General features: G+C 59.2%; 45 protein-coding genes (2 of these 45 cut by a window edge). 25 read left to right on the top strand and 20 right to left on the bottom strand.

Going from position 1 to position 57,671, the window contains the following annotated elements:
• The 8 genes from BV106_RS00525 to BV106_RS00490 all read left to right on the top strand — a co-directional run.
• On the top strand, positions 1–4,785 hold the 3' portion of the coding sequence (locus BV106_RS00525) for an autotransporter-associated beta strand repeat-containing protein (RefSeq protein WP_265595178.1). 2,481 nt of this gene lie to the left of the window's left edge; 4,785 of the gene's 7,266 nt are visible here — the last part of the coding sequence; its start codon lies beyond the left edge, outside the window; its stop codon occupies positions 4,783–4,785.
• 28 nt (positions 4,786–4,813) lie between these two features.
• The gene (gene vccA, locus BV106_RS00520) at positions 4,814–8,842 is read left to right on the top strand and encodes a Verru_Chthon cassette protein A (RefSeq protein WP_265595177.1); all 4,029 of its coding nucleotides are present in this window, start codon (positions 4,814–4,816) and stop codon (positions 8,840–8,842) included.
• Positions 8,839–9,357 (top strand): Verru_Chthon cassette protein B, encoded by a 519-nt coding sequence (gene vccB / locus BV106_RS00515; protein ID WP_038158776.1) that lies wholly within the window; start codon positions 8,839–8,841, stop codon positions 9,355–9,357. The genes vccA and vccB overlap by 4 nt, the downstream gene beginning before the upstream one ends.
• A 9-nt stretch (positions 9,358–9,366) precedes the next feature.
• Positions 9,367–10,485 carry a Verru_Chthon cassette protein C gene (gene vccC, locus BV106_RS00510; RefSeq protein WP_038158773.1) on the top strand — a complete coding sequence of 373 codons (1,119 nt, stop codon included), beginning with the start codon at positions 9,367–9,369 and terminating at the stop codon, positions 10,483–10,485.
• Positions 10,475–11,101, top strand: a complete 627-nt coding sequence (gene vccD, locus BV106_RS00505; protein ID WP_265595176.1) for a Verru_Chthon cassette protein D — start codon at positions 10,475–10,477, stop codon at positions 11,099–11,101. The genes vccC and vccD overlap by 11 nt, the downstream gene beginning before the upstream one ends.
• A gap of 202 nt (positions 11,102–11,303) precedes the next feature.
• Positions 11,304–12,251 carry a DUF1549 domain-containing protein gene (locus BV106_RS37905; protein WP_265595175.1) on the top strand — a complete coding sequence of 316 codons (948 nt, stop codon included), beginning with the start codon at positions 11,304–11,306 and terminating at the stop codon, positions 12,249–12,251.
• Positions 12,252–12,256: 5 nt separating this feature from the next.
• Positions 12,257–13,489: a DUF1553 domain-containing protein gene (locus BV106_RS37900; protein ID WP_265595174.1), complete on the top strand. Its 1,233-nt coding sequence runs from the start codon at positions 12,257–12,259 to the stop codon at positions 13,487–13,489.
• A gap of 31 nt (positions 13,490–13,520) precedes the next feature.
• Entirely contained in the window at positions 13,521–14,801 is a 1,281-nt protein-coding gene (locus BV106_RS00490; RefSeq protein ID WP_038158761.1) for a DUF1501 domain-containing protein, read from the top strand.
• A 15-nt stretch (positions 14,802–14,816) separates the two neighbouring features.
• Here the strand turns inward: BV106_RS00490 and BV106_RS00485 are convergent, their stop codons facing one another.
• Positions 14,817–15,536 carry a DUF2293 domain-containing protein gene (locus BV106_RS00485; RefSeq protein ID WP_051944601.1) on the bottom strand — a complete coding sequence of 240 codons (720 nt, stop codon included), beginning with the start codon at positions 15,534–15,536 and terminating at the stop codon, positions 14,817–14,819.
• An 84-nt stretch (positions 15,537–15,620) separates the two neighbouring features.
• Positions 15,621–16,106: a nuclear transport factor 2 family protein gene (locus BV106_RS00480; protein WP_081891398.1), complete on the bottom strand. Its 486-nt coding sequence runs from the start codon at positions 16,104–16,106 to the stop codon at positions 15,621–15,623.
• Positions 16,107–16,410: 304 nt separating this feature from the next.
• Here BV106_RS00480 and BV106_RS00475 point away from each other — a divergent pair, with 304 nt between their 5' ends.
• Positions 16,411–16,890, top strand: coding sequence for a GNAT family N-acetyltransferase (locus BV106_RS00475; protein WP_038158759.1), 480 nt, complete (start codon positions 16,411–16,413; stop codon positions 16,888–16,890).
• A gap of 137 nt (positions 16,891–17,027) precedes the next feature.
• Here BV106_RS00475 and BV106_RS00470 read toward each other — a convergent pair whose 3' ends face one another.
• Positions 17,028–17,690, bottom strand: coding sequence for a hypothetical protein (locus BV106_RS00470; RefSeq protein WP_038158756.1), 663 nt, complete (start codon positions 17,688–17,690; stop codon positions 17,028–17,030).
• A gap of 244 nt (positions 17,691–17,934) precedes the next feature.
• Between BV106_RS00470 and BV106_RS00465 the strand changes: the two genes are divergently transcribed.
• Together BV106_RS00465 and BV106_RS00460 are read left to right on the top strand one after the other, a co-directional pair.
• A complete protein-coding gene (locus BV106_RS00465) occupies positions 17,935–18,513 on the top strand; it encodes a DnaJ domain-containing protein (protein WP_038158752.1) in 579 nt (192 codons plus the stop codon).
• A 58-nt stretch (positions 18,514–18,571) separates the two neighbouring features.
• Positions 18,572–20,368, top strand: coding sequence for an Hsp70 family protein (locus BV106_RS00460; RefSeq protein WP_038158749.1), 1,797 nt, complete (start codon positions 18,572–18,574; stop codon positions 20,366–20,368).
• Positions 20,369–20,389: 21 nt separating this feature from the next.
• On the opposite strand, the gene BV106_RS00455 is transcribed toward BV106_RS00460, so the two are convergent.
• The 3 genes from BV106_RS00455 to tal form a co-directional block, all read right to left on the bottom strand.
• Positions 20,390–20,860: an arsenate reductase ArsC gene (locus tag BV106_RS00455; protein WP_038158746.1), complete on the bottom strand. Its 471-nt coding sequence runs from the start codon at positions 20,858–20,860 to the stop codon at positions 20,390–20,392.
• Between the two features lie 161 nt (positions 20,861–21,021).
• Positions 21,022–23,031, bottom strand: a complete 2,010-nt coding sequence (locus BV106_RS00450) for a hypothetical protein (protein WP_265595173.1) — start codon at positions 23,029–23,031, stop codon at positions 21,022–21,024.
• A gap of 192 nt (positions 23,032–23,223) precedes the next feature.
• On the bottom strand, positions 23,224–24,177 hold the full coding sequence (gene tal / locus BV106_RS00440; protein ID WP_304945251.1) for a transaldolase: 954 nt from the start codon (positions 24,175–24,177) through the stop codon (positions 23,224–23,226).
• A 202-nt stretch (positions 24,178–24,379) separates the two neighbouring features.
• Here tal and nuoB point away from each other — a divergent pair, with 202 nt between their 5' ends.
• The 4 genes from nuoB to BV106_RS00420 all read left to right on the top strand — a co-directional run bounded on the left by nuoB (position 24,380) and on the right by BV106_RS00420 (position 28,062).
• On the top strand, positions 24,380–24,913 hold the full coding sequence (nuoB, locus tag BV106_RS00435) for an NADH-quinone oxidoreductase subunit NuoB (RefSeq protein ID WP_009959337.1): 534 nt from the start codon (positions 24,380–24,382) through the stop codon (positions 24,911–24,913).
• A gap of 33 nt (positions 24,914–24,946) precedes the next feature.
• Complete coding sequence (locus BV106_RS00430; protein WP_038158729.1) at positions 24,947–25,522, top strand: NADH-quinone oxidoreductase subunit C; 576 nt, start codon at positions 24,947–24,949, stop codon at positions 25,520–25,522.
• A gap of 223 nt (positions 25,523–25,745) precedes the next feature.
• Positions 25,746–27,068: a PQQ-like beta-propeller repeat protein gene (locus tag BV106_RS00425; protein ID WP_038158725.1), complete on the top strand. Its 1,323-nt coding sequence runs from the start codon at positions 25,746–25,748 to the stop codon at positions 27,066–27,068.
• Positions 27,069–27,189: 121 nt separating this feature from the next.
• Positions 27,190–28,062: a DUF6268 family outer membrane beta-barrel protein gene (locus BV106_RS00420; protein WP_265595172.1), complete on the top strand. Its 873-nt coding sequence runs from the start codon at positions 27,190–27,192 to the stop codon at positions 28,060–28,062.
• 11 nt (positions 28,063–28,073) lie between these two features.
• Here BV106_RS00420 and BV106_RS34830 read toward each other — a convergent pair whose 3' ends face one another.
• Complete coding sequence (locus BV106_RS34830) at positions 28,074–29,195, bottom strand: D-alanyl-D-alanine carboxypeptidase family protein (RefSeq protein ID WP_051944598.1); 1,122 nt, start codon at positions 29,193–29,195, stop codon at positions 28,074–28,076.
• A gap of 21 nt (positions 29,196–29,216) precedes the next feature.
• Positions 29,217–29,921 carry a type I 3-dehydroquinate dehydratase gene (locus tag BV106_RS00410; RefSeq protein ID WP_038158722.1) on the bottom strand — a complete coding sequence of 235 codons (705 nt, stop codon included), beginning with the start codon at positions 29,919–29,921 and terminating at the stop codon, positions 29,217–29,219.
• A gap of 60 nt (positions 29,922–29,981) precedes the next feature.
• Between BV106_RS00410 and BV106_RS00405 the strand changes: the two genes are divergently transcribed.
• The 10 genes from BV106_RS00405 to BV106_RS34825 all read left to right on the top strand — a co-directional run bounded on the left by BV106_RS00405 (position 29,982) and on the right by BV106_RS34825 (position 43,095).
• Positions 29,982–31,379 carry a sugar transferase gene (locus tag BV106_RS00405; RefSeq protein ID WP_038158720.1) on the top strand — a complete coding sequence of 466 codons (1,398 nt, stop codon included), beginning with the start codon at positions 29,982–29,984 and terminating at the stop codon, positions 31,377–31,379.
• Positions 31,380–31,550: 171 nt separating this feature from the next.
• Entirely contained in the window at positions 31,551–32,504 is a 954-nt protein-coding gene (locus BV106_RS00400) for a UDP-glucuronic acid decarboxylase family protein (protein ID WP_038158717.1), read from the top strand.
• Positions 32,505–32,627: 123 nt separating this feature from the next.
• Positions 32,628–33,248: an Amuc_1102 family pilus-like protein gene (locus BV106_RS00395; protein WP_038158715.1), complete on the top strand. Its 621-nt coding sequence runs from the start codon at positions 32,628–32,630 to the stop codon at positions 33,246–33,248.
• A 91-nt stretch (positions 33,249–33,339) separates the two neighbouring features.
• Entirely contained in the window at positions 33,340–35,097 is a 1,758-nt protein-coding gene (locus BV106_RS00390; protein ID WP_038158713.1) for an Amuc_1101 family PilM-like pilus complex protein, read from the top strand.
• Complete coding sequence (locus BV106_RS00385; RefSeq protein ID WP_038158710.1) at positions 35,098–36,159, top strand: Amuc_1100 family pilus-like protein; 1,062 nt, start codon at positions 35,098–35,100, stop codon at positions 36,157–36,159.
• Positions 36,160–36,207: 48 nt separating this feature from the next.
• Entirely contained in the window at positions 36,208–37,215 is a 1,008-nt protein-coding gene (locus BV106_RS00380) for an Amuc_1099 family pilus-like system protein (protein ID WP_038158707.1), read from the top strand.
• Between the two features lie 160 nt (positions 37,216–37,375).
• Entirely contained in the window at positions 37,376–39,829 is a 2,454-nt protein-coding gene (locus tag BV106_RS00375) for an Amuc_1098 family type IV pilus outer membrane protein (protein ID WP_038158704.1), read from the top strand.
• Between the two features lie 77 nt (positions 39,830–39,906).
• Positions 39,907–40,503: a dephospho-CoA kinase gene (gene coaE / locus BV106_RS00370; protein WP_038158702.1), complete on the top strand. Its 597-nt coding sequence runs from the start codon at positions 39,907–39,909 to the stop codon at positions 40,501–40,503.
• 4 nt (positions 40,504–40,507) lie between these two features.
• Positions 40,508–41,947, top strand: coding sequence for a transcription termination factor Rho (rho, locus tag BV106_RS00365; RefSeq protein ID WP_038158699.1), 1,440 nt, complete (start codon positions 40,508–40,510; stop codon positions 41,945–41,947).
• Between the two features lie 2 nt (positions 41,948–41,949).
• A complete protein-coding gene (locus BV106_RS34825) occupies positions 41,950–43,095 on the top strand; it encodes a ribonuclease D (RefSeq protein WP_051944596.1) in 1,146 nt (381 codons plus the stop codon).
• Between the two features lie 98 nt (positions 43,096–43,193).
• On the opposite strand, the gene BV106_RS00355 is transcribed toward BV106_RS34825, so the two are convergent.
• The 12 genes from BV106_RS00355 to BV106_RS00300 form a co-directional block, all read right to left on the bottom strand.
• A complete protein-coding gene (locus BV106_RS00355) occupies positions 43,194–44,558 on the bottom strand; it encodes a sigma-54 dependent transcriptional regulator (protein WP_038158696.1) in 1,365 nt (454 codons plus the stop codon).
• Between the two features lie 111 nt (positions 44,559–44,669).
• Positions 44,670–47,123, bottom strand: coding sequence for an O-antigen ligase family protein (locus tag BV106_RS00350; RefSeq protein WP_265595170.1), 2,454 nt, complete (start codon positions 47,121–47,123; stop codon positions 44,670–44,672).
• Between the two features lie 8 nt (positions 47,124–47,131).
• Entirely contained in the window at positions 47,132–48,619 is a 1,488-nt protein-coding gene (locus BV106_RS34820; protein ID WP_081891395.1) for an MraY family glycosyltransferase, read from the bottom strand.
• A 33-nt stretch (positions 48,620–48,652) separates the two neighbouring features.
• A complete protein-coding gene (locus tag BV106_RS00340; protein ID WP_038158690.1) occupies positions 48,653–49,873 on the bottom strand; it encodes a glycosyltransferase family 4 protein in 1,221 nt (406 codons plus the stop codon).
• Positions 49,874–49,891: 18 nt separating this feature from the next.
• Positions 49,892–50,881, bottom strand: coding sequence for an NAD-dependent epimerase/dehydratase family protein (locus BV106_RS00335; RefSeq protein ID WP_038158687.1), 990 nt, complete (start codon positions 50,879–50,881; stop codon positions 49,892–49,894).
• 95 nt (positions 50,882–50,976) lie between these two features.
• Positions 50,977–51,918: an acyltransferase family protein gene (locus BV106_RS00330; RefSeq protein ID WP_265595169.1), complete on the bottom strand. Its 942-nt coding sequence runs from the start codon at positions 51,916–51,918 to the stop codon at positions 50,977–50,979.
• A 68-nt stretch (positions 51,919–51,986) separates the two neighbouring features.
• Positions 51,987–52,730, bottom strand: coding sequence for a glycosyltransferase (locus tag BV106_RS00325; RefSeq protein ID WP_081891394.1), 744 nt, complete (start codon positions 52,728–52,730; stop codon positions 51,987–51,989).
• A gap of 48 nt (positions 52,731–52,778) precedes the next feature.
• Positions 52,779–53,543, bottom strand: coding sequence for a glycosyltransferase family 2 protein (locus BV106_RS00320; protein WP_265595168.1), 765 nt, complete (start codon positions 53,541–53,543; stop codon positions 52,779–52,781).
• A 16-nt stretch (positions 53,544–53,559) separates the two neighbouring features.
• Positions 53,560–54,393: a glycosyltransferase gene (locus BV106_RS00315; RefSeq protein WP_265595180.1), complete on the bottom strand. Its 834-nt coding sequence runs from the start codon at positions 54,391–54,393 to the stop codon at positions 53,560–53,562.
• 373 nt (positions 54,394–54,766) lie between these two features.
• On the bottom strand, positions 54,767–55,930 hold the full coding sequence (locus tag BV106_RS00310; RefSeq protein WP_038158674.1) for a glycosyltransferase family 1 protein: 1,164 nt from the start codon (positions 55,928–55,930) through the stop codon (positions 54,767–54,769).
• Positions 55,927–56,820, bottom strand: coding sequence for a glycosyltransferase family A protein (locus BV106_RS00305; protein ID WP_051944590.1), 894 nt, complete (start codon positions 56,818–56,820; stop codon positions 55,927–55,929). Before BV106_RS00305 ends, BV106_RS00310 begins: the two co-directional genes overlap by 4 nt.
• On the bottom strand, positions 56,817–57,671 hold the 3' portion of the coding sequence (locus BV106_RS00300) for a hypothetical protein (protein ID WP_038158671.1). The gene runs 609 nt beyond the window's last position; only the last 855 of its 1,464 coding nucleotides appear in the window; its start codon lies beyond the right edge, outside the window — the gene reads right to left on this strand; the stop codon is at positions 56,817–56,819. Before BV106_RS00300 ends, BV106_RS00305 begins: the two co-directional genes overlap by 4 nt.

Genomic DNA, 57,671 nt, shown 5'->3' with positions numbered 1-57,671 from the left:
GTGACCCACACGCTCGGCACCCTTTCCATTGGGGCGCAGCGCCTCGTGGTGGCGGGTGGTGCAAATGTCAGCAGCGGCACGGCAGGCATTACCTTTGGAGCCACCACCTTCACGGCGGCCCCCATCTTCCATGTCGTGAACCCCACCACTGGCGGCACCACGTTGCTGACTCTCGGGGCGGTGACCAATGGAGGGTTCGGGGTGACCTTCACGGGTAATGGAAACCTCGCCCAGACCGGGGTCATCAGCGGTGCGGGCAGCGTGACTTTTGGCGTGGTCGGCGGCGACGTCTTTAGCGGTGTGGCCACCTTCAACCAGATCAACACCTACACCGGCAACACGGTGGTGAACTCTGGCACGTTGGTGCTGTCGGCCGGCGGCGGAGCGGGTGCGGTTCGAGGAACCGTCACGGTGAACTCCGGTGCCCAACTCAACCTCTCAGCCACGGATTCACTGGGTTTCAATAATGATTCGACCCGGGTTGCCACGGTCAACGTGGTGGGCGGAACGGTGAACAATACGGTCTCCGGCAACCAAGGATACCGGACGAACTTCAACCTCACCGGGGCCACGATGTCCTCCACAGGTGGTGGCTCCTACAACTTCACCACGGGCTTCGGCATCACCACCCTGGCCAGCACCGTCACTTCTACGGTGAGCGGGAACGTGGTTTCGCGTGACGCCGGACCCATGACTTTCACCACCGCCCAGGGGGCGACCGCCTCCGGCGTCGACCTGCTGATCTCCGGCGTGCTGAGCGGGACCGGCATCACCAAGGCCGGGGCGGGCACGATGCATCTCAGCAACACCAACACCTTCACGGGCGTCATCAATCTCAACGGCGGCATCCTGCGCGCCGCCACGGCGGGGATCAACGGGAGCAACACCACCAACGGCATCGTCTTCAACGGCGGCACGCTGCAGGCCGCCGTGGGCGGTATCACCACCGCCAAGGCCATCACCCTCACCGGGGCGGGCACCTTTGACACGAATGGCAATGCCTCCACACTCTCCGGAAGCATCACCGGTGCAGGGCTCTTCACCAAGACCGGTGCAGGCACGCTCACCCTCAGTGGCGCAGCCAATACCTACAGCGGCGGCCTGGCCATCACCGGCGGCACACTGCTGGTAAACAACGCGAACTCAGGGGTGCTGGGAACCGGGACGGTGACCATGGGGGCTGGCACGACTCTGGACCTCAACGGCAACAGCCAGACCACCGGCCTGCTGAAGACCTACGACGACGCCTCGGCGATTACCATTACCTCCAACGCCGCTGGGGGCAACCCGGTAATGACGCTCTCCGGCACGGGTGCTGAGAACTTTGGCGGGGTGATCAGTAACGGGTTGGCGACCTCTCTTGGCATCATTAAGGCAGGCACGGGCACCCAGACCTTCTCAGGAAACAACACGTACACCGGAGCCACCCAGGTCAACGGGGGGATGCTGCGCATCACCGGCCGTCTCGGCAATACGGCCGTCACCGTAACCACCACCGGGGCGCTGGGGGGGAATGGAACGATTGGGGGCCTGGTTTCCCTGTCGGGTGCCGGATCGGCCATCAATCTCCAGGACGGCCAGTCGGGAACGCTCACCCTTTCCGCAGGGCTGACGCTCAACGGTGGGAACGTGCTTTCCTTTGACCTCGGCACCACAGGCGACCAGATCGCGCTTACCGGCGGGACCTACACCTTCACCAGCGGCGTGGCCACCATCAACCTGGTGAACATCGCTGGCTATGGGGCGGGCTCCTACCAGCTCATCACCGGGGCCACGGGCATCAGTGCGTCCAACTTCGAACTCGCAGCCGCCTCCCTGGCGGGCTTTAACCTCTCCCTCAGTGTTACAGGCGGGAATGCGCTGACGCTGAATGTCTTCACCAGCACCTCTCCGGCGGTGGCCTACTGGAAGGGGGATGTGAGCGGCGTCTGGAGTGCCCTTAGCGGTGGCAACTCCAACTTCACCAGCGACGCGGCCGGGACCGCGGATCCGGGCCAGGCGCTTGACGGCACCTCTGCAGTGATCTTCTCCGCGACTGGAGCGGCGAATGAAAGCAGCACCACGCTCGGGGCAGACATCTTCATCAAATCGCTCACCATCAACTCCGCGAGCGCTGTGGGCATTGGCGGGGCGAACGTGCTCACGATTGTTGACCCTGCGGGGATCACGATCAACTCGGGGGCGGGCGCTCTCACCCTCTCCGCCCAGGGTGTCGCGCTGGGGGCCAACCAGACCTGGACCAGCAACTCGGCCAATGCGGCGGTGATTTCCTCGATCATCAGCGGGGCCCGCACCCTCACCCTGGCCGGCACGGGCACCTTCACCCTTTCTGGAAACAGCACCTTCTCCGGTGGTCTCAACCTGTCTTCCGGCACCACCTTGAACATCAACCAGGGGGGCACGGGCGCAGGCAACTCTGCTCTGGGTACCGGCACTTTCACGATTAACGGCGGCACGATCAACAACACCAGCGGTGGCGCGGTGACGGTGGGCACGAACAACGGCATGGTGTGGAACGCCAACTTCGTCTATGGCGGCACCAATGACCTGAATCTGGGCACGGGCGGGGTCACCCTGTCCGCCACCCGTACGGTCACCACCAACGGCTCCGGCACCCTGACCGTGGGCGGGGCGATCAGCGGCGCGGGCTTCGGCCTGGTGAAGAACGGGACGGGCACCCTCAGCCTCACTGGGCAGAGCACCTTCACCGGGACCCTCAATGTCAGCGACGGCACGCTCCGCCTGCTGGGGGCGGTCAATGCCCTCAATACAGCCAACATCGGCCAGGTTACTATTGGTGATACCGCGAACCTGAATGCGATTCTGACCATTGATGGCGGCACGCTGAACGCCACGAAGAACACCAGCCCAAGCCTCGCGGTGGGCTCGCTGGCCAACAGCCGCGGCTTCGTGAAGATGTCCTCGGGCAGCATCACCACCACGAGTGAGTTCCACCTGGGGCGTGGTGCCGGAGCCTTTGCCGCCATGTCCATGAGCGGTGGAACGGTCACCTCGGGCAGCTGGTTTGTGGTGGGGTTCAACAACGACCGCGCCGTCATCAACCAGACCGGTGGTGATATCTTTGTGAATTCAAACCGCATGACGGTCGGAGCAGGGGGCACGGGCTCCATCGGGGTATACAACATCAGCGGCTCCGCCACCTTCTCCGCGCTGAGCGGCACGGGCGGGATGTTCGTGGGTGAGAACGGCGTTGGCATCTTGAACATATCCGGATCTGCCGCCGTCAATCTGGCGACCAACGGCCTTGCGCTCGGCCAGGTCGGGGCGGCATCCAACGGCACGGTCAACCTCCTCGGCGGCACTCTCACTACCAACCGGGTGACCAGAGGCGCCGGCACCGGCCTCTTCAACTTCAATGGCGGCACCCTGAAGGCCAACGCGACCAACACCACCTTCATGACCGGGCTCACGAACGCCTTTGTCTATTCGGGTGGGGCGAAAATCGACACCGCAGGTTTTGACATCACGATTGGCCAGGCGCTGCTCGCACCCAACGGCAGCGGTGTCAGCAGCATTGCCGTCTCCGGTGGCGGTGCTGGTTATGTGGACACTCCGGTGGTGGTCATCAGCGGAGGTTCCGGTACGGGAGCCACGGCGGTGGCCACGGTGGTGAACGGAGTGGTCACTGGCTTCACCATCACCAATCCCGGTACCGGCTATGTGGATGGGGATGTGCTCACGGTCACACTGCACGGGGGCGGGGCTGCCACGGCCGCCAGCGCGGGCACGGTGGCTCTCAGCAGCAACACCAGTGGCGGGCTGACCAAGAGCGGTGCGGGTGTGCTGACGCTTTCAGGAGGGAATACCTATACGGGCGGCACCACCATTCTGGACGGTACGCTGGCGCTGGGGGCGGCCGGAGTGCTCGCCGATACCGGGGCCGTGACAGTGAACGGAGGCAGCGCGATCTTCAGTCTGGGGGCGAACAATGAAACCGTGGCGGCAGTGACGTTGACGAATGGCCGCATCGAAGGCTCCACCGGGGTGCTGACCGCGAGCGCCTATGATTTACGCAACGGCACGGTCACGGCCATCATGGATGGAAGCGCTGCCGTCACCAAGAGCAGCTCAGGAACGGTGACGGCATCTGCCGCCAACACCTACACCGGTGGTACGACCGTCACGGCTGGTACTTACCTAGTGCAGAACACCGCTGGCAGTGGTACCGGCACCGGGCATGTCACAGTCCAGTCAGGGGCCCGATTCGGAGGCGCCGGTTCCGTCGTGACCGCTGCGGACCGCAACATCTCCATCAACAGCGGTGCCAACCTGCAGGTGGGCAAGCTGGGTGAGTTCGGGGACAGCGCTGGGCAATCCTTCACCCTTCAGAACAGCGGCACGGGGATCATCACTCTTCAGGGAACGCTGGAGTTCGACATTGTGGAGAACTTTGGCGGAGACTCCAACCTGGCATCCCCGCTGGCTACCAATGACGTGCTGGTCCTGAAGAGTGACAACGCCATCGTCCTGGGAGGCACGCTGAAAGTGACGGATATCAACGAAACTTCCGAGTTCTGGATGGAGCTGGACAAGTGGCAGCTCATCGACTGGAGCAACGTGGTTGTAGGTGGGAACCCGAACAATGCCAAGTTCACCGGCTCCCTCGGCCTACTGGACATGCCGGATCTCGGTGAGGACTTGAAGTGGCAGCTCTCCACCGATCTCAACGGCCTCTACATCCAGGTGGTGGTGGTGCCTGAGCCGGGCCGTTTGATGCTGCTTTTCCTGGGTGTGGCATGCCTCTCCCTCCGTCGCCGCCGTTGATCAAAATTCACCGAAACAGGTCAAACTCATGAACAAAAGACGTAACATGAACAAGGGGAGTCAGCAGGCCGGGATGGCTCTGGTGATGGTGCTCGCCATTGTGGCTCTTCTCATGGGTCTGGTGCTGGCGCTGCTCTCCATGGGTTCGTCAGAAGCCCGCTCCTCTTCCGCATTCAGCCAGACCTCGCAAGTGCGCGGCCTCACCGACATGCCGGTGAGCATTGTCATGGGTCAGATCCGCGAGGCCACTTCCGGCTTGGGGATGAGCAAGACCTGGGCCTCCCAGCCGGGCATGATCCGTGTATTTGGCACCGCTCCAGGAGCCGTGGCGGGCCGCGCCAAGCTGGAGACTGCCTGGAGGCTCTACTCCTCAGACAAGATGACGGAGGGAGGCGACAGTTTCAACGCGCTGAATGAGGCGACATCTTTGGCAAAGTGGAAAGAGCTGCCGGCCCAGTTCACGGATCTCAATGAACCCGTGGCGCGTCTGGATGCGGACGGCAACGTCCACCGGGTCTACCCTGTGCTGGATGCCAGTGTGTTGCAGACTTCAGGCGGCACCACCACGGGTAAGGTTGCTGGATTTGGGCTCTCCTCCACCGTCGCCGTGCCCAGTTCCACTTCAGACCAGCCTCTACCCATGCCCGTGCGCTGGCTCTATGTGCTGCAGGACGGAAGGATTGTTGCACCGGATGGCGGTGAAGGTGGCCGGGCCACCTTCAAAAGCGCTGAGGTTACGGAAAAAAACCCTATCGTGGGTCGGATTGCCTTTTGGACCGATGACGAGAGCTGCAAGGTGAACGTCAACACGGCGGGGGAGGGAACCGGCTGGGATGTGCCACGCGCGGCCGGATGGTCGGATCGCAATTTCGCCTATTTCATACCGGCGCAAAACGAGTTTCAGCGCTTTCCCGGGCATCCGGCGATGACGAGCATGAGCACGGTGCTTCAGGCCTTCGACGCCAAATACAACTACCAGTTTCCCGCCATTCAGAGCGATGGGACGGTTGGCAACAAATCTGCGTACCAGACCTGGCTGCGAGGCATCTATGATCTCTTGCCCCGGGTGCAACTCGGCGCTTCTGGCGAAAGTTCGATGGGCGGGTCGGAAGTGGCATCCCTCGCCACCGGTGTCCCATTGAAGCGGGAACGACTCTTTACTTCCGTGGACGAGTTCTTTTATGGATCAGGTTTTGATGCGGGAAAGAATCAGCGTCTGGCCAACTCCTCCGACGGAACGGTAAATGCCGCAGATCTCGAGATGGGCCGGTTCTTTCTCACGGCGCACAGCCGGGCACCTGAGGTGAACCTTTACAACCGCCCGCGAATTTCATTGTGGCCGGTCCAGGCGGAGGCGTCCAAGCGCACAGCCAAAGACAAACTGCTTGCCTTTTGTGCGACCTCTGCTGGGCAGTTGGGCGCGTTCCAGAGGGCATCAACTTGGGAAAACGCCTCGACCAAGCAGGGGTCATCGCAGAGCCCCACCGCGGACTTTCAACTGTCGGGGAATCAGATGATTTTCAGCTACCTGCAAAAACTCACCAAGGCGGCAGTGCCCGGCTTTGGAACCCAGACGTTCGACGACAAATATGGTTCCTCGAACCGGAACCAGATCCTGCTCAACATGTTCGACTTTGTTCGCTGGGGGGTGAATGCAAACAATCCCTATGACACTCCCAAATATCACTACATCCCGCCCCGGGCCTACACAGGTCTGAATGGGGAGTATCTGGCGGAGGCCTCAGCCGTGCCAATAGTGGCGGACGGGACTGCCGCCGAGTCCTTTCCCACCAAGCTCAAGGCCCTCGGGCGTTACCCTACCGTTATCGAGGCGTCTTTGATCTTCATGGCGACCGAGGTCGAAACCAATCCCGATGGCAGTCCCAAGGACACCGCGCCAGCCGACAGCAAGGCGGACAAGACAAAGCGGATGCGCGCCTTTCTTGTGGTCCAGCCGTTCACGCCCGTGGTAGGCATGCCTCCCTACACCCCCAATGTGCGGTACCGGATCAAGGGCATGGAGAACTGGAAGGTGAACAGCCAGCCGCTGGGCTTTGCCGCAGCGGGGGTCAACCGCTGCTGGGTGCCGGCCGGGGCAGCGAAAGACGGCGGGCACTCGACGGCCTACACCTCCCTCCACTCCCAGTTTTACCGGGCCCGGAGTGGTGCCCTCAAGACCGTGGTGCCCGGCGGAGTGGGCGCGGATGAAACCAATTCATTCCCCTTTGTGAGCCTGGATGTTGACGTCTCAGCCCAGAGTACCTTCCAGTTCACGGGCGGACCCGTCACCATCGAAACTCACCTCGGAGAGGGGGCTGCCGGACAGCTCGATGATTCCACGCTGATCCAGACGGCGACTCTCAATTTCATCAGCCCTACTGGTCCATGGCCCGTTCCCACCGTACGGGTCAACGGCAGCATGCCTTCCAATGCCAACTGGACCGTGGCCAAAGAGTGCATGGACCTGCAGATGCGTTTCAACAAGAACGACCCCCAGAACTTTTTGATTGTCCTTGGCGACACGGTCCGTTCCGTGGTGACCAGTTCGACCAATGCGATTGCAAAGGGAGATTTCAGGATCATGTGCGCAATGAGGAGCATTCCTCAGGACTGCTACACCCCCCACGCCGACTATAGCAGCCCTACCAAGGAGGAGGCGCAGTCGCTCAGGCATGCTGGAAGTGCCTACACAGGACACTACGGCCGAACGCATGCTCAGTCCTACCTGAACAACACCGTCGGCAAGCAGCATACGTGGCAGATGGCCGGCTACGTCATTGGTGCCGACAGCAAGGTTAGCAAGCCTTATGGGTTGCTTCGGGATGTGGCTTACTGGCAGGACTGTCAGCCTTCCACCCCATACAGACTTGACGGAGCTTACAACTCTTCCAATCGCCCTGGGGACTGGGATACCGGGATGGGGCGGATTGAAGATGGGCCCTACATCAACAAGCCAGACGACACCGGTATCAAGGGTACCACAGGTCCCAGGGACGGTTATTTTGCCCGGGACGGGTTCACTGATGAATCGACTGCCAGAACTTATTCGCCCAACCGGCAGATCTGCTCTGCGATCGCTTTTGGCTCCCTGCCCAGCGCGGTGCACCCCGTGCCTGCAAACAGTGACCGGACTGGTCCGTGGCAAACGCTTCTCTTTTGTCCAAACCCTCCTTCCAGAGTACGCCCCGCCAACTTGGAGCCCATACAGACGGATCATTGGGGATTTCGCCCCCCTCGTGACCATCTTCTCCTGGATTTCTTCTGGATGCCGGTGGTGGAGCCCTACGCCATCAGCGAACCCTTCTCCACCGGAGGCAAGATCAACCTGAACTCGCAGATCGTGCCGTTCAGCTACATCAGGCGGGACACGAGTCTTTACGCCGCCTTACGCAGCGTTCGCATCAATGCCATGCCATCAGAGCTGGCGTGGGCCAAGGACGCCCTGACCAGCGGGGCCAACGCCGCTCAGATGGAGGAAAGCTACAAGACCTGGCAGAACTGGCTCAAATTTGAGACGGTTTACGAGGTCAATGCTGAAGAGACCATGAAGGGCTTCCGACAACGGTTCGACCAGGGGGACATCTTCCGCAGCGCCTCGGAGATCTGCGATATTTTCCTCGTACCCAAGCCGATGTCGGGCCGCACCTACTACCCCCGGGCTGATGGCCTGCCGAGCTCCTCACCGACCTATGAGACCATGGTCACCTGGTGGAACGGCAGCCTTTCCAGCCAGAAAGACGGGTTTGAACTGACTGGCGACAACGTGCGCGAGTCCCCCTACAACCAGCTCTATCCCCGCCTCACCACCAAGTCGAACATCTTCACCGTGCACTATCGGGTGCAGGTGCTCAAGAAGGCGCGCTCCTCCGCTGCGGACGAGTGGAATGAGAGCAAGGATGCCGTCACCGCAGAACAGCGTGGCTCCTCCATCATTGAGCGCTACATCGATCCCAACGATCCGGAACTTCCCAACTACTTCGCCAACCCCTCCCAGAGCGGAGCTTTGGACGACTACTATCGCTTCCGCGTCATCACCCGCAAAACGTTCATGCCATGAAACTGATCCTGCCACCCTCCAAGAAAAAACTACATCGTCGCGGCTTCTCCCTGGTGGAGACCACCATCGCTGTAGGCATCGCCGCCACCGTGCTTGTCGCCCTGGTGGGACTGATCCCCGTGTCCCTGGACACGCTGCGTGAGGCTTCCAACACCACTGCCTCTGCCAGGATCGTTCAGTCGATCTCCTCGGACTACCGCATGCGGGACTGGAGTGATGTGCTCCAGCAGCAGCAGCAGGGGAGTCAGCAGGACTACAGCTTCGATGGGCAGGGCACGCGGGTGAAGACAGGTGACATCAGCGCCATCTTCACGGCACGCGTCTCGGTGACAGATGCCAAGCCTCTTCCAGGGATGTCTTCCTCGAACCCAAGACTGAAGGCGGTGCAGATCCTGGTCACCAGCAGCCCCAATCCTGACCTCGCGTTTCAACAGCCGGCCACCTGCAAGTGTGCGCAGACCCTCCTGGCCCAGACGGACAAGACGGCCAGCACGACGGCCGTGGCCTCCAACTAATCCCGCCCTATGTCCGGCCCCTGCCACCCCCGCAAGACGACGGCATTCACCTTGATTGAGCTTCTGGTATCCGTGGCGGTGCTCTCCGTGCTCATGATGGTGTTGTCCCAGGTGCTGTCAGACACCCAGATCACCTGGGGCCGTGCCAAGGCCCGGACGGAAGAGTTCCGGGAGGCGCGGGCCGCCTTTGAAGCCATCGCCGCCCGGCTGTCCCAGGCCACGCTGAACTCGTACTGGGGCTACAAACTGGATGCAAACGGCAACCCGCTGCTCTACCAGCGCCAGTCAGAGCTGCACTATGTGAACGGACCGGTCACGACGCTGCTGGGCAATGCCGTGCCAGCGGCTGGCCACGCCGTCTTCTTCCAGGCTCCACTGGGGGAGAACCTGGATGCGGGCAATCCCAACCCACCTTCCACGGAGCCCTATGGGCTGGAGTCCATGCTCAATGGGTGGGGCTGGTATGTGACCTATGACAGTGACCTGCCGCGGCGACCTGCCTTCCTGGGAGACACCCCGGCGCATCCAGAGCGCAAGCGATTTCGCCTCATGGAATTCCGGCAGCCGACAGAGAAGCTCTCCCTCTACCGTCTGGTCATTCCGCCCAATGGCGATGCCACCTCTACAAAGATCCCGTGGGTTGAGGCGCAGAACACACAGAATGGGTTGTATGACTGGTTCCGCTCTGATCTTGCAGCGGACTCCCAGCCGGTGGCGGAGAACATCCTGGCCATCTTTGTTCAGCCCGTCTGGCCCATGCCGGGCAAGGATACCGGGGCGGATACCTCGGCCGCACCCAACTACATCTATGACACCCGCCGCCATCAGTGGCCGGACACCACCACCATGGCCGAGCGCAGTCGTCATCAACTCCCTCCCATGATCCGACTCACTTTGGTGGCCCTGGATGAGCGTGACTGGTCCAAGCTCGACAGTGCGGGGACTGATGCGCTGGCCACCCAGTTGCGCAACGTGGCCAATACCAAGGTCTTCACCACTGCTTCGGAGTACGAGAATGACGTGAAGAAGCTGGAGACCGAACTGGTCAATCTCAAGCTTGGTTTCCGCGTCTTCTCCACTGCGGTGCAGATCCCGGCCGCAAAACTGATGTCATCCCGTGAGAACTAAACATCCCTCCTTCCCGGCCTCGCGCGGCGAGGCTTTCACCTTGATCGAGATGATGGTCGTCATCGCCATGGTGGCGATGCTGGTGGCTCTCTCATCTTTTTCCATCGGTTCTGCGCTCTCTGCCCAACAGCTCACGTCGTCTTCCGCGAGGTTCACCAACGAGCTCGCTTATGCCGCACAACTGGCGGCACGTGAGAATCGCATGGTCGGTGTCCGCTTTCTCCGCCGGGAGCAGGAGGGCGGAGGCGAGGGGCAGAGTTATTTCCAAGGCTGGCAGCTCATGGTGCCGGACCGTGCCACCGGAAAGTGGCGGCCCTTTGGGGAGGTGAATCTGCTGGAAAAGTCCACCATCATGATCGAGCAGGAATCCTGGTCCAACCTCCTGGCCCGCACTCCGCTGGTCAAGGCTTCCGCCGTGGACGATGTGGATACCACCCCGCCCGTGTTTGCCTTCAAGCCCGAGGGCGGCACGACCCTGCCTCGTGGTGCGTCCGATCCCAGGTGGTGTGTTACCCTCGCCCTCGCCACGGATTGGGAACGTGCCCCGGATGCACTGCCCGCGAACTATCGCACCCTCGTGCTGAACGCCAGTACCGGGGCGGTGGTGCTCTATTGAGATCGGAGAGGCGAAAGTTGTTTTCAATAACCTGGATAGGAAGTTGCTGGCTGTCGTGCCCGGCAGGTGTGGACTCATGCGTCGGCATTTCGGCTTCCGCGTCGGATGAGCTTGAGGTTTTAATAGAACATTTGTTCTATGGGTAGGTGACTAATGACGTGGGGGCGGGGATCGTTGCTTGGTTGTGAAAACGAGATCTCCCATGATGCCAAAATTGTTATGCCTCTTTGCCGCTGGATTGCTCGTGTCTGCAGTGCCAGCTTCCGCCGCCGACTCACCCCGTGTGTGGACAGATGTTCAAGGCCGGAAAGTGGAGGCGTTGTTTTTGAAGCTGGACGGGAACGTCGTCTACCTGCAACTGGGCAACGGTTCCGTTCACGGTTTGTCTCTGGAGCGGCTCTCCGGGGCGGACCAGTTGATGGCCCGCAGCCTGCCTCCCTCACCGCACGCAGAAGCGCTCATTTCGGTGCCCACGAACGCCAGTGCCGCCCAGGCGGCGGCCCTCATTGATGATCTGGTGTTGCGAGGCCTTCAGAAAGCTGTCGCGCGGCGCAACGCCGGAGCCCCGTCGAAGCCCACCTTCAACCCTCCGCTGACCGACGAGCAGTTCGTGCGCCGCGTTTATCTGGACATCGCCGGCCGGATTCCAAATCATGAGGAAACTACCCAATTTCTGGGCGCGGGAGGCGCGGACAGGAGGATGCGGCTCATTGACCGGTTGCTGGAGTCTGAAGGGCATGTCAGCCACATGTACAACTACTTCGCGGAGATGCTGCGTATTGTGGACGGCTTCGGATACTACATGCGCGGTCTGGCCTACATCGAGTGGGTGAAGGAACAGGTCCGCACCAATCGGCCGTGGGACCAGATGGTAAATGACATGATCACCGCCGAAGGAAAGGTCTGGAACAACGGCGCGGCGGGCTACCTCCTCCGAGACTCCAGCATGCAACTCGACAATCTCGCAAACACTCTCCAGGTGTTCCTTGGCACGGATGTGTCATGTGCCCAGTGCCACGACCACCCTTTTGCTGACTGGACCCAGCGGCAGTTCTATGAAATGGCCGCCTTTTTTGGTGCCACGTCCACCATGCTGGGGGGGATGACTTCCCCGGGGAACGCAGACGCGAGCTGGTGGAGGGGGCTGTAAAGATCTTGAACGACCGCGGACGCGACGGGAAGTCGTTAGCCGGTCAGCTCAACAACATCGTTGGATCCAACACCTACTCGATCAGTAATCTGAGCGAGAACCGCATGCGGCTGCCACGTGACTACAAGTACAAGGACGGCTCGCCCAATGAACCAGTGGACCCCAAGCTCATCGTCTGGTCTCCGTCGGACCGGCGCAATGCCGCCTACCTCCAGATGGAGAAGGATGGGAAGCATGATCCAGAGGGCCTGCGCAAGCGTTTTGGAGCTTGGATGACGCATGCTCAGAACCCCAGGTTCGCGATGACGATCGCCAACCGGATGTGGCAGCTTGCTTTCGGGGTGTCTCTCACCCCGACCGTGCACAATCTGGATCATCCGGAGGATTCCTACAATCCGGAACTCCTCCGGCATCTCGCGACGGAGATGGTGCGTGTGAAGTTCAACCTTCGGGAATTCCTTCGTATCTTGTACAACACCCGCGCCTACCAGAGCCAGGCCACCACGACGGAGCTGGCTATGGGGGAACCGTACTTCTTCCAGGGCCCGATTCTTCGCCGCATGAGTGCGGAGCAGGCATGGGACTCCTTCATGACACTCGTGCTGGGGGAACCGGACAAGTTCAAGAATACCGAAACAGACCTCTATGGCCGCTCCATTGAGATGAATTTGCTCAACCCCAGGCTGGATTCCATGACCGTCTTGAGCAAGCTCGCTGCAATTAACAACATTGGCGCGCTTGAGCGGAAGAAGGTGGCAGGCGGACTGGACAAGGCGGAGATGGTTTCTCAGACAAAGGCCGGTGTGGAAATGGCCACGACCTCGACTTCCATGGACGAGACTGGATACCTCACGCATGGAGGCATGATGCTGCTGAGGGCCGCCGAACTGCCTCAACCCGCTCCGGCGGGGCACTTCCTGCTCCAGTTCGGACAGTCGCCCCGGACGGTGGTGGACGGGGGCTGCGCAGACGGCACAGTGCCGCAGGTGCTCATGATGATGAATGGACGGGTTCAGGAAATGATCACCAATCCGGACTCTCTCATCTTCCGCACCATGGCGAGGGTGGCATCTCCTCCTGACAAGGTGGAGGCCGTCTTCCTCAGCATCTTGAACCGCAGGCCCTCCCTTGAGGAGAAAAACATCGTCCGCCAGGAGCTCGCCGCTCACGGTGAGGAGGCCTATGCCGACATCATCTGGTCTCTCATCAACACCCGGGAGTTTTACTTTGTTCAATAGCATTCAAAAGCTTCATCAAAATCATATTACCATGAACCGATCCGGTTTCCAGTCAGACCCAGTCAGCCGCCGCCAGTTCGTCCTCCAAGCGGCCCGCGCCACCCTGGGAGTGAGCGTGCTGTCCAGCGGCGTGGATGCCGCGTTTGGTGCGGCCGAAGCCGCCCCCAAAGGCGTGGGAGGCCGCGCACGTGCCTGCATCTACCTTTTCTTGGGAGGGGGACTTAGTCACGTGGACACCTTCGATCCCAAGACCGGGAGCACCAAAGGTGCCCGCGACCCCATCAGCACAAATGTGCCTGGCATTCAGCTTGGAGGCTACATGACACGTCTCGCCAAACAAGCAGACAAGCTGAGCATCGTCCGCTCCATGACCACCACCAATGGTGTGCATGGACCAGCCAGCTACTTGATGCACACTGCTTATGCTGAGCGCGGCACCATTGTGCATCCCACGCTGGGTGTTTGGGCCCAACACTTCAAAGGAAAGTCTCACCACAGTCTTCCTTCCAGTGTCGCGATTGGTCAGGGGACGGCCAATGCCGGGTTCTTTCCCTTTGCGTATACCCCTGTCCCAATCAGCAATCCGGAGGAGGGACTTCAGAACGCGCGCGCTACTGTGCCGGAGGATCGATCAAAGCGGCGCATGAACTTGAGCAACCGGTTCGATGCCGCTTTCCGCGAAAAGTATCAAAGTGCCGCAGTGAAGGGGTACACCGAGCTCTATGATCAGACCGTGCAATTACTAGCCAGCAGCGATCTCGATGCCTTTGACCTCAAAAAGGAATCGCAGCAGGTCCGTGATCGCTATGGCAGGGGCTACTTCGGACAGGGTTGTCTCCTCGCCCGCCGCCTCGTGCAATCTGGCGTGAGGTTTGTGGAAGTTTACTCCGGCGGCTGGGACATGCATGAGGGACTGGACAGTCGCATGACCACACGTGGTGGAGAGCTTGATCAGGGGATGGCGGCCCTACTGGAAGATCTGAAGAGCTCGGGACTGCTTGATTCCACCTTGGTGGTGCTGGGAACGGAGTTCGGTCGCACGCCGGATATTAATCAGAATGCCGGACGTGACCACCACCCAAGGGTGTTCTCCACGGTGTTCGCAGGGGGCGGGGTGAAGGGGGGATATGTACATGGAGCCACTGACGAGGGAGGCCGCGGGGCCACAGAGAATCCCGTCACCGTGCAGGACTTCATTGCGACCGTAGGTGCAGCCATGGGATTGCCCGTGAGCGAAGTGGTCATGTCACCATCTGGCCGTCCGTTTACCGTCGGCGATCGGGGTAAGGTCGTGGCCGATATCTTTGTTTGACGCTTGTTCTGTCATCTAGGCTGGCATTCTGGGCGGTGGGGCGTTATCCAGGCACTCCGCCGCCCACTTGCGCTCCACCCGGTTCACGATGTCAATCACCGCGTCGCGGGCCTGTTCTTTCTTGTAGCCTCTCTCGAAGAGCTTGTCGTACGGCGTCTCGGTGTGGCGGATATGGGCTCGAACCGCGAGCTTCAGGGACTCATCGTCCAGCTCCTCACGGGCGGCTTCGCGCCGACCCACACGGCCAGAGTGTTTCTCACACGCATGCATCGCGATCTCCGATTCCAACCCCTCGGGGCAGGAGGGGTAGAGCTGACGGATGCGCATGGCGAACACCGCGATGTACTCCTGGTCCATCTTCTCCCGTCGCACGGCATCCTTGGCGCGTTTCACCTCACGGTCCGCCGCATCGGCTTCGCATTCCGCCTCGGCGAGCTGGAGAGCATAGGCTTCCACGAGCGTGCCGCGCCGCTCATACCGATTGCGTCGCTTCTCGGGTGAATAGACTGGATGCGCGACGTTGGAGTGTTTGGTGGCCCGGCGGGTCAGGGCCACATCACCCGCGGGCAGCAGCAGGTGATCTCCCAATCCCTCGCAACCCGTGCAAGTCAGTTTGTGATTCCGGTACACGCAGAGCAAGGCGCCCTGCATGATGGGGCGGCTGCAGCGGGAGCACTTTTCGTTTTGTTTGCTGAAGAAGACAATGAAGGGGCTTTCTGACTCGGTATCGGGCATGGAAAGAGGGCGTTGGCGTCAGCTTAGACAGCCAAGCCCGCCTGACAAATGGTGGCTGGAAGGAATTCGCAGTGCCCCCGTTGCCTATAGAGGCTTGAGGGCGCCAAAGAAGCCGATGATCTTCTTCAACCTCCCATCATTCCCTATGACGCCGAAATCCATCCCTTCATCTACAGTCTTCCCATCCCTGTCGATGAACTTCCAGGTGAAGCGAAGCATGCCATGATGGAAGTCCGCATGGCTTGAAGGCACGATCTGGCCCCCTGGAAACTTCTTTAAGAAGACTCCAATGAGTTCAACAAGTGCCTCGCGACCCTCGACGTGCGAGAAAGGATCGGTATAAGTGCCTTCGGGGGCCCATACGGTTTCAAGTAGTTTCCGCCTTTGCTCGATATCGGATTCCCTCCAGGCCGCGCAATATATCTTCACGGTTTCGTCCGCAGCCGCTTGGGTAGGTTGCTTTCCCGATTCCTGTACTTGCTCTTCTGGGGTTTCCGCTGGCGCTGTGCTTGGTGCACAAATCAGGATGAGTAGAGATGCGCAGAGGTGGATTAGACGCTTGGATTTCATGGATGCTGGCCGGTTGGCAAAAGAAGGCACTGAGGGCGCTTGCAGGAAGTGCCAATTGCGTAAAAACGCATGATTGATTGCGCATTTCGGGATGGGCCTGACCTTCCACCTGACAGGAGTGAGTTCAGGTCATTGCGAGTTGTTGTCGGATCGGTCTGCTCCGGTGCAATCCGATAAGTCGCTCTTCCCAATCGTTGCCTTGTGCGTCTCCCGAAACAGGGCTGTGCTACTTTTTAGCGCACTTGTTGATCCGTCTCAGACGGAGCTTGACCTCCGAATTCCGACAATCAACGATAGTTCTCTTATGAATGTGGCCGATCCCAAGTTCGTTTGGATCCTCGCTTCGCAGGAGGATATCAACGCGGTGCAATCACTCATGCAGGGTTTCTACGCCGAAGAAAAATTGCCCTACGACGGCGTGACCGCCTCCACGGCACTCGACTTGCTTCTTGCTAGTCCCAACCTTGGAGCCATTTTCTTGCTCCAGGATCCCAGTGGAAGCTCACACGGCTATTTCGTCCTGACGATAGGATTCAGCCTGGAGTTCGGGGGGCGCTATGCATTGTTGGATGAACTTTTCGTACAGCCTTCAGCACGTGGACTGGGGGCAGGCAAGAGCGCACTCGTCGCTGCCGAGGCGTGGGTTGCATTACGTGACATTCCCATCCTTCGACTTGAAGTGAATCACCACAATGAAAAGGCGCGTTCCATCTACCTGAATTGGGGTTTTCAGGACGATCACAGAAATATCCTCAGCAAGCGGATAGCTTCCGGCAATGAATAAGATCCCGATCGGTCCTCGACGAGCCAGGTAAGTGCGAGATCAGCGCGGAGGTCATCCGTGATTCCGCTTTGTTTCTGATGATGGCGATCGCTCCGTCAGCGTGGCGCGAGCGGCCGCTTGAACCCAGGCGGGGGAACCTAATCTTCGGCTTCCTTCGAGCCAGCGGAAGGAGCTGTCACGGTAATGCCCTTGCTCGTTTTTTTCAGGTCCGGATCCAGGGCAAACTCGAATGAGGCGCCATCAAACTGATTCACAATCCAGTCTTCAACCCGCTTTTCATCATCGGACACCACTGCTTCGAGCCATGACCGCCCCACGGGATCATCAAACCGGCTAAAGGGTATTTGCACTCCAGGGCGCTCTTGGGGCTTCGAACCAGGGTTCGAGAGGTCGATGCCCTTCGTGCCCATCAGGCTTGTCATTGCCTTCTCAAGGCGGGGGTTTTCAGCCACGGCATCCAGCAATTCGGAAAATCGATCCATGAGTGCGATCAGCTCCGGATCACGCATTTTCCCTTCGTCAGGCAAATCCTTGAGACGATGGACCAGCGCATCCACCTTGAGGCGCACGTCTTCAGAAACAGGTTCGGGACGGTAACGCTTCGCTTCGCCCTGCTCCAAAGAAGGAGCATCTGATTTCTGTGACGCCACAGGGGCGAACCCGGTCGAGGACCGTGGCTTGGAAGGAGTGCTGGAACCAGCCAGATGGTCAGACGCCCTCTGCCGATCCCTTATCAGGAAAGCCATCCCGACCAATGCAGAGGCGGCAGCGATCGCAAGAGAGACCTTGGCGGCTTTCATGGTGATGGGGGGTGAGTTTGCCAAGCTGCGGAAACACGCTCGTTTTCGAAGGATCGGCTACAGCCATTTGCGCCGAAATCATACAACGCGTCATGCCGCCCAACACAAATTTGGCGAAAAACCCCGCTGCGACGTGCAATCCTCTGCAAGTTGGCTCATGTTGCAATCCACTGGTTTGCTAATGCTTGTAGCAACTGCTGGTGCCAGGTAGTTCATCCTGAGTGAACCGGAAAATCGCTGCCCTGTGACCAACGCCTTTGATATCCTCGCTCTTCCTGCCCGTCTGTCCCTGGACGAGGGAACCTTGCAACAGGCTTATCTGAGCCGAAGCAGACAGGCGCATCCGGATCACGGGGGCAGTGATCGCGAAGCCTCAGAAGTCAATGCGGCTTATGAAGTGCTGAAGGCCCCGGACAAGCGGGTGAAGCATCTCATGGAAGTCGCCGCCCCGGAGGCCGCTAGGAGTTGGCGCACTGTGCCGCTTGACGAGCGGATGATGAGCCTGTTCTCCAGCATCGGGCAGACGCTGGATGCCTCGGCCAAGATTGTGGAGAGGAAGAGCCGCGCCCAGAGTGCGCTCGCCAAGGCCCTTCTGGCCAACGAGGAAATGCAACAGCGCGAGCGGCTGGAGGAACTGGGCTCCTCCATCGCTTCCCGCCTGGAGGAGATGGAGACCGTGCTGCCTGAGCTGGACACCCGGCTGGAGTCGGATCCCGCCAGTCTGGAGACCTGGAAGGAAATCGCCTCCCTGCAGGCCCGCATGGCCTACCTGACCAAGTGGCAGGCGCAGATCCGCGAACGGCTGCTGCAACTGATGATGTAGAGGCATTCAGTGCATTGGTGCTGGATGCGACTGCGCCCCGCGCTAACGTGCCCGTGCTATGGCCTCAGACTACATCCTCGGCATCGATCTCGGCACCACCAATTCCCTTGTGGGGGTGGTGGACAGCGGGTTTCCCATCCTCCTGGCGGATGGCGAGGGCTCCCGGATGACGCCGTCTGCGGTTCACTATGGGCCAGACGGTGAGGTGGTGGTGGGCAGTGCAGCCGTGCGTCAGCGGGCGGTGGATGTGCAGCATACGGTCACCTCGGTGAAGCGCCTTGTGGGGCGCCGGGCAGGGGAGTCGGCCTGGCAACCGCCCTATGATCTCGCGGGCCTGGGCAAAACTGCCGTGCAGGTGAGTGCAGACATCCTCAGGCACCTCAAAGCGGTGGTGGAACGTGCCCTGGAAGTGCCGGTCACGCGGGCGGTCATCACGGTGCCAGCGTTTTTCAATGATGCCCAGCGCAATGCCACCAAGCTGGCGGGCGAGCAGGCCGGGCTGACGGTGGAGCGGATTCTTGCCGAGCCCACTGCGGCGGCGCTGGCCTATGGGTTGGACAAGCTGGAGGAGCATCGGCGCATTGCCGTGTATGACTTGGGCGGAGGCACCTTCGATATCTCTGTGCTGGAGATGCGGGATGGCGTTTTCCAGGTGCTTTCCACCGCAGGTGATACCCAGTTGGGCGGTGATGACATCGACCGCACCCTGGCCGAGTGGATCTGGGAGCAGTCCGGTCTGGATGGAGATGGTCGGGGATTTGATGTCCTGGCAGCCCTGCCGCGCATGCGATTGATCACCGCCGCAGAGGAGGCCAAGAAGCATCTCTCCTCAGCCTCTTCGACAGAGGTACTGCTGCCGTTTTTCCTCGAACAACAAAGCGTGCAGGTCACGGTGACCCGCGGCGATCTGGAGGGGCTCACCCAGCCCCTGATGGAACGCACGCGCAAACATTGCCTGAGAGCCCTGGCAGATGCCCGGTGCGAGGTGTCCGATCTGCATGACGTGATCCTGGTGGGGGGCAGCACTCGCATGCCGCTGGTGCGCGAGACCGTGCGATCCATCTTCCAGCGGGAGCCGGATGTTTCCCAGAACCCTGACGAAGCCATTGCGATGGGGGCCGTCATTCAGGCCGGTATTTTGGCGGGATCGCTGCGTCAGGTAGTGCTGCTAGATGTCACGCCGCTCTCGCTCGGCATTGAGACTTTTGGCGGTCTCATGAACGTGATCATCCCTCGCAACTCGACCATCCCCTGCAAGGCCGGGGAGATGTTCACCAATGCGGTGGCCAACCAGTCCGAGATGCTCATCCGCGTGCTGCAGGGGGAGCGGGAGCTGGCCAAGGATAACTGGGAACTCGGGCGGGTGGCGGTGCCTTTCCCGGCCGGACCCAAGGGCAGTGCCCGGGTAGGGGTGCAGTTTGCGATCGACGCCAACGGCATCCTTCAGGTGCTGGCCCGCGACACCGCCACGCAGGTGGACACGGTGCTCGAGATCCAGAATTCTGCCGTGGATGTAGAAGATGCGCGCGTGGAGCAGATGATCGCGGAGAGCGTGGACTTCGCCTTTGAAGACATGAACGAGCGCATCTGGACCGAAGCCCGACTCAAGAGCGAGGAGCTAACTGCTGCGGTGGACGAGGCGCTGATCCAGTGTGAAGGCCTGCTTGAACCGGCGGAAACGGTGAGGATACGCGAGTGCAATGCGGAGGTGAGGCGCCTGCTGGGCGTGGAGCCTCACGATGCGCGGGCCCTGAAGGCGGCCAATCAGGCTCTGGATGATGCCACGCAGACCCTGGCAGTGCTCCTGGTGGAGCGGGCCATGGAGGCTGCGCTGGAGCGGAAGTTGGGGATGTGATCAGAGGTGAGACCCAGCTGGCTACGCCTGTGAGGGCGTCGCGTAGCCGTGCTCCAGCATCTCGGCCAGTTCCTGGGCTTTCCAGGCCTCGACCTCGGCTTTGATCTGGTCGCGCACCTTGCGCACTTCAGCGAGCTTCTCTTCATCCGTGCCGGTGAAGAGGGCTGGGTCATGGAAGCTCCAGTGCAGACGGGTGAGGAGGCCGGGGAAAAGCGGGCACTTCTCAGCCGTCTCATCGTCGCAGACGGTGACGACCACATCATAGCGATGACCGGAACTGAACAGATCCAGCACATGCTTGGAGTGCTTGTGGGAGATGTCGATCCCCACTTCCTGCATGGCTCGGACCGCCAGCGGGTTGAGGTTTCCGGCTTCGATGCCAGCGCTCTCGGCCACGGCAAAATCACCGCAAAGATAGTTGAGCCAGGCCTCAGCCATCTGGCTGCGGGCGCTGTTGTGAGTGCAGACGAAGAGGACCTTTTTCTTGCGCATGAGATGGGCAGGAGGGTTGGAGTTGCGCCAACTATGGCACTCCGGTCATTCCGGCTGCAAACCGTGCGGCGTGGCGATTTCGTCACCTGCCAATACAAATCACCCATGTCCAGGCGTTGGCCCAGACATGGGTGAGTGCGATAACTAAATCTGGGGCGACCTTAGGCTTTGGCCTTGTCCTGTTCTTCCTCAGGTGCAGCCGCAGCCGCTTCTTGAGTCTCTTCCTGTGTGGCTGCGACTTCGGCAGGGGCTTCTTCCGCGGTCTCCACTGCGGCCACTTCGGCCGCCGCTTCCACCACGGGATCAGAAGTGCCTTCCACGGCATCCACTTCGACGTGAGGCGCAGGCTCCGTTTCCACCACGTCAGTCACCTCTACGGGCACTTCGGTTTCTGCGGCCACCTCTACGGTCGGCTCTTCAGCAGCGGGTGCTGCTTCCTCAGCCGTCGCATCGCCAGCAGCAACAGCGGCTTGGGCGGGCTGCGCTTTCACAGGCTTGGGCTTGGCGGGCGGCGGTTCCGTCACACCGGGGAAGACCACTCCGTCTGCGTACTCGATCACGTAGCCTTCGCTGTTGAGCCAATGAAGGTCTTTCAGCAACTGCACATGCTCAGGAGAGGGCTGGTGAGCGGGCTCTTCAGCCGGGGCTTCGGTCGTTTCGGCAACTGCTTCAACGGTGCCTTCTTCAGCGGACGCGGGTGCGGCCTCGCTGGTGGCTTCGACGGTTTCCTCGGACGGAGTTTCCTCGACCACTGGAGCTTCTGCGGGTGCCTCCGCGACAGGGGCGGGGTCGGCCACTGCTTCTGCCGGGGCCGGAGCTGCCGCAGCGGCGGGGGCCACGAGATCGAGCAGTTCCTTGGTGGAGACGCCCGGCTTGGTCTTGATCAGTTCCACCAGCTTCGCAATGCGATCGGAAAGCACCACGCTGGAATCGAGAGAACGGGGGCGCACGCGGCTCACCCAGAGCTTGCCACCGCGGCGTTTGAAGAGCTTCAGGCCATGATGCTCAAAGCCGCTACAGAGCTGCTGGGCGGTTGCCAGAAGATGCTTCCGGGCTTCGTCCACGGCGCGGCGCAGGTGGTTGTAGAGGGCGGGAGCCAGCAGGCGCTTGGGAATGTTGCCGGACACCGTCGCTTCGCTCACCTCGCCCACCAGGGTGTCAGCATGCGCTTTGCGGAAATGGGTCTCCATGTCGGCGCGGGACTTGAATCGCAGCGGCTCGGCACCCTCTGCGACCTCGCCCTTCTGCCACACCCACTGGGTGCCGTGCTTCTGGGATTCCTTCCACTTCTCGACCGCTTCAGGAGTGCTGTCGGTGCGAACGCGGCGCTTGTACTCTTCGAACGGGAGATGATTGAACCGCTCGCGATGCAGGCGGTGGAGATTGGTCTGGTAGCTGTGATGGCTGGGCGGGCCCAGGGGCTCGCCACTCATGCCGCACACCGCCACGCTGGCGAAGTTGCCCTTGGGCTCTTCCAGCTCGATCTGCTCTGACACGTAGAATTCCTTGAGCGCCTCACTGTGGAGGAAGTGCGCCAGCGCATCTTCGCGGCCCAGCCAGAGTGAGCCGTCCTGAGGAACGGTGTAGAGCTTGCCGGGAGCGTCTGCTGCGAGGCTGAACTTCACGTGGAAACGTTCACCATTGGCGAGGACGAGTCGGGCGGCGTCAAAGACGCTGTAGGCCTTGCCTGCGGTGCGGATCATGGCAGCCATGGCTTCCGTGGCGCGAGCTTCAGGCTCCACACCCACGGTCAGGCCGGGCACAGGCCGTGGGGCCTGGTCAAAATTGGGGCGTCCACCACGGTCATCTTGCCCTTGATACCGTCCACCGCGATCACGATCTCCACGGAAGCCGCCGCCGCCGCCGCGACGGTCATCACGACGATCACCGCCAGGGCCGCTGCGTGGTTTGTCAAAGGAGCGTCTGTCTCCGCCGCCGCCACAGCCTCCGGGACCGCCAGGACCACGGCGATCACCAAAGCCACCGCGGCTCATGCCGCCACGACCTCCGTCGCGTCCGCGATCTTTGAAGTCACGACGTTGGCGGGTGTCTTCCTCGGGGAAGTCGGCGCCGGTAGAAGGCTTGGATTTGCCGAAGTCAGCCACCCAGCTGGGCGCGAGGCGAAGACTGGAAAGATCGAGCGGCGGCGTTGTCTCTTGTGAATCAGACATTGGGAGCGGAAGCGTGAAGGACGTCCATTGTGACTGTTTAAGTGACGATGGCAATGGGATTGTGCACGGCTTGTCCTTCATCGCATGCCGGGCTTGTTGTGATCTTCCCTATGATGATGAAAAAACAAGGCCGCGTCCGGGTGAGGACGCGGCCTTGAGCATATCAAATGAGGGGAGGGGCGTGAGCGGGCCTTACAGGGCAGCCTGCACCAGCTTCTCAAGCTTCACGATGTCCTCAGCGAACTTGCGGATGCCTTCGGCGGTCTTCTCCGTGGCCATCGCATCTTCGTTGAAGAGCCAGCGGAAGTTCTTTTCATCGAGGTTCAGACGCTCAATGGAGAGGGACTTGGCGTGCTCGGTGTTCAACTTGGGCGAGATCGGCTCGCTGGCGGCCTGCAGCTCACCCAGCAGCGAGGGGCTGATGGTGAGAAGGTCACAACCGCACAGTTCGGTGATTTCGCCCTTGTTGCGGAAGCTGGCGCCCATCACTTCGGTCTTGTAGTCGAAGTGTTTGTAGTAGTTGTAGATCTGGGTCACGGACACGACGCCCGGATCTTCCGTGGGGCCGTAGTCCTTGCCGGTGCTCTTCTTGTGCCAGTCGAGGATACGACCGACGAAGGGGGAGATCAGCTTAATGCCGCCTTCAGCGCAGGCGACGGCCTGGGCGAGGCTGAAAAGGAGCGTCAGGTTGCAGTTGATGCCTTCCTTCTGGAGCACTTCGGCGGCCTTGATGCCTTCCCAAGTGGAGGCGATCTTGATCAGGATGCGCTCACGGGAGGCACCGGACTTCTCGTAGAGGTCGATGATGTGGCGGGCCTTGTCGATGGTGCCCTGGGTGTCGAAGGAGAGGCGGGCGTCCACTTCTGTGGAGACGCGACCCGGCACGATCTTCAGGATTTCCTGGCCGAAATTCACGAGGATGCTGTCGATGACGGACTCCACCAGGGCGCCGCCGCTCAGGGTCGATCCTTTGTGATCCGTGACCGCCTTGTCCACCAGAGGCTTGTACTCGGCCTTCTGAGAGGCGGCGAGAATCAAGGAAGGATTCGTGGTGGCATCCTGGGGCTGATAGGCGCGCATCGCCTCAAAGTCGCCCGTGTCGGCCACGACCACGGTGTGTTTCTTCAGTTGGTCAAGTTGGTTCATGATGATTTAGAGGGGTGCTAGAATAAGGGGAATGGCGGGGGATGCAAGGGGGGAGTCTGGGGCAAAGAATTCATGATTGGGATGAATGACACGGGGGGATGGCCGCCGGAAAGGCGGGATACGGGCTTGTGAAAATTTTCACAAAGCGGTTGCCCGGTTGAACCGGGCGTTTAGGTTGGCCATTGTTCCACCCGGCCTTGCCATGACTGAAGCCACCAGCACCACTCCCTTTGCCTACGACTCCAAGATCGAGAGCAATGTGGTCATCACCCGGCTCGACGCCGCGATCAACTGGATGCGGAAAAACTCCCTCTGGCCCATGCCCATGGGTCTCGCCTGCTGCGCGATCGAGCTCATGGCGACCGCTTCCTCCCGGTATGACATTTCCCGCTTCGGAGCAGAGGTGTTCCGTTTCTCTCCCCGCCAGAGCGATGTGATGGTGGTGGCCGGGACGGTCACCTACAAGATGGCTCTCGCGGTGAAGCGCATCTGGGACCAGATGCCTGAGCCCAAGTGGTGCATCGCCATGGGGGCCTGCGCCAGCAGCGGCGGCATGTATCGCAGCTATGCGGTGCTCCAGGGGATTGACCGCCTCATTCCGGTGGATGTTTACATTTCCGGCTGCCCGCCCCGGCCTGAGGCGCTTCTGGAAGGATTCTTCCGCCTCCAGCAGAAGATCGAGAAGGAGCATTCGCTCCTGGATCAGAAGAAAGAGCTTGTCGAACAGCTCTCCTAAGCCGTCTCCGCCTTTTCCCGCCGCCTTCCTGCCATGGATGTGTCCCAGATCGTCAAAGCCCTTGTGGAGAAGTTTGGCTCCCAAGTCACCGGAAACACCGAGTTTCGTGGAGAGACCTCCCTCACGGTCACCTTGGAGTCGCTCAAACCCTTCCTGCGGTACTGCCGGGATGAGATGGGTTTCGACTATCTGATCGACGTCTCCAGTGTGGACCACTTCGAGACGGCCCCCCGTTTTGAGATGGTGTATGAGCTCTACAGCCTGTCCCACCACCAGCATCTGCGGGTGAAATCCTTGCTGACCGAAGAGCAGGAAGCTCCCACGGTGAGCGACCTCTGGGCCACGGCGGAATGGCATGAGCGTGAAGTGTTCGACATGATGGGAATCCGTTTCGACGGCCATCCGGACCTGCGCCGCATCCTCATGTGGGAGGGTTATCCCTTCTACCCGCTCCGCAAGGAGTTCCCGCTGGCAGGCAAGCCCAGCGAGATGCCGGAGATTGCCTTCACCGGCATTGCGCCTCTGGAAGGCGGCCCTTTCGTCACCGCCCCGAGCGACGCCGACACCATTGAGCGCGAGCCTCGCGCCAAGACTTTCGAAGACGCCTGATCACCGGGATCGGGCGCGGTTAGTGGAGCCAACTAGACCGCCAGACGGGTGTCGCCCGTCTGAATGTGAGGATTTTGCCACAAAGCGCCCCAGTCTTTTTACTGGGCGGAAGGGATTTCTCTGAGATAGACAAACCGGGGCAAATGCGTTTTGCTGTCTCCTCCAGGGCAGTTGGAGAAGTTTCCAACTATGCCTTCATGCTCATCTTCCGTTGTTAACTTGTATGATGACCCGATTTATTGCCCCCGTGGTGCTTGGCGGCCTGGCCGTTTCAGCCGTCGTTTCCCAAGCTGCACCGCCTCTGCTGCCCGCCCGCGCCACCTCAACGGCTGCCGCCTCCGGTCCGACGGAATGGCCCAGCTTCCGGGGGCCCAAGACGGATGGTACCGCTCCGGTGCTGCCGGTGGCTGATGCCAGCAAGGTGAAGCTGAACAAGCGCTGGAAGGTGGAGACACCCAAGGGCTTCGGCTCCTTTGCCGTGGCCGGTGCGAAGGCCTACACCATCATCACCCGTGATGTGGAAGGCAACAACAGCGAGGTGCTGATCGCCCTGGATGTGAAGTCGGGCAAGGAACTCTGGGCCCAGCCTCTTACCATCGTGAAATATGACGGTGGCGGTGACTCGGGGACACCCGCCAACAAAGGGGGCGATGGCCCGCGCTCCACGCCGATCGTGAATGACGGCAAGGTGTACGTCATCGATGCCAACCTGGGAGTGTATGCCTTTGACGCCACCTCGGGCAAGGAAGCCTGGAAGCGCGACGTGATGAAGGACAACTCGGGGGTCCAGATCAAGTGGCAGAACGCCGCTTCCCCGGTGATCGATGGCGAAATCCTGCTGATGTGCGGCGGTGGTCCTGGCCAAGCCCTCCTGGGTCTGAACAAGAAGACCGGTGACATTGTGTGGAAGGGCGAGGACGATCGCATGACCCACGCCACCCCGGTGATCGCCGATATTCTCGGCGTGCACCAGTGCATCTTCTTCACGCAAAAAGGGCTCGTGGCAGTGGATCCACAGAAGGGCAATGTGATCTGGAGAGGGGACTTCCCCTTCAAGGTCAGCACGGCCGCCTCCCCGGTGGTTTATGAAGACGTGGTGTACTGCTCCGCCGGCTATGGCGTGGGCGCGGGCGCCTTCAAGATCTCCAAGTCCGGGTCCGGCCTCGAAGCCGCTCCCCTCTGGCGTCGTGAGAATGAGTGCTTCAACCACTGGAGCACCCCCGTGGTGAAGGATGGTTACCTCTATGGCATGTTCAGCTTCAAGCAATACGGCGACGGCCCTGTCGCATGCGTGGACATCCGCACTGGCAAGGACGTCTGGACCCAGCCTGGCTTTGGCCCCGGGCAGGTCATCCTGAGCGGCGATACCATCATTGCCCTGAGCGACAAGGGAGAAGTCGTTTTCATTAAGGCCGATCCGGCCAAGTACAGCGAATTGAAACGTGAATCCATTGTCGAAGGCAAAGTGTGGAGCTACCCGGTTCTCGCCTACAACCATCTTTTCGCCCGTAGCACGGTCGAAGGGGGCTGCTGGGAGATCAAGTAGTCCGCCTGCACGAGTGAGTGAACGAGTTCACTCAACTTTGCTTTGAACTTTGGGGGCCCGGAAGATGATTCCGGGCTCCTTGCTTTTTGAGTACCTGCATCATTCCTTTCTTCCTCCCCCCATGAAGTCTGCCGCTTTCCTAGCCGCCATGTTCAGCCTCGTAATCGGGGCTGGCGTTCACGCGCAATCCTTGGAGCTGAATCCCGATGGCGCACGCATGGCAAGGTTTGACACGTGGTATGAGCCCTCGGCAGATGTGGAGCGTGGCGGCGAGGTGGAGTTCTTGCAGATCCGGCTGGGCTCACCGCTCTATGCCCATCGCTCAGGCGAGTACATCTGGGGCATCCGGGCCAGCTATGAATTCACCTCGCTGGATCTTTCCAATGATGTGCTGGCGGAGAGCGCCTTCCACCGCATGGATGTTGGTCCTGCCCTGGTTTATCTGCCAGAGGGCTCACCCTGGCGTGCCTTCGCGTTCGGAGGCGTTGGGCTGGCCACGGATTTCACGAAGGTGGACAGCGAGGATGTTATCTTCTCCTTGCTGGCGGCTGTGGGCTACAAGTTTTCGGACTCCTTCACGCTGCTGGCGGGAGGCTACTATTCCCAGGACTTTGGTGATGCGCAGATCTTTCCGGGCGTCGGTTTCATCTGGGACATCTCCGAGCGCTGGACCCTGTCGCTGCTGCCGCCTCGCGCCCGGCTTTCCTATGCGCCCAATGAATCCTGGCGTTTCGCCCTCGAAGGGTATCCCGATGGCGGTGGATGGAGTGTCGAGGCCGCCAACGGCAAACAATCCAGCCTGGAGCGCAAAGCCTGGCGTGCTGGGGTGCGGATCGAGCGCAAGATTGCGGACGATGGCTGGGCCTATGTGGGAGGTGGCTGGGCGTTTGGCAGGGAACTGCGTCTGGAGGAAGAGGACAGCGGCCGGCTGCTTCTCGAATCCGACGTGGAAGGCGGTGCCTTCTTCGCCGTCGGACTCAGCTTCGGATTCTAGACCTCGAATGACTACCCCTTGAGCGACCACTCAAGGAGCGACTGGGAATCCTTCCAGACGGACTGGGAGGTGTCGGAAAGCACGACCACAATGCGGCGGTGGTTGTCCTTCTCCCCGCTGGAGATGAGGCAATAGCCGGCAGCCTGCGCGTAGCCCGTCTTCATGCCATCGCAATAGGCGTAGTTCCGCAGCACCCGGTTGGTGTTTTCCAGATTGACCCAGCTCCCGTCGTTCTTTTTGAAGACGAAGGACTTGGTGCTGACCATCCGCCGGATGTCCGGCACGGCATCCACAGTCAAGGCCACGCGGGCCATGTCCCTGGCGGTGGAGTACTGTCCGTCGGCAGGCAGGCCGTGGGGATTGAGGAAACGACTGTCTTTCATTCCCAGCTCTGCAGCGCGGACGTTCATCTTTTTGACGAACTCGTCCATGGTGCCCGCATTGTCCCGCGCCAGGGCTTGGGCAATGTCGTTGGAGCTTTTCACCATCAGGGCGGTCAGCAACTGGCGGCGCGGATACTGTTCTCCCGCCTTGATGCCGAGCCGGACGGGGGCGCACTTGGTGTCGTCCGGCTCCACCGTGAGAATCTGGTCCAGATTACCGTCTTCCGTCAGCAGCAGTGCGGTGAGGAGCTTCTGCGTGCTGGCCACTGGGGCTTTGCGATCAGCGTTCTTTTCAAAGAGCACTTCACCCGTGCCGGCATCCACGACGATGACACGTTCAGCCTGCACCTTCGGAGCTGGGCCGCGGCGTTCCTTGCGCAGCGCGGCGTCTTGCTGCTGCCGGGCCTTTACGATCTCGGCGTCCAGGCTCAGCCGGAGTTGATGGAGCTCCTCGCGCTGCTTGGCCAGATCCGCTGCGGTATCGGCGAGCTGGCGTTCCTTGTCTGCCAAGGCCCGATCATGGGCGAGACTGGCTTCTTCCCGGGCCTGGATCTGCTTCTCCCGGGATTTGAGCGCGTCAACGGCGGTGTCCAGATGCCCGGCGTCGTTGCAGGCAGGCAGGGAAAGCGCCAGCAGGAGGGCAGTAAGCTGGGTCGCCCGCCAGACCGTCCAGGAACGGTGTGGTGCACCAGTGGCATGCGGGTGGTCAGAGGGTGAGGGGAGCTGGCTCGCGGAGGCTGTGCGGGTCATCAATAACAGAGGAGGGAATTTTTAGAGTTCCTGCAACAGTTCTTTCAACCTCCGGGCAGGCCACTGACCGGGGGCATTCGAACTGCCGAGGTAACCGTAATTGAGCACGCTGCCACATTTCGCAAGCACAAGCCGTGACGTCCGGCCAAGCGGCCCCATTCCCATGATGCTGACCGGCAGACGTTTCTCTGTGGCTGCCAGGGTGACCAGCCTCCCCAGATCCGCCGGGCTCTGCAGCATGGTGGCGATTTTCACGGCGTCGAAACGGAACTGCAGAGCCAGATCAACGGCGCCGCGCAGCACCTCATCCATCGGTGTGGAGTTGAAATCATGGAAGGAGCCAATGACGCCGACTCCCTTGGCCTGGGCCTTGCGGATGAGCGGCTGTAGCTCCATGGCGCTGCGAAGTTCCACATCCATCAACGTCGTCACATCCAAATGGGCCTCGAGCAGCGCACTTCTGGCATCCACACTCAAATCTTGCTCTCCCCCCTCAATTGGATGTCTCGCCGTGATGAGGATAGGTAGTGTAAGGTGCGCCGCGTGACCGTGAAGCTCCTCCAGCGGAAGCCGGATGGAATCCAGGCGGAGCTCCAAGACATCACATTCTTCAGAAATGAGACTGATCTGCGAAATCCCTTCCAGCGTGCTGGCAGAGCTGACAGCCCCCACGACGAGTGGGCGGGAGCTGGTGAACAGATTTTTGCTGGATGCCAGTTGTGCCATTATGGAATTTATTTAAATTGCTCTTAAATAGAATCTAAGCGAGAGTGCCGCCTTAAACCTATGCTTGGTCGCCGTCAGGAAATCAATCTTCAGCTCCATGAAGTTCTGGACTGCGTCCTGCTAGCAGTCTGTCTCTGGCTGGGGCACTGGCTGCGGGGCACTGTGGCACTCCAGATCTGGCCGACCTTGGACAAGATTCCGCCGTTCTCGGAGTTTTTCTGGCTGATGGCGGTGATCGCTCCGTTTACGCCGCTCATTTTGGAGTCACGAGGCTTCTATGACTATGTCCTCAACAAAACGCTGGGCGCAAGTCTCCGTCAGCTGCTGGGGGCGGGGGTGAGGATTGGGGTCATGGTGGGATTCTGCGAAATCTTCCTGAAGTGGGAAGTGCGCAGCCGCGCAGTGGTGGTGCTGGGTGCCTTGCTGGGAGTGGCGGCTTTGCTGATCCGGGAGGCGATGGTGCGCCGCGCGCTGCGGAAGAAGCTCGCTGCCGGTCATGCGGACAAGGAGCGGGTGCTGTTGGCGGGGTCGCCAGCCCAGGTGGAGGGGATCTTGAAGAGCCTGACCGACGACCAGCGGGCTGAACTGGAGGTGGTGGGGCACTATGAAGTGGCGTCGGAGCCTATTTCGAAACTGGTGGAACTGCTGCATGCCAAGTCCGTCTCACGGGTGATCTTCAGCGTGGATCACGTGTATTTCAGCCAGTTGGAGGAGGCGGTGCAGGCCTGCGAGACGGAGGGGGTGGAGGCGTGGCTCAGTGCTGACTTCCTCCAAACCACGATCGCCCGTCCGACCTTCGATATTCTGGGAGGCAAGCTTATGCTCGTCTTTCACACCACGCCCAAGATCTCCTGGTCACTGTGGATGAAGGATGTGATTGACCGGGTGTGTGCGTTCCTGCTGTTGGTGGCCACTTCGCCCCTGTGGTTGATCGCCATGGTGGGCATCAGGCTGTCTTCGCGCGGCCCGATCTTTTTCACGCAAGACCGGGCTGGCAGGCACGGGCAGCCCTTCAGCATGATTAAGTTCCGCACCATGACCTCGAATGCAGAAGCTGCTCAAGCCGAGCTGGCCAGGCAGAATGAGATGTCTGGACCGGTCTTCAAGCTCAAGGATGATCCCCGGGTCTTTCCCTTTGGCCGCTGGCTTCGCCGGATGAGCATCGATGAACTGCCCCAGCTCATCAACATTCTGAGAGGGGAGATGAGTCTGGTTGGTCCCCGGCCCTTGCCGGTGTACGAGATCCAAAAGATCGAAAAGCACGCCCAACGCCGCCGGTTGAGCGTCAAGCCAGGCTTGACCTGCCTGTGGCAGGTGATGGGCAGAAATCGCATCACGAGCTTTGAGGACTGGGTGGATCTTGACCTGAAATACATCGACAATTGGTCGCTCTGGCTGGACTTGAAGATCATGTTCAAGACCATTCCGGCCGTGCTGCGCGGGTCGGGCGCCCATTGAGGCGCGGGTGAAAATGTCGGGCAACCTGTCGATGGACAGGGTTTATCCCATCGATTTGGGAACGGGCGGCTGCCCAAACGGCAGACGCCATGCGTTTTGCCCACATATCACTTGCAAGCGAGGGGATTTGTCCCCTTACTCGCGCCCAATTTCCGCGTAGCCAGACCTTCTATGAGCATTAAGAAAACCGCCGTCGTCACCGGAGCCGCAGGCTTTTTGGGCTCCCATCTTTCGGATCGTCTCCTTGGTGAAGGGTACAAGGTGGTGGGGCTGGACAATCTGCTGACGGGCAACCTGCGGAACATTGCCCATCTGGGCAACAATCCCGATTTCGACTTCGTCCAGCACGACGTGACGAAATTCATCGATCTGCCCGGCCCGGTGAATCTGATTTTCCATTTTGCCTCCCCGGCCAGCCCGATTGATTACCTGCAACTCCCCATCCAGACGCTCAAGGTGGGCTCCCTTGGGACGCACAATGCCTTGGGACTAGCAAAGGCGAAGCAGGCAACCTTGCTCATGGCCTCCACTTCGGAGACCTACGGTGATCCGCTGGTGCATCCGCAAAAGGAAACCTACTGGGGCAATGTCAACCCGGTCGGGCCCCGTGGAGTCTATGACGAAGCCAAGCGCTTCGCAGAAGCCATGACGATGGGCTACCATCGTGCCCATGGCCTGGATACGAAGATCGTCCGCATCTTCAACACCTACGGGCCGCGCATGCGCCTGGAAGACGGTCGTGTGGTGCCTGCTTTCATTGGTCAGGCGCTGCAGGGGCAGCCACTGACCGTGTTCGGTGACGGCTCCCAGACCCGCAGTTTCTGTTATGTCAGCGATCTGATTGACGGCATTTTCCGCCTGTCCCAGAGCGACTACCATGAGCCTGTCAACATCGGCAACCCTGCCGAAATGACCGTGATTGAGTTCGCTGAAAAGATCCTCCGCATCACCGGCAGCGACTCGAAAATTGACTTCCGTCCGCTGCCTGTTGACGACCCGAAAGTGCGTCAGCCAGACATCACGCTCGCCCGGAAAATCCTTGGTTGGGAGCCCAAAGTGAGCTTCGAAGAAGGCATCGTAAATACCGTCGCCTATTTTAAGGACTTTCTTGCACTCAACGCTTGATGTCCTCAGCGGGAACCTGCTAGAAATGAGTAATTCTGCGATTAATCAGCCCTCCCTGACCGGTGTTTAACCGGCATGTGGAGGGAGATTCCGCGGACTCATTTCAAACCTTCCCGATCCTTCATGAGAATATCTACCGGACTTCTGGCTCTCGCTGCCATTTTGGCAATTCAGGTGACTGGCGCACAGGCGCAAGATGCTCCCACGGTGAAGGTGGATGTGAAGGATATGAAGGTGCAGCAGCAGCAGTCTCCCCAGATTTCTGCCAGCAACGTGACCGACAAGCGTTGGCGCCCCAAAAACTGGTTGGAAGTGGATCTGGCCTTCGAAGCCAAGAAGAACAATCTCCCGGGGGATCGCAGCCCCTTCATTGAGAGCCTGGAAGTGAAGTTCTACGTGGCGCTCAACAAACAGGATGCTACTGGCAAATACATCCTTCTGACCTCCAGCACAACGTTCCTGAACGTGATGTCCAAAGAAGTCAGCCATGCCATGGTGTTCGCCCCGCCGCAGGCGCTGAGCCGCCTCCTCGAAAAAACAGAGTTCGCCACCGCAGATGCCAAAGCTTGGGGTGTGGAAATCAATCACAATGGCCAGCTTGTCGGCGGCTTCTCCTCTCAAGGGGGCAAGTTCTGGGAGGCTGGTGCGGAAAAATTTGCCGTGACCGATGGTGTGCTTCTTCCCAAGGCAAAGACCCCTTTCGCGGTTCTGTGGGGTGACTACGACCTCGAAAGCAAGCAGTAATCTTTTTCACAAGGTGCAGTGATCGATTGCCCTGGGCCAAACTTGGTGCCGGGCAATCTCAAGCGGCTCAACCCGGTCTAAATACAAAGCAATGGCGGATAGCAGTTTTGCAGTTCTCAATCTGGGCTCTCAACGCGTTGGAGGCGCAGTTTTTAGCAAGGCACGAAACGGTGACTTGATTCTCAAGGCCTTCGATTTCGCGGAAATGCACGGTGACCCCAGCGTCGAGGCAACCCGCCTTCCACAGCTGCGAATCGCCGTTCTGGAGCTTGCTGATAAACTGAAGTTGAAGGGCAAAACGGTGTGGTATGCCATCCCTGGGCATTCCGTTTTCACCCGGTTCGTGAAGCTTCCTCCGTTCGACACGGACAAGGCCGATCAGATCGTCGAGTTCGAAGCCCGTCAAAACGTGCCTTTCCCGATCAATGAAGTGATCTGGGACTACGAGTTCATCGGTGATGAAGGAGGGTCCGAGCGTGAAGTGGCACTGGTGGCGATCAAGGCCGACGCCCTGAACGACGTGAACGACCAGGTCGAATCCGCTGGCATCAAGGTGGCTGGTGTGGATCTCGCCCCTCTGGCTGCCTACAACGCCTTCCGCTACGCCTATCCCGATGTTGAGGAATCCGCCCTGATCATCGACCTGGGAGCCCGCTCCACCAACTTGGTGTTCGTCGAAGGCTCCCGCGTGTTCACTCGCAACATTCTCGTGGGTGGCAGCACCCTGACGGGCAATATTGGCAAGGAACTGGGAATGAACTTCGGTGACGCAGAGGAGCAGAAGCGCTCCCGCGGGTACGTTGCTCCCGGTGGTGCCTATGAACCCAATGAGGACGAGGTGGTGGACGCGATGGCGAAGATCATGCGCAACACCATGACCCGCCTTCATGGCGAGATCGTGCGTACCATCAACTACTACCGCGGCCAGCAGGGCGGGGCTCCTCCCCGGCGCTTCTTCCTCAGTGGTGGCGGTGCGCAGGCGGCTCTGGCCGTCGAGTTCTTCCATGAGAAATTCAATCTGCCAGTAGAGATTTTCAACCCTCTGCGTGGCGTTCAGGTGGACTCCCGGGTGAACCGGGCGCTGGCCGATGACAACGCTTCAAGCATGGCGGAACTGGTCGGCTTGGGGCTGCGTCAATCCGGTGCCTGCCCTGTCGAAGTGGAGCTTCTGCCAGACTCGGTCTCCAGCGCTCGCGACTCCGCGAGACGTGCGCCGTTCCTCCTGATGGCCACTGCCTGTTTGTTTGCCGCTCTCGGCGTTGGGGTGTTCTACTTCAATCGCGCCAAGCTGGCAGTCGACAATCATCTCTCCTCCGCAGACAAGGAGTACGGTGAACTGGACCGGGATGACAAACTGATCAAAGACTACGACAAGCAGCTTACGCTCCTTCAAGGGCAGAGTGGTCAGCTTGAGCAGGCCGTCAATGACCGCAGCTACTGGTCTCATCTGCTCAACATGCTGAACAGCAAGTTCGAGAATGACTTCATTTGGTTGACCCAGATTGAGGTGTTGAAAAACGGTGGTGCCATGACCCCTTCATTGGGTGGTGCAACGGCTGCTGCCGCAACGCCTCCACCGGGGCTCGCCGCCAACAATGCTTCGGCCCTACAAGCTGCAGCTGCGGAGCCTCAGTACCAGCTTCGTCTCCAGGGTCTCTACCGGAAAAACGACAGTGGTCAGGAAGTGGTTTACAAGTACTACAACGACCTGAAAACCGTCACGGATCTGTTTTCAGCACCCCCCGCGGAAGAGAAACCCGAAGTTGAGGCTGGTCTCGAAGAAGACCGCTATGCCTACACCTTCAAGTTTCGCCTGCCTCTCGTAAAAGGAATGAAATTCGACAAGTAAATGAATTGGATCAAAGAAAACAAATCACTGGCGGCCATTCTGGGTGTGATGATTACCGGGGCTATTGCCTTGGCAGCGCTGCTCTTCATGTCCTACACGGCCTACAACGAATCCGTTGAAAAGTGGAAGACCACCAGCGAGAACGTCAAACGCCTCAAGTCAGCCAAACTCTATCCGGACACCACCAATGTGGCGGCCAAGGAGAAGATGGTTTCTGAGTACGCTGACAAGGTGAACTTGCTGCGTGCCACGTTGTTGGATTCCAAAGTCCAGCAAGCGGTGAAGCCGATCTCTGAAACGGAGTTTCAGGCAAAGCTCAAAGAGCGCGCCAACACCGTAAAGCGCTTGGCCGAAGGTTCACAGGTTCTGTTGCCTGCGGACTTCGCACTGGGATTCGATGAGTACACCGGTTCTCTTCCTCGCACGCCGGAAGTGGCTGCTGATCTGAACGTCCATCTGGATGTGATGGAAAAGCTCATCACTGCATTGATCCAGTCAGGCGTGAAGTCAGTGGATTTGCTGGAGCGTACCAAACTGCCCAATGAGAAGGCCGTTGTGGCAGCTCCAGTGGTCGCTCCAAAGTCTACCAAGGCCAAGAACGCCAACACGAAGAACAAGAACAAGACCATTATCACAGCTGCCGCTGCTGCTGAACCGGTGCTGGACCGCTATCCGATCAAGCTGATGGTGACCACGGATCAGGGGCCTTTCCAGAACCTGATCAATGCCCTGGCCAATCCCAGCAAACTGCCACACTTCCTCGTGGTGCGCCAACTGCGGGTGGAGAACGAAAAACTGGACGGCCCCCTGAAGTCAGAGATCCGGATTTCTCGTGACACGGTTTCCACGGAAACGACCGCTGCGCCCGCCGCGGCTCCTAGCGGGGCTCCTGCTGGCACCCAAGTGATCGTTCCTCCCAAGGCTTCCCCCAAGGATGCCATCACGATCATGGGTGAGGAAAAGCTGAAGCTGTACCTGGAAGTTGACTACATCCGCTTCCGTCCGGCTGCTGAAGTCGAAGAGACTGCCGCCCCAGCTACAACCGCCGCCGTCGCCAACTGATCGGAGATTTCCGGCTGTCATTGAATCACCTGCCAATTTTCCGACATCATGCAAAAGGGAAAAAGCAACTACGAACGCATCATCCTGATCCTCGCGGCCCTGGTTGCCGTGGGATTGAGTGCCTGGCTCATCTTCATGAGCCTCAGCTTCTCCTCCTCTGTGGAAACGTCCACGCCCAAAAAGGGCGCGGAACTGGGGGCGGCCCCCATCAAGAGTGTTGAAGATGCCATCACTCGTGCCATCACCGACCCGAAACCTTGGGTCGCTCCGGTCCGTGCCAACAAGCCAGTGCCATTGAACAAGTCAGTGCTGCTGGTTCTGAAGGACGAACAGACTTACGACCTCTTTCTGGACGACCCTCAGCTTCGTCCGCCGATGTCGAACGTCTTCATCCGGAACAACGAACTGGAGTTTCTCTCGCCGAATGTGGGGGATCTGGATCCTGACAACGACGGTTTCTCCAATGTGGAGGAATTCTCCGCGAAGCCAGCGTCCACCAACCCCAAGGACCCCCAGTCCCACCCGCCCATCACCGACAAACTGTTCATGGTGCAGCGGATCTCCAACGACTACCGGATTACGCTTCGTTCTCCCTCCACACCCCACCAGGTGGCGACTCCAGACGACAAGCGCAAAAACTGGTTCGTGGATCCTAACGCGATGGACCCCAGCGGTCAGCCTGACTTGAAGTCCCGGAGCTTCGGTAAAGATGGCAGCCGGTTCAAGGCCGTGAAGTTCGAGCGCAAGGCCATCCCGGACCCGACCGTGGGTGAGCGTGACGTGTCTGAATTGACGGTCGAAGATATTGTACGTGGCAACACTTTGGTGCTGGTGATGGGCAAGGAACAGAATCTGGCGGACTACGAAGTGAAGTTCCAGTTCCGACTCAAAGTAGTGGCGGAGATTCCGCCGGTAAAGAAGGGGGGCACGTTCCGGATTCCCGGACACGAGAGCACCACCTATAAAGTTATCGACATCCTGGAAGACAGCGCTGTGATCTCACCTCTCAAAGCCGACGGCACCCCCGATGGCGAGTTGGTGGTCAAAAAGGGCTGATGCAACAGGGGTTCTCTTTCAACGATTTTTTAAAAATTGAACTCGCCAACGAACGCCCGATTTGAATAAACTCCGCCGAACACAATTATACGGCTCTCAACACTCCCTAATGACACGCATCAACCGATCACAGCCTATGAAGCAAACCGCGTATGTATGTATGACCCTTGCACTCTGCTCCGGCGCGGGATTTGCCGGCAGCCAGGGTGGCCCCAGTGGCTCCGCGTCTGGCATTGCCCAGCGTGAGCTGGCCCGTCGTGAGGCCCGGGTCCAAGAGGCGCAGGCGGCCATGGAGCGCGGAGACAAGCTTTTCGCTGAAGGCGACTACGAAGGCGCGCTCAACGAGTACAAGGCCGCTCTGGACTTGCTGCCCGACGCACCGATGACCGCCTCCCTCCGGGATGCCGCAACGGCTCGCTATTGCGATGCTGCTGTCGAACTGGCCCGGGAGCGGGCTGAAAACGGCCGCTATGCTGAAGCCAAGGCTCTCCTGAACGACGCTCTGGCCCGCAACCCTGACCACGCCAAAGCCAAGAAGCTGCTCGTGCAACTGGATGATCCGGTTCGCTATGAGCCCGCTCTGACCCCCGAACACGTCAAGAACGTGGGTGAGGTGGAGCGTCATCTGCAGATGGGCTACAGCTACTACAACATCGGCGACTACGATGCTGCCATCCGTACTTTCCAGGATGCGCTTCGCATCGACAAGTATAACAGCGCCGCCCGTCGTGGCATGGAGCGCGCTGAGCAGAAGCGTTCCGAGTACTTTGATACCGCTCGCGATCACCAGCGCGCCAAGATGCTCAACGCGGTGAACGCAGGCTGGGAAGACCAGGTGCCTGTCGTGCTCACGCAGACCGCTGCCGACCCCTTCATTGGTGGTGCCGATGGTTCCCGCTACTACACGGAAAAGATGCAGCGCATCATTTTCCCTGCAGTGCAGTTCCAGGGTGCCAGCATTGAGGAAGCCATTGAGTTCATGCGCATCAAGAGCCGTGACTTTGACACGGTGGAGCGCGACCCAAGCCGCAAAGGTGTGAACCTGATCTTGAAGGCGGGCTCAGTCCCCTCCACAGCTCAGATCAGCCTTGACCTCAAGGATGTGCCGATGGTGGAAGCCCTCCGCTACATCACCGAACTGGCTGGGATGAAGTACAAGATCGAGCCCTTCGCCGTGGTGGTCGTTCCGCTTTCGGACGTGGGTACTGAGCAGTACACCCGCAACTACAAAGTTCCCCCGTCGTTCCTGAGCCTCGGCCAGGAAGGTGGTGGCGGTGCCGCTGCGGCGGCTCCTGCTGATCCGTTCGCTGCAGGTGGTGGTGGAGCTGCTCCGGCGCTCAGCCGCAAGCCGACGGCCCTTGAAATCCTCAAGGCCCAGGGTATTCAGTTCCCGGAAGGGTCTTCCGCGGTGTTCGTGGCTGCCACGTCCCAGCTTATCGTTCGCAACACGCAGCCCAACCTCGACCAGGTTGAAGCTTTCGTGGAAAGCATGACGAAGCAGGTTCCTCAGCAGATCTACATCACCACGAAGTTCGTGGAAGTCAGCCAGAAGAACACCGACGAATTGGGCTTTGACTGGCTTGTTGGGGGCTTCGACATCGGCGGCCGCGCTTTTGGTTCCGGTGGTACGACAGGCAACTCCTCCAACGGCCCGGTGAGTTCAACGAACTATCCGTTCAGCCAGAGTGGCGTTCCGATCGGTCAGAACCCGATCACATCCGGTCTCCGTTCCGGCACCTCCGCTATCGCTGCTGACTCGATTGACGGCCTGATCTCCGGCCAGAGCTTGGTCTCCAGCGCTGCTCCTGGTGTCTTCGCCCTTGCTGGCGTCTTCACCGACCCTCAATTCCAGGTGGTCATCCGGGCTCTCAGCCAGAAAAAGGGTGTGGACCTCATGAGCGCTCCCAGCGTGACGACCCGTTCGGGTCAACGTGCTACGGTGGAAGTGATTCGTGAATTCATCTACCCGACGGAGTTCGATCCGCCGCAGATTCCGCAGAACTTCGGTGCTAGCGCCACGTTGGGTGGCGGAGTTGGCGTGGGTTCCACGGCAGCTTTCCCGGTAACTCCGACGACTCCGACCGCGTTTGAAATGCGTCCGGTGGGTGTTCGCATGGAAGTTGACCCGGTCATCGGTCCGGATGGCTACACCATCGACCTCAACCTGGCTCCTGAAGTGACCGAGTTTGAAGGCTTCATCAACTACGGCAGCCCGATCAACACGGCTTCCACGGATGCCCTTGGTAACCCGACCACGGTGACGCTGACGGAAAACCGTATTGAGCAGCCGGTGTTCTCCACCCGCAAAGTCACGACTGCCGTGACGGTGTGGGATGGTCAGACCGTTGCCATGGGTGGTTTGATCCGCGAAGACGTCCAGGACGTTGAGGACAAAGTGCCGATCCTTGGTGACATCCCGATCATCGGTCGCCTCTTCCAGAGCAAGGCTGAAGATCACTTCAAGCGCAACCTCATGATCTTCGTGACGGCCAAGCTGATCGATCCTTCGGGCGAGCCGATCCGTAAACCCGCTCCCACCCCTGTTGCTCCCACGGCTCCGCCGACTGTGAGCATCGACGGTGGCCCGGGATTGGTGCCAGCCATCAACCCCTAATCGGGTGAGGGTCGTCTAGACCGCAATATCTTCGCAGGGCGGACTGGGAAACCAGTCCGCCCTCGCTATTTTATAGAATGCAGATCTGGATCGTAACGGGCGGTGCCGCCTCGGGGAAATCAACGTTTTGTCGTCTCCTTGCGGAGCTGTCTCCCCGAGTGGTGCTCTTCTCGAGTGATGAGGCCGTACATCAGATCTATCAGACACCTGACTTGGCGGCTGCCCTAGCGGGCGTGCTCGATCCATCTGTCGTTGGCGCGGACGGGTTGATCTCGCGAGCAGCGCTGCGCGACCTGGCGTTTAGGGACCCGGATGTGCGGGAGAAACTTGAGAAATTCCTTCACCCTCAAGTATATAAGAAGCTTTCGGACCTCGTTCAGCAATCGCGTGAAGCCGGAAAGGCGCAAGTTTTGATTGCGGAAGTGCCTTTGTTCTACGAATCTGCCTCAGACTTTCCTGCTGATGCGGTCATCGTCGTCGCTTCTGAAGCCAGAGTGCAGCACGATCGAATGACGGGAGAACGTGGACTGAACGCTGACACCGCTCAACGCATTCTCGACATCCAGTGGCCGCTTCGGCGCAAACTGGAGCTCGCGGACAAAGTCGTCTGGAACGAGGGTTCATCTGAACTCCTGCGTTCTCAGGCCCAGCTCCTCTTGCAACAACTCGTATAGCCAGATGCATAGTGAAGAAAACCCGGTCGCTGTCTCCGCAGACGCCCCAGAGGGCGCCCTCGTGAATGAGACGCTGATCGCTGAAGCCAGCGCACCCGAAACGGCAATCTCTCCGGCAACCGGAGCAAGTTCTGCCCCCGAGAATGCAGGGGCACCCGTTGAGGAAAAGACGCCGATTCCTTTCCCAGAGGTTGTGACCATCAACGAGCTGCAGGCAAGCACGCTTGGGGCGCTCCAGGCACAGGCTGCAACGCTTGGCTGGAGAGTCATTGGGAGCCGCACCAAGCATCAGCTGGTGGTTGAGTTGCTCAGCTGGATGCTGCAGCACGGCACCCGCGCGGAAGTGGAAGGTTTCCTGGAAATGCAGCAGGAGAGCTTCGGCCTCATCCGCTTTCCCCTGTACAATTTCGCTCCGCTGCCGGAGGACATCTTTGTCCCTATTTTTGTGATCCGGAAGTTCAATCTCCGGCCCGGTCAGAAGATCAAGGCTACCATCAAGGTGCCGCGGGAGAAGGAGAAGTATCTCGCTATGGACCGGATCCTGGAAGTGGAGGGCAAACCGGTGGATGACTGGCAGCAACCTGCTGATTTCGACAAGCTGACGGCGACCTTCCCGTCCCAGCGAATCATTCTGGAGACGCCCAAGAACCCGGCGGTGAGTGCTCGCATGGTGGACATCATCGCTCCCCTTGGCAAAGGCCAGCGCGCATTGATTTGTGCCTCGCCACGCTCGGGCAAGACGATGCTGCTCAAAGACATCGCCCGGTCCATCACCGTGAATCATCCGGAGGTGACCCTCATCATCCTCCTGCTGGATGAGCGGCCTGAGGAGGTCACTGATTTCGAGGAGAGTGTGCAGACAGAGATCTACAGTTCCACTTTTGATGAGAGCCCCAAGAGGCATTCACAGGTCGCGGAACTGGTGCTTGAACGTGCCAAACGTCTGGTAGAGCTCGGCAAGGATGTGGTGATCCTGCTGGATAGCATCACTCGCCTGGCGCGAGGCTACAATGCCCTTCAGGGTGGTAAAGGCCGGACCATGTCTGGTGGGATCGATGCCAAAGCCTTGATGAAGCCCAAGAAGTTCTTCGGTGCGGCGAGAAAGGTGGAGGAAGGCGGCAGCCTTACCATTGTGGCGACGGCCCTCGTCGAGACCGAGAGCCGGATGGACGAGGTGATCTTTGAAGAGTTCAAGGGCACAGGGAACATGGAGGTGAATCTTGATCGCGAGATTGCCGAACGTCGCATTTTCCCGGCGATCCACGTGCTCAAGTCAGGCACGCGCCGTGATGAGCTGCTGTATCACCCTGACGAGTTCAAACGGATCTCCGTGATCCGCAAACAGCTCGCCAGCGTTCCTGCCTACGAGGCCGTTGAATTTCTCCTCAAAAACATCGAGCGAAGCAAAAGCAATGCAGAGCTGTTGTTGTCCGGACTGCGCTGAACATGATTTCCTCATCCGCTGAGCCAACTATTGGTCGGGACTACTATTGGATCGACACCGAAGAGCAGTTGAGGGGGCTTGCTGCGGATCTCAATGCCCTGATCACCCGAGGTGAGGTGACTCGCGTCTACCTTGATACGGAGGCAGACAGCCTGCACCACTTTCAGGAGAAGCTGTGTCTCATCCAGCTTGCTGCCAATGGCATTTATGCCCTGATTGATCCGCTGGTTCTTTCCGACCTGAGCCCTTTGCTGGAAGTGGTGGACAATGCGGAGGTGTGGTTTCACAGCGCAGACTATGATTTGACGCTGCTGAAGCGCACTTGCAACTGGACCCCGTCCCGCCTCAAGGACACCCAGGTGGCCGCCAGGCTGACCGGGCATCGCACCTTTGGGCTGGCGGCCCTGGTGGAGCAGCACTGCGGTGTGACGCTCTGCAAGAGCTCTCAAAAGGAGGACTGGAGCCTCCGCCCACTGCCTGCGAAAATGCAGGCGTACGCGGTCGATGATGTCCGTTATCTGGGACGTCTCGTGGATATTTTCATGTCTGACTTGGTGACGAAGAACCGGGTAGACTGGTTTGAGCAGAGCTGTGAGTCCCTGCGTCGCGAGGTGCTTTCGCGTCAGGAAAAGGACCGCGATGAAGCTTGGCGCATTAGCGGCTCCGGGCGACTGCGACCCGCTGGGCTGGCCATCCTGAGAGAGGTCTGGAACTGGCGTGACGGCATCGCTCGTGAAAAGGACGTGCCTCCTTTCCGGGTGCTGAACAACCAGCAGATGCTGGCCATGGCGACGGAATTCGAATCTTCGGGTACAGCTCACCATCCACCGAGATGGCGCGGACGGTGGAAGGAGACTTTCGAGGCGGCGGTGTCGCGCGTGAAGAATTCTGATCCGGCGAACTGGCCGGAGCGGCCCAAGAAGCATGCCCGCCGAATGACGGACCAGGACCGGGCCAAGATCGACCGGCTCTGTCAGGCGCGGGATCGCAAGGCGGAAGGCCTCGGTCTTGAGACCTCTCTCCTGGGCTCACGAGGTCTAATGGAAGATCTGGTGCTGAATCCAGATGGAGAAGCTAGAAACAAGCTCATGGTCTGGCAGCGCGAGGTTCTCCAAGATGTGCTGGCTGTAGAAGAATTAACGTTCTAAAGACTCGACGCTGCAATGCAGGTGTCAGCTTCAAGACACAAAAAACGCCTCTTTTCAGAGGCGCTTTTTTGTGTCTTGAAGCTGACGGGGAGAAGAGACTAAGACGTGGTTTTGCGTTCCACGTTGAGTTCCATTTTCCGATAAAGGGTGGCGATGCTGACGCCGAGCATGCTGGCTGTTTTTTCCCGGCTGCCGTTGTTGAATTTCAGGGTCTCGGCAATGAACAGCTTTTCCTGGCCGCGGATGAACTCATCCAGCGTACTGCCGATGGGCAGGCGCTGTTTGCCCTCGCCACTGGCGGGGTCGAGAGGGGCTTCGACTTTCTGAGTGACCTTGGCAGGCAGGTCGCTGGGTTTGATGGCGTCACCCTCAGCCAAGGCGCAGGCGCGCTCGACGGCGTTGCGCAGTTCGCTGATGTTTCCTGGCCAGGGGTATTTCTCGAGGAATTCCTCGGCAAATGCCTCCATCCTTTTCATCCCCCGACCAGAGCGCAGTGCCTGTTCTCTCAGGAAATGCTCCACGAGCAGAGCGATGTCTTCACGGCGCTCACGGAGTGGCGGCACGATGATCGGCACCACGGAGAGCTTGTAATAGAGATCCTCACGGAACTTTCCATCGCGAATGGAATCTTCCAAGTGGGCCGTGGTGGAAGTGATGAGGCGGAAGTTAAATCCTGAACCATTGTACATGGTCTGGGAGGAGACTTGGGCCTGCTCCAAAAAGCCATTGAGCTGCGCCTGGATGCGCATGGGCATCTGGTGAATTTCGGCGATATGGATGGTGCCACCACGGGTGCGGGCAAAGATGCTGTTTTGCGGAGAACCGTGGCCGAAAAGTTCTGATTCCAGGAGGTCCGGCGGCAATGCGCTGCACTGGATCGCCTTGAACGGACCTGAGCTGCGCCGGCTGCTTTCGTGCAGAGCACGGGCAATCAACTGCTTGCCCACACCAAACTCACCCTCAAGCAGTACCGGGCTGTCGTTGTCGGCGACCCGCTGGACAATGCTGAGAATCTTCTGAATGGGGGCGCTGCCGCCAACCAATCGAGACCCATTGGCTGCGGAGGGCGGGGCGGCTTGGTAGGTGGTGGCTGCCGCTGCGCTCTTCTGCCCCAAGGCCTGCTCTATGGTGCGCTTGAGGTCGGCGAGGTCGAAGGGTTTTGTGAGATAATCATAAGCACCCAATCGCATGGCTTCGACAGCCGTTTCGACGCTGCCGTGGCCAGTCACCATGATGATGGCAGTGCTGGCGGATTCTGCGCGGGTGTGCTTGATGATTTCCAGCCCGTCGATATCGCCGATACGAAGATCCACAATCACCAGATCAGGCCGACTGTCTCTGATGCTGGTCAAGCCAGCCATTCCGGTCTGGCATTGGATCACCTCATGTCCCAAGCCGCGGCAAAACTTGGCCATCAGCTCTAGTATGGACGCCTCGTCGTCAATGATTACCACTTTTGCCATGTTAGGAAGAAAGATTGGGAAGGAGAGTTTACAGAAATTTAACTGAGGTTAATCAGAGTACTCCTTTAGGTCAATCGTTTACTTCTCGAAAATGAGAATATTAAGTGGTATTCAAGGCTCCGTCGAGCGCGTTCGATAGGATAAAAGGGAATCCCAAGCTCGGGAGTAGTCTCCCTTCTCAGCCAACCGTACGGCATATTCGTACGCGGCACTGACAGGTGCATTAGGGATACGTGTCACGTCCCGGAGGGTTGTGAAAGCCTCTGCTTCGAGGCCCTGCTGTCGCTGGACTTGGTAGAGAGCGAGCCCCCGCAAAGAGTCATTGGGGTTTTGCAGGAATCCCCGGGTGAGTTGCCCGAGATCCCGCCCCTCACTTGTGGTGGGAAGAGAGGGTTGTCTCATGTGCTTAAAGCCCAGTTCACAAGCTTCACGAAACTTGCCTTCGCCTGCCCAGTGTCGACCAAGCACAATCCAGCCACTGGTGCTCCAGCTGGGATTGTGCTGGAGTTCGCGAATGAGCTGGGACTTGTCACCACCACTGTACCACAGTTCAAAGAGGGACAGCTTTTGGGCTGGGGTGAAGTTGTCGAGGCTTGGGTGACGGTCGAGCAGCTCCCGCAGTGCAACTTGGAAGTCACTCCCTGAGGCTCGTTCCAGATAGATCAGTCGGAGTTTGGGGTCCTCCGCCATCGCTCGTAGTGGTTCACGCAGATCTGGATAGCGATGAACGTTGTTGGCGATTTGTTTATAGTATTCCGCGGCATTGCGAGGGTCCCGGCGGATCGCCTCGCGCAGGGCGGGAATGGCCTGGAGTGGGGCATGCTCAAGCCAGAGCTGCGCCTCATCCATGCAGAAATTGGGGGAGTTTGGTTCCAACGCCCGCGCCCGCGAGAAATCGTCCATCACCATTTGGTGAGGACGGCCGATCCGAAGTGAAACTGCTGCCCGCAAATAGTAGGCGTCCCATCGCATGGGCTGGATGGAGATGACTTTGTTCAATGCCGCGAGGGCATCCGCGTCATTTCCGGTCCGGGTGAGTGCCTTCGCCGTTTCCAACTGTTTCTTTGCACTGAAGGTGCCAGGAAGCAGCGTTTCACCGCCCGCGACGGTGAGCCAGGCAAAGCCGCAAAACAGACAGATCCCACTGGCGGTGTAGCGTAAGATGGGGACAGAGACATTGGCGGCCAGACGCTTCCCTGGGTGCCAGGCCAGCCCAGCGAGCAGCGCGCCGAAGGTGGCAAGCCCAATCGTATGAAGCGGCGTATCCACAAACCCTTGAAGAAAGAGCAAGGCGACCCCGATGCCGGCAGCAGCCCGCAGGCGCCGGTCCCGACGTCCGCTGCCATCCGATTTCTTCCATCTACCAAAACCCCGCCAGATGAAATAACCTGCGGCAAGCGCCGCGACGAGAGTCAGAAGCCCCCCTTCAATGCCCAGCCAGAGCCAGTCACTTTCCGGGTGGGCGGTGCGGGTGATGATGTAATCCTCAGCAGCCTCCCTGTGGAGAGCGTACACTGGTTCAAAATTTCCCAGGCCGACTCCCAAAAGAGGGGCTTGGGGAATGAGCGCCATGGACTGTTGAAAGATCTTGATCCTGCCGTCATTGCTCAGGGTGGAGACAATGCCTTCGGAACCGGTGAATCGCTCAAGTATGCGCTGACCGTAGATGAGGAACACCGTGGCGAGAATCAGAAGCAGGGAGATTGATACGGCGAAACGTTTTGCAGAGCGTGCTGCGTGCGTACCCGACATCATCCACAAACCCAGGCCGGCAAAAAACAACACCACCCCGGTACGGGAAGTATTGGCGAGGATGGCCCCGAACATGGGAAGAATGGCAAGCGCGAAGACTGGCCACGACCAGCGTTTGCGGTGATAAGCATCGTGAGTGCAGGCAAAGGCCAGCACTGCGCCGGCGGCAAGCAGTCCAGAGAAGTTGTTCCGGTTGGTAAACGGGCCGTAGTACTCGATGCGCTCCGCGCCCTGCCAGAAAATCACTTCATAGTCACCGTAATGCACGACAAGGCTCGCGATGGCGATGCCTGCTATGCCCAGAACCAGCAATTGCAACAACGTCCGCCTTTCGGGTTCATCGAATCCTCTGGTAATGCAGACACTGAGCCATAGCGTGCCGACAGCAAGAAGCAGTACACCTTGAAGTGTGATCCACGGTTGAGCTGATCTGGTGGCAGGCATGACGATGCCAAAGGCGTCCCGCAAGGTCCCTCGCCATTCCGGAAGACTCGAGTCGCCGATGGGGAAGAGACCACACACGGCAAAAAACAGCATCAGGAGCAGCGGTGCGCCGACGGAAAGCGGCAATCTAAAGCGAGGGGGAGCGGCAAAGACAGCTGCGCCTGCGACCACCGCGGAGAGTCCGATGGCTTCTGGGGAACGATTGCCGCAGATGGAGATGGCCAGGAGTGGGACTGAGATCAGCAGCAGCAACGCCCACCAAGGAGTTGGGGCGACAGGCGGGATGGCTTTGGCCGCCTGTGAATTCTCCTCCTCGTCTTCCTCAATAGGGCGACGCTTAGCCTGCGGAATGCGTTGTCTTTTAAGCACCGGCTGTACTAGGGGGTGGAGTTCACTTTTGTCGAAGCAGGGGGCAGGGCCTCTATCGAATCTGCTCTTGGCGCAAACTCAATACCGGCAAGGCGGCCCCATCTCTCGGTGGCGAGATTGAGTGCAGGAATGAGCTGATCCGCCTTGGCTACCCAGCGGTCGGCCATGTCGGTGTCATCCGGCACATAGAGGCGGCACGTCAGGTCGGTGATGAGGGAGAATTCCACGGATCGAAATCCTGTTTCGGGCGCGAGCTTTACACCGATGCGCTCTGTGCCCAGACGGAAGAGCATGAGGAACTCATCCGCTTCCATCGACCTTTCGGCCTCCCACTCCAAAACCTTGCCATAGGCCGCAGTGTAGAGCATGTCCCGGCGTCGATTGAGGGCCTCTCTAAACTGGGCCCGTACTTCCCGCCAGCTGCGAACGTAGCCGAGGTAGCGGGCTGCTCCCAACCCAAGGAGGAACAAGGCCGCCGTAGCGATCGGAAGAGAAAGCCCACGGTTCCAGAACAGACTGATGCCAAAAAGGCTGAGCACCAGGCAAACCGTGTAAAGCGCAATGAGAGCCTTGGCCTTGCTGAAGCCAAGCAACATGAGCCGGTGGTGAATGTGCTGTGCGTCGGCGCGAAAGATGGGCACACCACGGAGGAGCCGGCGGATAATGGCAAACAGCGTGTCAAGGATTGGCACACCAAGAGCGATAATCACCACCAGTAGGGAAGCGATGATCGTCCCCTTGTTGGAGGAAAGGAGGGAGACCGAGGCCACGAAGAAGCCAATGAGGTAGGCTCCTCCATCCCCGAGGAAGATGCGGGCTGGCGGCAGATTGAAGACCAAAAAGCCCATGAGGGCCCCACTCATGACCACGGAGATGAGCACGACGTCTGGCATCCTGGCAAAGTGCCCAATAAACGCGAGTGTCAAACTGAGGAACAGACCAAAGCCTGTGGCCAGGCCGTCCATCCCATCGATGAGATTGATGATGTTGGGGATGGAAATGAGCCAGAGCAGGGTGATTGGCAGGCCCCACCATCCCAGAACAATTTGACCATCACCGAACGGGTTGGACAAGTTGTCGATCGAAATCCCAAGAGCGTACAGGATGCATGCGGCTCCGATCTGACCGACCAGCTTGACTCGCGCTCCCAGGGGGCGCAGATCATCGGCGAATCCCACCGAAAAAATGAGCAGATTGGTGAGAATGATCGGCCACCATTGAGCGAAGAAGTCAGGAAGCCACCATGTTGCAAACGCGAAACCCAGGCAGAGCGCTACGAAGACGGGAAGGCCACCCAAGCGGGGCACCGGGGTTGCATGCAGCTTCCGATGTTGATCCGGATGATCCATGCCAATGCCAGACTTCTGGCGGATGATGAGCCAGGTGCCGATGGCACTGACCAAGATGGCGCCTGAAAAGACAAGCCACATCATCAGCGAAGGCACCCGTGGTAAAGGCACTCCAATGTCAACAATGCTCAAACTGGGGGAGGTCATTGAAGAAGAATCAAAAATCAGGATTAAGCAGACCTAGTTGGCTCCCGCCGCCACGTTGATGCGTGCCACCAATTCGTTCTGCAGTTTCTCTGCCGAAAAATCTTGAGCCAACGACTGCAATTTCGAGACAGGAAGCGCCATGCGGGCATCGCGGCAATGGCGAATTGCCCGGACGGTGCTTTCCACATCGCCATGCCTGACACCGTGACCCAGGGATTCATCTCCGATCCTGGCCACCAGATCACCAAGGTGAGAGTCCGAAGGACCCGAGAACAGAAAGGGAATGCCCAGGCGCAGGACATTGTAAACCTTGCAGGGATGAACGATTCCAACAAAAGGATCTCCCATGGAAACCAGATGCAGATCGGCCGAGGACAACGATCCAGCCACAGCTTCAAGCGGCTGGTAGGGCAGGAACTGGAAATTCCTCAGCTGATGAGTTTGAACGAAGTTCTTCGCACCGGGCAACCCGCCGCCGCCGCCAATGAAGACGAACTGTATGTCGGATTCGTCTGCCAAGGTCCGGGCGGCTTCGAGAACGGTCTGGAGAGGATGGCAGGGACTGTGATTGCCCGAGTACATGACGACGAACTTTCCAGTCAATCCGTGTCGTTCGCGAAACGCCATTCTTGCTTCAGGGTCAAAGCGAACGGCATCGTCATGTGACCATGGGGGAGCCGTGAAGATGGCTCTGGGATCGATCCCCTTTCCGACTAGCCGTTTTTCCATGAACCGATCAAGCGCCACCACGAGACTGGCGCGCTTGAAACTCCATGTCACCAGGTAATCCAGAACTCGTTCTGGGACGGAGCCCTTCCGCAGGATTCCCGCGGCGACAGCTTCATCAGGGTTGAGGTCCATGACCCAGTGGGCCAGAGGAGTCCTCCGGATGACGCCCGCCAGTCCCCCCAATGTGGACACCATGGGAGGTGAAGTGAGGCAGATGATGAGATCTGGCCGCGGAACGGTGAGAAGTCTGGAGGCGGCGTTGCACCAGAAACTGAGGGAGTCCAAGATCCGGCGGAGGATGCTCTTTTTGCCCAATCCCAGACTCGATATCCGGGTGATGTGGATGTCTTTCCACACTTCAGATGCAGGGTACAACACCTCGGGCCGGTCATAGGAGCGCCTGGCAGAGAGCGCCCACACTTCATGACCAGCTTCACGGAGGCCCAGTGCCAGATCTGTAAGATGCTGGGCGGTGGATGCGTGGTCCGGGTAGAAGCACTGATTGAGCAGGAGGATTCTCGCCATGGATCAATTGCGAACAGTTCAGTAAACAAGGGTGCCGGAGCGCATCTGGTCGTAGATCCAGGCGTACGTTTTTTCCAGGCCGTCGCGCAGCCGGGTGGACGGCTCCCAGTTGAACACCTGCTTGATCAGAGTGTTGTCACTACTGCGGCCTGCCACACCCTTGGGGGCGGAGAGGTTGTAATTTCGCTGGAGTTTGATGCCAGCGATCTCCTCTACGATGTCCACGAGCTGGTTGATGGAAACCATCTCGGCGCTGCCGATGTTAATGGGTTCAACGAAATCGCTGTTCAGAAGCGTTTGCGTGCCCCACAGGCAGTCATCGATGTACATGAAACTGCGGGTTTGGTTGCCGTCCCCCCAAATTTCGATGTCAGTGAGGTTGTTGAGCTTTGCGTCAACCACCTTGCGGCAAATGGCGGCAGGAGCCTTCTCACGACCGCCGGCGAAGGTGCCGTGTGGTCCATAGACGTTGTGATAACGGGCCACACGGGTGTGGATGCCAAAGTCTTCCCTGAAATGGCGGCACATTCTTTCGCTAAAGAGCTTTTCCCAGCCATATCCGTCTTCCGGCATTCCAGGGTAGGCATCGGCCTCCTTGAGAGCAGGAATATCGGGCCGAAGCTGCTTTTCGGCATTGTAGACGCAGGCCGAGGAGGCGTAGAAGTAGCGCTCCACTCCGTGCTCACGGCAGGCCACGAGGAGATGGGTGTTGATCAAAACACTCAGCATGCAGAGAGCCTTGTTGTTCTCAATGAAACCCATTCCGCCCATATCGGCGGCGAGATTGTAAACCGTGTGGGCTCCTGCGACCGACTTCAGGCAGGCCTCCTTCTCAGCGAGATCAAGCTGCAGATTCTCGACGTCGTCGAAGCGCTGATACCACTGGTCCACAGGTTTGAGGTCCACTGCACGAAGTTGAGTGTGCCCCTGACGGCGAAGATCGGCAATCAGGTGCCCGCCGATGAATCCGCCGGCGCCGCAGACAGTGATGAGGGATGTGGAGCTCATGTAGGTAGAAGAGAGAGTTGATTGAGAAGGGGGGGAAGGAGGTGCAGATCGAAGGCTGTTCAGATATTGCAAAAGAGACACGGCTCAATCCCGTCCTATGGCAAGCGTGCAGCTGGCAACAGACGTTTTAGCGTATGACCGTAGATCAATGCGAGGAGGGCCGTGACCACGACTGCAATGGCGATACCCGAAGGAAAGTAGCTTCGAGGTAGCCACTTCCACTCGATGACGACACTGTGGATGGTGTAGATCTCAAGGGAGTGCTGCGCCACAAAAGCTGCACAGGCTGACAGTCCTGGAACGTGTTTCAGAGGAGCGAAGATCCGCCCCGGAAGTCCAGCGGCCACTACCAGGAGACCTCCTATTCCGCCGAGACCCAGAATCACGGCAAACCACGACCAGTTTCCAGTGAGAGCCGCTTGGAGTTTCACGGCGAAGTACAAAACAATCATTGCAAGAGCCGTACAGGGAAGAAGCCACCCGGGCTTGCGCCAGATGGAGGTATTGGCAAGGAGGGTTCCCGCAAGCACCAAGGAAAGAAAGAGGAGGAAGTAAATGCTTCCTGAGACATCTGACAGCATGCGGGGTGTTGGTTCCGTCCAACTTAAGGCCAGGAAGGCGCTGAAGAGTCCGAGGCAGAATGCGCTGCGGGTCGCAAGATTGGGGCGGCAGCGCTCAATGAAGAAAAGCAGAATGTAGGCAGGAACGATCCATGTGATGTAAGTGAAACGCGTAGGCCAGAACAGAAGGCGCACGACATCATGAATCGTGCTATTGAAAGTCAGCCATCCAGCAGTGAGGCCGAGAGTGAGCGTCACCAGCCACACGGTGGGATAGATGCGAAGCAGACGTCGTTGCAAATAGGGAACGATGCCTGTTGCCCGGCGAGAAAGACTGAGGGATACCCGGTATCCCGAAAGCACAAAAAACATGGCATTGCCAAGAAGGCCGTCACCAGCCAGCCAAGGCCGAAGATGAAACTCTTCTAGATGAGAGTTGAAAACAAGCGCCATGGCCAACAAAAACAGCCATTGCATGCCGTCGTCATCCTTAGGGGGAGCTGCCTTGGAAATCAGCTCGCTCTCAGAGAGGGAAGAGGAGCTCATCAGACAATCGAGGACCACTTCGAACGCAGACGCCAGACGTCGCGGAACATTCTGAAGGAATCGCGGAACAGGTGAATCTTGCCTCCAGGGATCTCGGTCCAGTCCACCGGGAATTCAACGATTGGGACCTGCGTGTGCACCAGTGCCATCATGAGGTCCACATCAAAAGCAAATCCAGAGGTGGTGAGCATGGGGGAGATCTGTTCAAAGGCAGACCGAGGCACCAGCTTGCATCCGCATTGAGAGTCATAGACGGGCACGTGGAGAAGCTCCGATACGAGCGTTGCATACACCCGTCCGACGAGGTGGCGGTGAAGAAGCCGCCTCACGTTCCGGCCCAGCATTTTGATGCGAGAGGCAAACCATGCGTGGTTGTGCAGCCCCAGGCTGGATTCTGCCCGGGCGGATCGAATGAGCCGTGCAATCTCCCGGGCCGGCACTGCGCCGTCAGCATCGGCGAACATAAGCCAGTTCTCATTGTCGTGAGCCTGCCAGCCCGCGTATACTGTGCCTCCTTTTCCGATGTTCTCAGGAAGTTGGAGAGTTGGGCGCAGGAACGGGAAATGGATGCGGAACTCGTCAATGAGTGCGCAAAGGCGCTCTGGTTCATCTCCACCGCTTCCATCATCTACGGCCAAAATGGACACGCCGCCCAGTTGCTGCATCTCAGTACAGAGCTCCGTCAGGAACGGGCGCAATCGGGTGCTTTCACGGAAGCAAGGGATGACAAGAAGCGTAGTCAAATGGGTGGCAGTTCGACCTGTCGTTTAGATGTTGATGTCCGTAGCAATCTACGCGAGCCGACGTGCAAGGAGATGAAGCGCGAGCAGCACCTCCGCGAAGACACGCTGTAGAGTGTAGAACCAGCCGCGCCACCCATCAAGGATGAGTCCCTTGAAGATCAGGCAGTAAAACAAAATGGCGATGGGTGCAAAAATGCAACTGCGCCGCAGGCGATCAGGCCAGTTGAGTTTGCTCCAGCTGGCCAGGGATAACTTGTCACATTCCAGGACCGCATAGCTGAGTTGAACAGAAAGCCAGCGGGACAGGCTTTTCCTGTCGTCGTGTGCCAGGGGAGTCTGTAATGCAGATATCGGCCCATTGAGATGGACGCGATGGCCATGACCGTCGTCCAAGTAGCTGGCCGCAGCCCTTCGGTAAAGGCAGGTTCGTGGTGGATAGAGGGTGCCCCGCAGCGGATGGCCGGCGATACAGTAACGAAATGGCACGCTGTACCCTACAACGCCATCGGAATTGTCCAACCGCGTCAGTTCGGCGATGAAAGCTGAGTTCGCCACATAGTCCGCATCCATGGAGAGCACCCACTCGGAAGCGATCAACGACAATCCATGGTTGCACTGTTTGGCGAATGATTCGAAACGGTGTTGAACCAGGTCAACGTTTGGGAAACTCCGGGCAATTTCTACAGTTTCATCAGTGCTGAAGCTGTCCAAAACCAGCACCCGTTCAAAGCCTGCCAGAGGCTCAAGGCACCGGGCAATGTTCGGCGCTTCGTTCCAGGTCAGCACAAGCGGAGTGATGGCGGATAGTTTCATGAAACCGATTGCCGTCTCAACGGGCGTAGGGGGTCACTGCCTTCAAGAAGGATTCGCCTGCTGCCTGAGGGCGGAGACGGGAGTCGTAAAGCTCCTTCGCGTTCTTTTGCATGCTTGAGCGGGCCGTGGCGTCCATGGCAAACCACCTTTCCAGCAGCGAGCAGACGCCTGATATGCTGGCTTCTGCGGAGAGTCCGGCTTGAGCCCCGGTGATCAAGTCGCAGATGTTGACTTTGTCTGAGAGCAGGGCAGGGGTGCCACAGGCCATGGCCTCGCCAACGACCAGCCCAAAGTTCTCCTGAAATGAAGGCAGGACAAGTGCGGCGGCTGCTGCCAATTCCTGCCACTTGGCCGTACCGGTGACCATGCCTGCAAACGTCACGTCGCGATGCAATTCCAATTGATGACGTGCGCACAAGCGCTGCAGGTGTTCAAGGTATTGAGCGGACACAGGAGGACCCGCAAACCGGAGGTGAGGCCACGAATCTCGTGGAATGGCGCACCTGTTGACCCAGGCTGCAAAACCTTCGATCAGGAGATCGCAGCCTTTCTTGGGATGAAGTCGGCCGAGATGGAGAAGCACGGTTCGGTTTGCAAGTTCTGGATGCCTTTCCTGCCACCCACTCTTCAGGACCGAAGGCGCGGCCGGGGGCGCGTCCACCCCCAATGACGCCACCCGCCGGTCTGCAGAAATTCCTAACAAGGCGGGGGCGGCGGAATCGCGTTCATTTTCGGTGGTAAACCAGAATGCAGACGCTTCTTGAAGGACTCGTCGGGTGACGAGGGCCCAGTTGACGGTCTTTAGAATTCGCTTGAGCAGAGATTGCTTTAGAGCCCAAGGATCGAGCATCCCATGAGGGGCAACCACATAGGGCACGCCATCCTTTTGCCGGAGCATGCGGGCTGCCGAAGCATGAAACTGCCAAAGACCGTGCACGATGACCAAGTCCACATCCGATGACAACTTGCGCAATGCGGGCAGGAGTCTTGGGCTCCAACCATAGTGAGTATGTCCAGGACCTGCGAAATGCAGAGGAGTTTGCCAACTGCTTTTCCACTCTGCTGTTGGCGCGTCGAGCGTCACTGTCAGGGAGGGGTGTCCCAGGGCCTGACAAGCACCTGCCAAAGTCTGGACCGCCGTCGTGGTCCCGCCATGGGCGGGATTGACCGAGTGGATGAGATGGAGGATTTTCACCAGGGCAAGTCCTTCGGCGTTGGATGATCTACACAACGGGGCGGTTGAGGGTTGACCGGTACACTGCGTTCAGCTCATCAGCGAACTGAGTGAGGCTGAACTGGGCTGCACGCTTCCGGCCGAGTTCACCCTGGGCTGTGCGCCAGACACTGCCCAACTTGAGTTTGGAGGCAATCACCTGGGCCGCCTCCGCAGGTTTTTCAGGGTCGAAGTACTGGATTGCAGTGCCTCCAATTTCCGTGAGGGGCGGGCGGTTCGAGGCGAATACGGGACATCCACAGGCCATTGCTTCAAGGGGGGGCCAGCCGAATCCCTCCTCCAATGATGGAAACACAAGTGCTTCGGCTTGATGGTAGGCGAGGTGGATCTCCCCATCCGAGGGGGATGGGTGGCTGAAGACAGATTGATCGAGCCCCATACTGTGGATCAGGCATGTTTCCTCGTGCCGCAAAGGCTCACCATAGAGATGGAGCGGAAGAGGGGTGTCCAGCAGTGGCCTCAGTGCGGCATAGATATGCAAGAGTCCAATCCGGTTCTTATACCAGGCGCTGTTGCCAACATGGAGCAGGAAGGGGGCGCTTGCGGCTGGGGCAACCGGCAATGGGGTTTCAAATTCTGGGGAGAGTGGATTGTAAACGCGGGTGAGATGAGGCGGGCGGTGAAGTCTCCCCGCGAATTCCCGGCAGTCCGTGAGTGTCTTGTCTGATGCGCAGACGATGGTGTCTGCTGTCAGCATCGCGTCCAGATTGCGCTGGTGGTGCCACTGACCGAAGCTATTGCGACGAACTCCTTCGTGCTGTCGAAGACGTGATTTCGCAGCGATGAGGTCGTGGCAGGTGACCACAACAGGGCACTGGGTGAATCCTCTGACGTACAACGAATTTCCCTGATCGAGGACATGAAGCAATACGCGACGTGACCGTCCGTGACGGGCAACCTCGCGTGTCAGAGTTTTAGGAAATAGGATGTACTTGTCGACATAGGTCGAGATCTTGGCCAGATGAGGGAAGCGGCGGCCTGCCTGGCCAAACCGCTCGCGGGGTTGCAAGGTCAGCACACTCTGGCCGGAGTCACGCAGGGCTTTTTCAACCAATCGCATGTAGCGCTCCATGCTGGCAAGGCGCTCGGGGGGGTAGGTGCCAGCCAGAATGATGAGAGGCTGTGCAGCGGATTCTTCGGCGTTGGCAGTCACGAAGTGGGATCCTGAACCAGGCTGCGGGGGCCACCGGCGACCAGAGGGTGCATGGATCGTCGCAAGATCAGCCAGGAGATCACTGCGGTGCCGGATTCAGTCTTTCTAAACCTGCGATGTCTAAACAGATGACGGGGAATCGAGAAGATGCCGGCCAGGAGGCCAGCATGCCACCCGGCCCGAACTGAAGCCACAATCCTGCTGGCAAGCTGAAGCAGGCCCACGGGCCAGAGGTAAATGGGGAACCGCAGGAACGGCAGGAGGGCGGTATTGGCAATAATGCCCGCATGAAGCACCTCGTCAGGGGTGGTCACGGGTTTGCGATCGTGAACCACCCGCAGTTCAGGATCGTGAACCATGATGCCCCCCAAAGCGTGCAACTGGAGGCTGAGGTCCACCTCTTCCATGCAGTAGGCAATGGGGAGTGGGACATAGCCCTGTGTCTTCATGAACCATTCTTTGTTGTAAACGCAGCCACACCCTGAAAAAACGCCCAGGCGCATCAAGCCTGGGAACTGAGTTTCAGACGGCTGGCTTGCGGCACTGAACATGGCGGCGAGAGGCTCGATGTTCACCAGCCTCTGGATCCTTGCGAAATAGTCCGGCGTCTCAGGAAATGAATCGTCATCAAAGTTTGCCACCCATTTTGTCTGGGCCGCGTGGACCAGAGCATTTCTGGAGCCTCCCGGACCCAGCAGTTGATCACTCTTGAGGATCTTGACGGCGGGATGAGCGGCCTGAATGGCCTGTTCCATTTCATTGTTTCCCCCATCGATATGAACGATCACTTCAACTGGAGCCGGATCACAGGACGCAATGACCGCAAGGGTGCGCAGAGTCGCCTCCTTGCGGTTGCATGCGGGTACCACTGCTGTGACCGGCTCCTTCATCTGGAGGGGCGGCGATTAGGAAATGCAGGTGTCGCCGCGGCCGGGCCCGTTCCGGCTGGCGTGGGGCTGGGACTGGAACGATTTCTCATGGGATGAGCCTGACTCAACCATGGGGTTAACGAAAGGCCATAGGCCCCCCAAAGAAGGAAGCTTGCCGTGTGATTCAACACCATGGACATGAGGAAGAAAGGAGGCTGGATGAGAAGCGCGGCAAGAACCAATGACTTGAGGTCGCCAGTGGGGAGGAGTTTGAAGGTGGTGAAAGTGTTCTTGAGCACCAAGAGCCGCAACGCGTACCATGCGAGGAACCCGGCCACGCCCAACTCTACCAGGACACGTGCCGGTTCCGTGTCAAACATAGGCGGTTCCCGGAGAGCTGGCGGGAGATCTAGAGCAGACCGGAGGCGATAGCTGACAGGGTGCGAAACACCGATGCCAAATCCCAGCATCCCGTTCGAGTCCATCGCTTCCGTCAGCGATTTCATTGGCCCGCTGTAGATTCGTTCCCAATAGGTGTCGGAGGCATTCAAGTGTCGCGTCTTCCACTGATCCAGCGCTTCGCTGAAAATGACGAGGCTCACCAATGATGCTACAACAGCGGCCACGGCCACCACCCAGATCCTGTTGAACAACTGCTTGCCGCCGTACATCAGTCCGAGTGCCATGTAACCCAGGGTGATGGAAACAATCGAGACAACGCAAGCCCGGGACCCACCCATGAAGGCATTCGCGATCAGCAATGGTAAATTTGCCACCAACCAGAACCAGCGATAGCGGGGTTGCTTGGTGCCCAGCAGGCAAAGATGGAGTGCGAAAGAGATGACAACAAATGTCGTGTGTCCAGTCAGGTA

The organism is Verrucomicrobium sp. BvORR106 (assembly GCF_000739655.1).
Lineage (GTDB): Bacteria > Verrucomicrobiota > Verrucomicrobiia > Verrucomicrobiales > Verrucomicrobiaceae > Verrucomicrobium.
The sequence above is the reverse complement of the archived record's forward strand: the minus strand, read 5'-3'. Positions and strand labels throughout refer to the sequence as shown.

Excerpts from the sequence above, each read along its gene's own strand:
- vccA (WP_265595177.1), top strand. The coding sequence starts at position 4,814 with ATGAACAAAAGACGTAACATGAACAAGGGGAGTCAGCAGGCCGGGATG.
- vccB (WP_038158776.1), top strand. The coding sequence starts at position 8,839 with ATGAAACTGATCCTGCCACCCTCCAAGAAAAAACTACATCGTCGCGGC.
- vccC (WP_038158773.1), top strand. The coding sequence starts at position 9,367 with ATGTCCGGCCCCTGCCACCCCCGCAAGACGACGGCATTCACCTTGATT.
- BV106_RS37905 (WP_265595175.1), top strand. The coding sequence starts at position 11,304 with ATGATGCCAAAATTGTTATGCCTCTTTGCCGCTGGATTGCTCGTGTCT.
- BV106_RS00490 (WP_038158761.1), top strand. The coding sequence starts at position 13,521 with ATGAACCGATCCGGTTTCCAGTCAGACCCAGTCAGCCGCCGCCAGTTC.
- BV106_RS00485 (WP_051944601.1), bottom strand. The coding sequence starts at position 15,536 with ATGCCCGATACCGAGTCAGAAAGCCCCTTCATTGTCTTCTTCAGCAAA.
- BV106_RS00480 (WP_081891398.1), bottom strand. The coding sequence starts at position 16,106 with ATGAAATCCAAGCGTCTAATCCACCTCTGCGCATCTCTACTCATCCTG.
- BV106_RS00475 (WP_038158759.1), top strand. The coding sequence starts at position 16,411 with ATGAATGTGGCCGATCCCAAGTTCGTTTGGATCCTCGCTTCGCAGGAG.
- BV106_RS00470 (WP_038158756.1), bottom strand. The coding sequence starts at position 17,690 with ATGAAAGCCGCCAAGGTCTCTCTTGCGATCGCTGCCGCCTCTGCATTG.
- BV106_RS00460 (WP_038158749.1), top strand. The coding sequence starts at position 18,572 with ATGGCCTCAGACTACATCCTCGGCATCGATCTCGGCACCACCAATTCC.
- BV106_RS00455 (WP_038158746.1), bottom strand. The coding sequence starts at position 20,860 with ATGCGCAAGAAAAAGGTCCTCTTCGTCTGCACTCACAACAGCGCCCGC.
- BV106_RS00450 (WP_265595173.1), bottom strand. The coding sequence starts at position 23,031 with ATGTCTGATTCACAAGAGACAACGCCGCCGCTCGATCTTTCCAGTCTT.
- tal (WP_304945251.1), bottom strand. The coding sequence starts at position 24,177 with ATGAACCAACTTGACCAACTGAAGAAACACACCGTGGTCGTGGCCGAC.
- nuoB (WP_009959337.1), top strand. The coding sequence starts at position 24,380 with ATGACTGAAGCCACCAGCACCACTCCCTTTGCCTACGACTCCAAGATC.
- BV106_RS00430 (WP_038158729.1), top strand. The coding sequence starts at position 24,947 with ATGGATGTGTCCCAGATCGTCAAAGCCCTTGTGGAGAAGTTTGGCTCC.
- BV106_RS00425 (WP_038158725.1), top strand. The coding sequence starts at position 25,746 with ATGATGACCCGATTTATTGCCCCCGTGGTGCTTGGCGGCCTGGCCGTT.
- BV106_RS00420 (WP_265595172.1), top strand. The coding sequence starts at position 27,190 with ATGAAGTCTGCCGCTTTCCTAGCCGCCATGTTCAGCCTCGTAATCGGG.
- BV106_RS34830 (WP_051944598.1), bottom strand. The coding sequence starts at position 29,195 with ATGACCCGCACAGCCTCCGCGAGCCAGCTCCCCTCACCCTCTGACCAC.
- BV106_RS00410 (WP_038158722.1), bottom strand. The coding sequence starts at position 29,921 with ATGGCACAACTGGCATCCAGCAAAAATCTGTTCACCAGCTCCCGCCCA.
- BV106_RS00405 (WP_038158720.1), top strand. The coding sequence starts at position 29,982 with ATGCTTGGTCGCCGTCAGGAAATCAATCTTCAGCTCCATGAAGTTCTG.
- BV106_RS00400 (WP_038158717.1), top strand. The coding sequence starts at position 31,551 with ATGAGCATTAAGAAAACCGCCGTCGTCACCGGAGCCGCAGGCTTTTTG.
- BV106_RS00395 (WP_038158715.1), top strand. The coding sequence starts at position 32,628 with ATGAGAATATCTACCGGACTTCTGGCTCTCGCTGCCATTTTGGCAATT.
- BV106_RS00390 (WP_038158713.1), top strand. The coding sequence starts at position 33,340 with ATGGCGGATAGCAGTTTTGCAGTTCTCAATCTGGGCTCTCAACGCGTT.
- BV106_RS00385 (WP_038158710.1), top strand. The coding sequence starts at position 35,098 with ATGAATTGGATCAAAGAAAACAAATCACTGGCGGCCATTCTGGGTGTG.
- BV106_RS00380 (WP_038158707.1), top strand. The coding sequence starts at position 36,208 with ATGCAAAAGGGAAAAAGCAACTACGAACGCATCATCCTGATCCTCGCG.
- BV106_RS00375 (WP_038158704.1), top strand. The coding sequence starts at position 37,376 with ATGACCCTTGCACTCTGCTCCGGCGCGGGATTTGCCGGCAGCCAGGGT.
- coaE (WP_038158702.1), top strand. The coding sequence starts at position 39,907 with ATGCAGATCTGGATCGTAACGGGCGGTGCCGCCTCGGGGAAATCAACG.
- rho (WP_038158699.1), top strand. The coding sequence starts at position 40,508 with ATGCATAGTGAAGAAAACCCGGTCGCTGTCTCCGCAGACGCCCCAGAG.
- BV106_RS34825 (WP_051944596.1), top strand. The coding sequence starts at position 41,950 with ATGATTTCCTCATCCGCTGAGCCAACTATTGGTCGGGACTACTATTGG.
- BV106_RS00355 (WP_038158696.1), bottom strand. The coding sequence starts at position 44,558 with ATGGCAAAAGTGGTAATCATTGACGACGAGGCGTCCATACTAGAGCTG.
- BV106_RS34820 (WP_081891395.1), bottom strand. The coding sequence starts at position 48,619 with ATGACCTCCCCCAGTTTGAGCATTGTTGACATTGGAGTGCCTTTACCA.
- BV106_RS00340 (WP_038158690.1), bottom strand. The coding sequence starts at position 49,873 with ATGGCGAGAATCCTCCTGCTCAATCAGTGCTTCTACCCGGACCACGCA.
- BV106_RS00335 (WP_038158687.1), bottom strand. The coding sequence starts at position 50,881 with ATGAGCTCCACATCCCTCATCACTGTCTGCGGCGCCGGCGGATTCATC.
- BV106_RS00330 (WP_265595169.1), bottom strand. The coding sequence starts at position 51,918 with ATGCAATGGCTGTTTTTGTTGGCCATGGCGCTTGTTTTCAACTCTCAT.
- BV106_RS00320 (WP_265595168.1), bottom strand. The coding sequence starts at position 53,543 with ATGAAACTATCCGCCATCACTCCGCTTGTGCTGACCTGGAACGAAGCG.
- BV106_RS00315 (WP_265595180.1), bottom strand. The coding sequence starts at position 54,393 with ATGCTCGATCCTTGGGCTCTAAAGCAATCTCTGCTCAAGCGAATTCTA.
- BV106_RS00305 (WP_051944590.1), bottom strand. The coding sequence starts at position 56,820 with ATGAAGGAGCCGGTCACAGCAGTGGTACCCGCATGCAACCGCAAGGAG.